We start from the raw sequence: 57,671 nt of genomic DNA on the forward strand, positions 1-57,671 counted from the left end.
CAATTTCGATCACTGATGCAGAATGATGCAGTCCATCTGAAAATAATTCAGCAATGTTTGGAGTTCTTCCCACTTTTGCATAATTAAATTTCAAATCAAAACTTGAACTTGGATGATATTCCAATCCTGCATTGAATGAGAAATTTTCATAATTCAACTGAGGACGTGTCAAAATTCTGTTCTGATCGGTTTTCACATAAAACTGCGGATAAGAATCTGCATATCGGCTTTCCCAATCGCTCTTGTCATACCATTTCGTTACGTCATAACGGGTAAAATCATACCTTGCTCCAGCTTCTATATTGAAGTCATGCGAAATTTTATATTTAAAAATCGAATAAATTCCGGCAGCATATTTATCATAATTCGGGATCAAACGTCTCGCTTTAGTTGCCGGATCTGAATAATTGTTCTGAAAACTTGCATCAATTCCTGTTTCCAGAGAAAACTTTCCTCTTTCCAGCAAATCATTAAGATTAAACTGATGTGTCATTAATTCCAGATCGAGAGAAGGCGTATCTTTCAATTCACCTCTTCTGATGTCATATTCCTGTCTGTGATTAAACTGATAACTGTATGTTGCGGAGACTTTCCCTATATTTTCAAATCTTTTGAAGGCAGAAACTTTGGCAATATGATGCTCAATTACCTGTCTCGGATTATCAATGTCATAACTGAAATTTCCTGTATAAACTGGAATATTCGAAGTTATTGCATTATAAAAATCTTCATTATTTCCAACATGAGAACCTCTGTAAATTCCGATATTTTGATTGGTCAAATAATAGTCAAATGAAATTCCTTTTTCATAAGAATTATTCTGAATGGTAAAATTAAATGAAGAAAAATCCATCCCTGTATTCATCAAATTATAATCGGGAGCATGCTGATCTCCTAATTTTTTGATGCTTCCTCCTGTTTTTACAGCCCAGCCATTTTTCCAGACTTTAGCAATATCCGCATCTATTCCAAGACCTTTTCCGTTGGAAATCCCTGAAAGATTTACAGAACCTTTTATGGTATCTTTTTTAGGGAAAATCTCAGGCTCCATCACGACTACTCCACCGATTGCATCACTTCCGTATTTCAACGCAGAAGCCCCTTTGATTACATCGATATGTTGAAAATTATTGATATCAACATTCGGTGCATGCTCCACTCCCCATTCCTGTTCGGCAAGTTTTACTCCATTATTTAAAATAGCGATGCGGCTTCCGTAAAGACCGTGAATAATAGGTTTTGAAATATTATTTCCTGTCTTTAGCGCAGAAACTCCTGAAATCTTAGTCAATAAATTCCCCAAATTATCGGTAGAATTTCTATCAATTTCAGATTTGTCAAGCGTTTTAACAACCAGAGAACCATTGCTTTTGTGGCTTCCATGAATCGTTACCGTTTCGATATCCTGAAAATGATGCTCAAGAGTAATCGTTAAATGCGTATCCTGTGTAACTCCTACATTTTCAGTATAATCATTACAATCAGGATGTTTAGCAATGAGTATATATTTTCCCGCAGGAATTTTGTCAAAAGAAAACTTACCTTTTTTGTCTGTTTTTGTAGTGAAGTCACCAATTTTCACAACTGCATTTTCCAGCATTGTTCTGTCATGAAAATCCTGTACAGTTCCTTCTACAGTGTAAGTCTGTTGTGCGTTTGTAAATGCAAATCCAGAAAGGATCAGCATTAAGCTATATATCAATTTCATTGTTAAATAGATTGATTGCGTACTTTTTTATATAGTACATTTTTTCGAAAAAAGTTTGTTGATTGGATTTTTGGAAATGTAATTATTCAATTGATGTTAGTCAATTATTAATCAATACATTAATCTTAATATTTTTAATAATTAATTATCCTTAATGGTTCAAATTTGCATTAAGAAATATCTAAATTTTAAAAATTTAAGTAAAAAAAATCCGAAAAAAATCTATGAATTATGAAATTGTGGGCGGTCCCCGAAGCTGAAAAGTGAATTTTGTCTGTGACCAGATTTTTTCCTGAACAGTGATAATCTGTTTTACTTCATGAGTATAACTTTCAAAAGAAAAACTGAATTCTTCAGGAACTAAAGTATGTCCTGTAGCCAAGAAATGACAAGCCAAACAGTCGCCGGCTTTTTCTTTTGCTACATTTTTTGTAATGGTATTTTCTGATTTTTTAAAGCTGAAATTTTGAAAAACATCTTCAGAACTGTGATTGTGAAAATTTTGAGAAAACATCGCAAGAAAATATATCCCAAACAATAATTTGGAAATAAAATTCTTCAGATTTCTGCTTTCTTTAAAAATCATTCGTCAAAATTATGAAAATAAATTAAAAATTTACATTAAAGTTTTATTAAAATACTTTGAGTAATATGTAGAAGCAATTAATATTTTGTTACAATGCTTGTTTTAGATGCTTCGAGAACCTCAACATGACATCGCGAATACTAACTGTTTATTAACAGCAAATTTGTAGCGTTGTCATGCTGAGGCTCTCGAAGCATTATTTTAAATTAACCCAGTTGAGAACCCAAATGTTCCCATTCCTGTAAAGCCAGTTCCAACTCTTCTTTAGTTTTATTATACTTTTCTAAAGTTTCTTCAGAAGGGTTTTCTTTTGTGAAAGAAGCTTCCATCTCTTCAACTTTAGTTTCAAGTTCGGAAATTTTTTCTTCTACTTTTTTCAGTTTATTTTGAATATTTTTATGCTCTTTACTTACAATTGTTGTTTGATTCGCAACAGGTTTTTCTTCAACTTTCTTTACCTCAACTTTTGGATCCTCACTGTGAAGTTTTGCCTTTTCGGCAGAAATTTCTCTGATGCTTTCTTTCTGCCTGAATTCAAGATATTCATTAATATCTCCTAAGAATTCTTTCATTTTACCATCACGGAATTCATAAATCTTATCACAAAGCCCTTGCAAAAATTCTCTGTCGTGAGAAATTACAATTAAAGTACCTTCAAATTTCTGTAAAGCAAGCTTGATAATCTCTTTAGACTGAATATCCAAGTGATTGGTAGGCTCATCCATAATCAAAGTATTGAATGGACGTAAAAGCAATTTACAAAGCGCCAAACGGTTTCTTTCACCTCCGGAAAGTACCTTTGTTTTTTTATTTACAGCCTCACCCTGGAAAAGGAAAGATCCTAATAAATCTCTTACTCTCGGTCTGGTTTCTTCAGTTGCAGAATCTTCTGCTTCTTCCTGAACGGTTTTATTAGGCGTTAAAACTTCTTCCTGATTTTGAGCGAAATATCCAATGTTTACATTATGTCCAAGATTCCATGAACCTGAATAATCCTGAATATCTCCAGCCAAAATTTTAGCCAAAGTCGTTTTTCCCTGTCCGTTTTGACCAAGAAGCGCAATTCTGTCTCCTCTCTGAACGATGAAATCTACATCATCAAAAATTTGTTTTTCACCGTAAGATTTACCCAGATTTTCAGCTTCGAAAATTACTTTCCCCGGAACCTGTGACTGTACGAAACGGATATTGAATTTTGAAACGTCTTCATTATCAACTTCGATACGTTCAATTTTATCTAATTTCTTAATAAGTGACTGCGCAAAAGATGCTTTCGTAGCACTTGCACGGAACTTATTAATGTTATCTTCCATTTGCTTGATCTCCGCATCCTGATTCTTTTTAGCCTGAATCAGTTTTTCACGACGATCTTCACGCATCACCAAATATTTGGAATAATTGGCTTTATAATCATCCACTTTTCTGTTGTTCACATCAAAAGTTCTGTTACAAACCGCCGTCATAAACTGCTTATCGTGACTTACTAAAACAATTCCTCCGGGATAATCTTTCAAAAAGTTTTCAAGCCAAATAATGGATTCCATATCAAGGTGATTGGTAGGCTCATCGAGAAGCATCAAATCGTTCTTCTGAAGAAGCAATTTTGCCAACTCGATTCTCATTCTCCAACCTCCGGAAAATTCGTCGGTAATTTTTTGAAAATCATCCGCTTTAAAACCAAGACCAAACAATACTTTTTCGATATCACCTTCCAAGTTGTAAGCATCATGATGCATCAAAAGGTCATTCAGATCGGTCATTCTGTTGATCAGATCTGTGTAAGAATCACTTTCGTAATCGGTTCTTACTGTCATTTGATGATTCACTTCCTCCAATTCTTCTTTCCATGCATTGATCTGTTCAAAAGCCTGCATTGTTTCGTTCCAAACGGTTCTTCCTTTCACAAAATCAAGATCCTGCTTCAAAAAACCAATAGTAATATTTCCTTCAGGAACCACATTTCCTTCGTAGAAAGTGATCTCTCCGGAAAGCATTTTCAATAAAGTGGATTTCCCCGCTCCATTTTTACCAACCAAACCAATTTTATCATCCTTTTTTATCGTAAAATTTACGTTTTGAAACAAATAGTTTCCCGAATGATGTAATCCTAAACCTTGAACCGAAAGCATGTGTTAAATGAATTAAAAGTGAATAATGAATTTTCGCGTGCAAAAATACGCAAAATAAAGGAATTTAATGTTAAGAAAAAGAGCCACTTAAAAAAGTGACTCAAATAGGGAAAAACTTATATGTGCTTTCATTTGATAATGGTTCAAAATTCGGAAAAATATAATTGAAAAACTACAGTATAAATTACCAAAAATGTTATTCCGTATTTTTACCTAACTGAAAATCAATTATTAAAAATAAAAAAGAGCTGTCTAACCAGGACAGCTCTACACCTAAATTTAAAACTGAAAAAGTACTAACATTTATTATAAAAATTCTCTTTAATTAATATTGTACGGTTCCAATTGTCGTTATTCGGAATATTTGTTCCGTATGCGTAATCCACGATAGAATCTTCTATGTGATGTATTTCTGATTGTAATTTGGATTGATTTTTACTGAACTGATCATCAGAATTGCTCGGTACGTTCAATCCATTGTTAATAAACTCCGTATTTACTCCAAACTTTGAATTTTGAAGTAAAGCCGGATGATATAACCCAAAATTTGCTGAAATGTGAGTATAATCTACCAGTTTTTCGTAATTATATCTTGGTTTTAACCCTGATGAAAGATCTTTAATATAATTTTCCAGCGCATTCGACAGTTCAACTAAATAGGAATGTTTTTGTGCGTTAATTTCAAAGTTAGATTCATCAAAATTTGTATTAAAAATCGTCTCATCTGTATTTGTTTCTATCAACATTAATTTTCCATAAACTTTTGACAATTCATTATAAACTAAATCTCTCGCAATATAAGCCTGTGAAAAAATTTCACCCTGGTCCAGTTTATAATTCTGTAAAAGATTATCCCAAATTTTATTTCCTTCTGCATCAAGTGCTGTTCCTTTAATATTTTCTACATAATAATACAGTTCACTGTTTCTCATAAAATTCGGAGATATGTAAACCGACTGAGAGCCTTCCAAATATCCTCCACCAACATCAGCATGAGCTCCGGGAACGAAAATTTCTTTCCACACCGAGTTGTCTGTTTCGTATTTTGAGTCTTCTTTTTCTTTTGATTCTTCAAAAAAACCTGTTAACGGAAAAAAATATCTGCATTCATTCACTGCACAAATATGTAAAGCTCTTTCTGTTTCGGGGAAAACTGTTACATTATAATTATTGAAAGCTGCAGATTCCACGGTATCAAAAACTCCGAGAAATTTTACTTTAATATGATTTCTCGAAAATTGTGAATCCGGTTTTAATAATTCATAGCAAAAATTTCTCGCCAACATAGAGCCACGACTGAATCCATAGACATAAAAATGATATTCTCGGGATTCATCGAGCATTTTATTTTTAGCAAAAGAAAAAGCCTTTTCTAATTTATCATCAGAAGAGTATCCTTGATATCCTGCAGGATTCTGACAGGTTGCCATTGCAAAGTCGCTGTCTTCAGATCCTGTAACGGTTCCGATTCCTTCTATATAATTTTTTTCATCACCATTAAAAAGGTTAAACAATTTATAGATATTGGTAATATTTCCGTAATAGCTTTCGTTATTTTTCGGCGGTTTTTCGGGGGAAGTTGCGTTCTGCCCGTTGTTTCCGGTTCCGTCGAAGAAAATTCCGACAGAGATGATATTGTTTTTCATTACACTTTGTGGTTTTATCTTGATCTTCATTATTAATAATGAAGTACTTGTTTTATGAACTCCTCAAAGTAACGATGAAAAAAAACGGGATTATAGAGTAGAAAGTACCAAATAAAAAATTCCGTATTTCTACGGAATCAAATTCTTTCTAAAGGATAAATATTGTTGATAATTGCATAAATTACAATCCCAACTGTGTTTTTGGCGCCAATTTTTTCGACAATTCTCTGTCTGTGGCTTTCGACAGTTCTTGGACTGATGAATAATTTTTCTGCAATTTCATTGTTGGTGCATTCCTGACAGATCAATTTCACCACGTCTTTCTCACGATCGGAAAGTTCATCGTCCATTTCAAAAAGTGTTCTTTTTTTAGTAGGACTGTTCATGTAGGAAAAAATCATCTGATGATCTTCTGGCGTAAAGAAAATTCCATTTTTATAAACCATTGTAATTGCTTCTATAAAAGCATTCCTGTTGGAATTTTTAGGCAAAAAAGCGGAAACTCCCAACTTTACCATATAACCTAAAATAGTAGTTTTATAATGTGAAGAAAGGATGATAATTTTAAGATCGGGATATTTTTCTTTTAAGATTTCAACTAATTCAAAACCGTTCATAGGCTGCATTTGCACATCTACTAAAGCGATATCGGGAAATTCTTCTGCAGAAATATTTTCTAATGTTTCTAAAAAATCGGGTCCTGTGCTCGACGTAGAAACTACCGAAATATTTTGCTCGGAGGACAATAACATTTTTACTCCTTCAAGGATCAGCTGTTCGTCATCAATTAATGCTATTTTGATTTGAGAATTCATTGTTGTATGGAATTTTAATAATTAAACGGCTGCCTTCATTCAAAACATTTTTCCATTTGTGCGCCGCATTCATAGATTTTATTCTGGATTCGATATTTTTGATACCCATCCCCTTTTTCACTTCATCATATTCAAAACTTTGTCCGTTGTCTGAAATGACAACCGCAAGGTTTGTATTGTTATCTTTAATATAAATCCAGACTCTTGATGCTTCCGAATGTTTGAGAACATTGGTCGTAAATTCCTGAATAATTCTGTATAATTGAACTTCTATGAAGATTTCTTTTTTCTGAAATTTCGGGCTTACATTCATAGAAATATTGATTCTTCCCGATAAATTGGCGATCAGTTCCTCGATATATAAAACCAAACCTACAGATTCAAGATTCACAGGATATAATGAATGCGAGATACTTCTTGCAGAATCTATCAGAGAAGACATTTGTGTGGTAATGTTTTTCTTTATAAGCTCATCTCCTTTTGTATCCATATTATTTAACCATAATGAAAGAATATTCAGACGATTTCCAATATCATCGTGAATCATTACTGCAATTCTTTTCCTTTCTGATTCCTGAGCTTTGATATTTTCTAAGACCAACTTTTTCTGATGCTGAACTTCCGCTTCATGCTGTGCGTTTTTTTCTTTAATTATTCTTTGAATAAAACTTCTGTACGCCAACAAAACGAAAGACATGATGATCACCAAAACAGCAATCAACGCAATAAAAAAGGTGATATTTAAAGTTATTTCTTTAATTTTAAAAAGGTATAAATGATTGATATATATAGAAAACTACACAGAATATTATTAATACTCCAGATCATTCCGGCTTCTTCCCTCCCGAAATCCGCAAGCTGCCGAAGAAGAAAAAATAAAAATACCGACAATCCGTAATACAGAAAAATAAGACTGTCTACTGCCATAAACCGATCATCAATTTTTGTATTCTTAATTTCCATAAGCAACGCATAACCCGCAAAACAGATAACGACAATATTTGAAATAACTTTCTTTATTTCATTACCTATAATCCCTGTATCCAGCAAAAAGAAACCAGCTAATATTACTACGGGAATATACCAATACCAGCGTAAAGCTAATTTTCTGATAAATAAAATCCCTAATATCAGAAAATCTCCGGAAACATAATAAGGAAACAAAAAGTTTAGATCTTTTGCATTAAAAAGATTAATGGAAATCCTTCCTGTAGCTTCTATCAAAAAAAGAAAAATGATATAATATACATACCATTTTTCTGTATTTCTAAAAACTTTGTACTTTAAGATTCCTATCAAAGTACAAATAACAAGTAAACTGTTATTAAGATAAAGTATTACCTGGTAAATATCCACAATATATTTTAGTTAAAAATTACATAAACTGACAAATCGGCGGACAAGCCTGTGACCAGTCGTATGTATTCGAGATTTTTTCTATACTTCCCGTATTTTCAAGATCTGTATAAAAAGATATGAAAATAAGAGTAGGTAAAACTCTCTGATATACATCGGAAAACTTCAATCCAAATGAACATACCATACTAGTAAGTCCTGGTTTTGGAGGATTAAGGTTTTCAGCCGGCACATAAAATTTCTTAAAAATTCTACTTCCTTGAAACTCCGAACACTCTCTGTAGAACCATGTCATTCCTTCATTTCTCCAAGATTCAATTGCTTCTACAGCTTTATCCTGTTCCATCATCGGCTTGCTAGAAACCGGCCAATACATGTCGGAACTGTCATCAATCGTTCTCAGCTCTCTGGAAAGAATGGCATTTTTCACAAGAGTGTATTGTTCTGTCTCCACTAAATTAAGATCCCCTTCCAACTCATTTAAAAAACTGTAAGGATAATCCTCAACAATTATTTTCTGACCATTTGGATCCAACGGACAAAGAACCGCAACAAGCTGATCATTATAAACTCCTATTTCCGTACAAAATTCACTGTTTTTATTAGCATTTTTCATCCAGTCGATTTGCTCGGAATCAAAATTAAAAACATAGTTTGTAGGAATAAGATTTTTAATTGCGTTATAGTTTCCACAACAATCGATCCATTCTGCAATTGCCGCATCACACTGTTCCCTGTTAAATGTATTCATATTTTCACGGTATTTTTAGTGGGATAAAATTATATAAACTATATTACGTGTGCAAGTATCTCACGCATAATTGAAAATTAGTTAATAATTTCTTACTGTAATGTGATAACAGCTTTGCTGCCTTTCTTTGATATAGTATATCTTTCCCGTTTCGTAATAATATTTTAAGACTTTTTCCAACGCTGCTTCCATTTTAGGATTATACTTTAAAACATCATTAAAACGAACATACGAAATATCGAAGGAATTGCCATAATTATGTGAGCTTATGCCTAAAGCCGCATTGGAATTAACTTTTCTTAATCTGCATTGATCTTCCAAAGTTCTTGTAATCGAAGAAACTGTAAAAGTATGTCCTTTTGTTTCTTTACTAAAACGTGTGCCGATTTTTTCCAGCATCAGTTTTCCTTTAGAAACCATCCATGCACGACTGTAATCAAGCTTCTGAACACGATATCCTTTCCCTGATTTTTTTATCTTATGAAATTTTCCGTTGTTGATATAATTCAAAACTGTTTTTGAATCTTTCAAAAGCTTTACTCCAAAACTTTTTGAAGCATCCAAATGAGGTTTATAAATAAAAGTCGGTTCTACTTTTAAAACCTCTGTAAGATCATAACATGGTAATGTTTTTTTAGCCGCTTGCGAATAATAAGAACCATGAACAAGCGATGCAAAAATCACACACAAAAACTTTTTCATTAAAGATGTTTTAAATTATTAATCTAAAAATAATGAATTATTCCATGCAATTCAATTGCCATATTTCTCAGATCCCACAACTTCCTAGAAAAAAGCATAATTACGATTATTAAATTCATAATTTACATCAACATAAATTCGGAATATATTTTAAAATTAACTTTTTAATTTAAGATTTAAATTCTAAATTTGAAATACATTTTAAGATAAACAATATGATAAAAAAACTTTTTGCTGAATTCTTCGGCACATTTTGGCTTGTTTTCGGAGGTTGCGGAAGTGCAATCTTCGCCTCACAAATCGCTCCGGCTTCTAATGGACAATTAGGGATTCTATTGATAGGCGTCGCTTTAGCTTTCGGGCTTACAGTCCTTACAATGGCTTATGCAGTAGGTCATATTTCTGGTGGACACTTCAATCCTGCTGTTTCTTTCGGATTATTGGCTGGAGGAAGATTTCCTGCGAAAGATCTTTTACCTTACGTTGCTGCTCAATGTTTAGGCGCTATCGGAGCTGCAGGAGCTTTATTTGTAATTCTAAGCGGTTCGGGAACACCAGATTTTTCAGGACCGGGAGCTTTTGCCACCAATTTTTATGGTGAAGCCGTCTACTTTGGAAAAAGCTATTCTATGGGCGCTGCATTTTTAACTGAATTTTTATTAACAGCATTTTTCCTGATCATCATTATGGGAGCAACTGATAAATTTGCTGACGGAAAATTCGCAGGAATCGCAATCGGATTAGGATTAACGTTAATTCATTTGATCTCAATTCCTATTACAAACACATCTGTGAATCCTGCAAGATCGCTTTCTCAGGCAGTATTTGTAGGAGGCAATGCAATGTCTCAGCTTTGGCTGTTTTGGGTTGCTCCAATTTTAGGAGCTGTAGCAGGAGGATTAATTTATAAATTTCTGTTGCAAAGAAATGGCATGGAACCATTAGGTAACTAAAAAATAAAAAATCCTGTCAAATTCGGCAGGATTTTTTTATTTCAACTTTTTAATATCAAATGGATTTTTGAAGATCAATTCTTCATGCTTTCCTTTGATTTCCAATTTTCGATATAATAAATTGAGAGCCATTTTTCGGATGAAAAGATCTTTATCATTCAGTTTCCAGTAAGAATCTTCATGAACTTTTCTCGGCTTTCGTATCAAATAAAACTCGGTTTCCCAAGAATCCACATTGTGATAAAATTCAATAATTCCGCAATGTTCAGGAATTAAATTATGATCTACCATTCCCATCGGCAACAAAAAACTAAAAGCATTACAAATATAATCTCCACAGGAAATTTTATCGTGTTTTAAAAACTTTTCGCCGGTATTTGAGTTAGTATAAGATTTTTTAAAGTCATTTTTAAAATCACTTTTCGAAAGCTTGATTTCAATTTCATGACTGAACCCTTCCGAATCCACAATTAAAATATCTGCTTCCCAATCTGCCTGAAAATGATTGGTCAACACAATTTCTTTCTCAAAATCACATTGAGAATGGATGAATGCATGAACTAATTCTTCAATTTTGAACTTCATAAAACTTTGAATTTTACTATTTAAACAAAATTATGAAACCAAAAGACTACAGCCACGAATATCCGAGTGATCAATTCTACCTAAAACCTGAAATTTATCTCCAACAATTTTCCCTAAATCCTGAGTGGCAATAAACGAACACGAATGAACATTTGCCAAATCAATAATATTTATCGCTCCTGTTCTTCCCTCTTTTTCGTAATTAAAAGGATCTTCTGCATTTCTAACCATGATTCTCATCCAATTCGGACATTGATATTCGTTTTTTCCTAAAGAATAAGCCTGCGAAAGTAGTTCCGTCATTGAATATTCAGAATAAATTTTATCAGTTTTAAAACCTTCCTGTAAAATTTTCAATAGTTCATCTTTCGTCATTTCCTCTTTTCTGCCTTTCATTCCGCCGGTTTCAATCACTATCAAATTTTCTAAAAGATGTAGAGATTCTTCACTTCGTTCAGAATGACAGTAGTCGATAAAGTCTAGCAATGCAAAAGAAACTCCAAAAAGAATAACTTTTTTATCTTTTAACTGACTCAATAATTCAAACAAATCGGAGTGATTGTAAAGAAAATATCCATTTTCAGGCTTGGCAGATTTTTTCATTAAATAATCCACCATATATATTAAAGAAGAATTTTGTTTTTCGAGATAACTTGGTAATAATCCTAAAAAGATAAAATCTTCAGGTTTTCCGATAAACTGTTCAAAACTCTTATAAATACTTTTTTCATAAATATTTTCATCCGCAATAAAATGCTTAGACAAATTCATCTGAGTCGTTCCAGAACTTTGAAAAAACAGATCAGCTGTCGCATTTTTATCGAGAATCTGATGATTCTTAAACATCTCAATTGGCAGAAAAGGAATTTTTGTCAGACTATCAATCTCATCAGGATTAATGTTCAAATAATCCACGAAACGTCTGTATATTTCAACATTTTCATATTGATAACGAAAAGTTTCCAATGCTGCAGTCAAAAAATCCTGATCTGTCTGTATATTGAATATATTTTCCACTTCTAAATATTTTAAAATCTTATCATCTCATTTTAAAACAGTTAATAAAACAAGAATCGTTTTTAATGTTTTTTTAATATAAAAATTAAAATTTGGTCAGGTTATTGCAATGAAATAAGCGGAATATGGATTAAAAACAAGAATGAATTTCGGTTCACTCTGGAGATTACCTCTTTTATGAGGTAATTTTTTTTGTGCTTTCTCCAAATGTTTTTAATTCAAAATCATGTTCGAAAACGCCGTATGTAAAATACGAAATCCAGTCTCCTAAATTGATATATTCTGCCTTTCCTTCCAAATTCAAAACCATTGGAAGATGACGATGTCCGTAAATGAAATAATCGATCTTCTGGGTTTTCAGTTTTTCTTTGGAATAAATAATCAGAAATTCTTTGTCTTCTCCTAAAAATTCTTTGTCTTCATCTCCGGAAATCATTTTATTTTTCTGAGACATATACAATGCAATTTTCATCGCAATATCGGGATGCAGCCATTTGAAAAACCATTGTGCAACAGGATTTGTAAAGACTTTTTTCATTCTTTTATATCCTTTATCTCCCGGTCCCAAACCATCTCCGTGAGCTAATAAAAATTGTTTTCCGCCCATTTCGAAATACTGTTTTTTGTAAAAAACCGTACATCCGATTTCTTCTTCCAGATAATCCTTCATCCAAAGATCATGGTTTCCGACAAAAAAATAAATGTGAATTCCGCGGTCTTTCAATTCTGCAATTTTTCCTAAAACACGAACATATCCTTTCGGAATTACATGTTTCCATTCATGCCAAAAATCAAATAAATCACCCATTAAAAACAAAACCTGAGCATCATGCTTGATCTCATCCATCCATCGGATAAACCGCTCTTCGCGCACCTTACTTTCTTTCGGATTAGGCGCACCAAAATGCTGATCTGAAGCAAAATACACTTTTTTTCCAGGTTCTAAATTGATGGTTGTTTTAATCACCGTTCTGAGTTTTTATTGAATAAATTATTGATTATCTTCTGCAAACCACTCGCCGTAAGAGTTTTCGGTTTCGTGAAGTTTAAGATATGCCAAAGAAATTCCTTCCGGAAGTTTTGATTTCACTTTTGCCGCAATTGCGTACAACATATTTTCACATGTCGGCTGGAAAGTACAGTAAATCACTTTATGTCCTTGATTTTCCAGGCTTTCTCCCAGTTCTTTATGAGGGGAAAGTCCGTTGATCAACACGGCGTGATCCCAAACATCTACAATTTCCGATTTTACGATACTTTTGATATCTCCAAAATCCACAACCATCCCATTTTTAGGATTTTCCAAATCATTTACAGGCTTCCCTTTCACCGTTACAAACAGCTTATAGGAATGTCCATGCATATTTTTACATTTTCCATCGTAGTTATACAGCACGTGCGCTGTTTCGAATGTAAAAATCTTTGTAATACGTATCATGGTGCAAAGATAAGGAATTTGGTTTGAGTTTTGGTTTTGTCATACGAAGGTCAAAATTAAATAAATTGAGCTCATTCATTTAATAGATAATATGTTTAAAAACTTAATTTATCCAGCCAATCATCTTCCAGCCTTTTAATCTTCTGTGTTTTTATATCAATTAAAACCCAAAGTGTATCTGAATTACAACAAGTTTATCATTACAGTAAAACTCAACTTTTCTGGGCTGTTTAATTCCTTCAGGAGCTTTAGGATATGTTTTTATGGTAATCGTTTCGCCTAAATATACCTGCTTTTTATACTGAATATGATGATCGAGAAGCATCCAGATATCTTCGGGAAAAGGCGTTTTGTCTTTAACAAAATCCCAATGTTCTCCGGCAATTTCTTCCATCCATTTTACATACTGAACATTATTCACATGATTATTTTGATCAATATGATCCTCCGTTACCAGTATTTGTTTTTGATAAATTAAACTCATTATTTTTTACGGCTTCATTAATACTCAAATATATGAACTTTAAATTTTTTAATTCCAAGCTAAAAACCTCCTCAAAACAGAGAAGGTTCTAAACAATTAAATTTATTTAAAATGGAACTTTTTAATGAAATTGAGCCGTTTCTGTTGAATCTTTCATTGCAACAGTTGCTGAAGAACCGCCTGTCACAATATTCTGAACCTCATCAAAATATCCTGTTCCCACAAAAGACTGATGTTTTACTGCTCTAAAACCTTTTTGTTGCAAAGCAAATTCCCGTTCCTGTAATTCGGAATAACCTGCCATTCCTTTTTCTTTGTAAGCTAAAGCGAGTTCAAACATTGCCGTATTCAATGCATGAAAACCAGCCAAAGTAATAAACTGAAATTTATACCCCATTTTCGCCAGTTCTTCCCTGAAATTCAACATTTCTTCTACACTTAATCTCGCTGCCCAGTTGAAAGACGGTGAACAATTGTAAGCCAACATTTTATCCGGAAATTTTGCATGAATTCCTTCCGCAAATTTTCTTGCCTGTTCCAAATCCGGATTTGAAGTTTCCATCCAAATTAAATCTGCGTAAGGTGAGTAAGATAATCCTCTGTCAATTCCCTGTTCTACTCCATTTTTCACGACATAAAAACCTTCGGAGGTTCTTTCGCCTGTTATAAATTTTTTATCTCGGTCGTCAATATCTGAAGTTAATAAATCCGCTGCATCGGCATCAGTTCGTGCAATAATCAAACTTGGAACACCCAAAACATCTGCCGCTAAACGAGCTGAAATTAATTTATTAATTGCTTCCTGAGTCGGAACCAAAACTTTACCGCCTAAATGACCACATTTTTTGGCAGAAGACAACTGATCTTCAAAATGTACTGCGGCAGCTCCAGCTTCAATCATTTGTTTCATTAATTCATAGGCATTCAGGTTTCCTCCGAAACCAGCTTCTGCATCGGCAATGATTGGAACTAAATATTCTTTTTCTCCACCTCCATTTACAGATTGTATTTGATCTGCTCTCAGCAAAGCATTATTTATTTTTTTCACCACAAAAGGGACAGAATTCGCAGGATACAACGATTGATCGGGATACATTTCACCAGACAAATTCGCATCTGCCGCAACTTGCCACCCTGAAAGATAAATAGCTTCTAATCCTGCATCAACTTCCTGTACCGCCTGATTTCCGGTCAGAGCACCTAATCCGGCAACAAAATCCTGAGAATTTAATTTATGCCAGAATTTCTTTGACATTTCTGTCGCAATCGTGTAATCTAATTTATAAGAACCGCGAAGTTTCAATACATCTTCCGCTGTGTAAGGTCTTTTTATTCCATTCCAACGTGGATTTTCCAGCCAGTCTTTTTCTATTTCCTGAATTTGATTTTGTTTTGTTTTCATAATGATATTTTTAGGGTTTAGGATTAGGTTATTGATTGATAGTTTTTTAGTAAAAAAGTCTCAAACATAAAAACTCGCTCACGCTCCAACTCAAATAAAAGGATATGCTTTTAAGGTTAAGAATTCTTCGAAGTTTTCACAGAAAATCAGTTCGTTGAAAAGTTCTTTCGCAAGATTGAATTTTCCTTTTCTGAAACGTTCTTCACCAACGTATTTTTCGATACGTTCCAGCTCTTCAAACTCCCACTGAAGAATCATTTCTCTTGTCAATGTTCGGTCATCACTCAAAACGGCTTCATTTTTCAGCCATTGCCAAATTTGGGTTCTTGAAATTTCTGCGGTTGCCGCATCTTCCATTAAATTATAAATAGCAGCTGCGCCAATTCCCATCAACCATGATTCGATGTAAAGAATTCCGACATTGATGTTTTTCCGTACTCCTTTTTCTGTAATTTCTCCTTTCGGAATTTCCAATAAATCATTTTCTGTAATTTGATAGTCAAACTTTTTATCGAATTGATTTTGTGAAGGCATAAGTTGATCGAAAATATCTTTTGCCACCGAAACCAACGCAGGATGAGCCACCCAAGTTCCGTCGTGCCCGTTTTTCACTTCACGTTCTTTATCATTTCTTACTTTTCCAAAAGCCAGACTGTTTGCTTCATAATCATTTTTAATCGGAATCTGTGCCGCCATTCCGCCAATTGCGTGAACGTTTCTTTTATGACAAACTTCAATCACTCTTTTGGAATAAGCACTCATAAAAGGTGAAGTCATCGTCACTTGATCACGATCTGGAACAATAAATTCTGGAAGATTTCTAAATTTTTTAATGAAAGAAAAAATGTAATCCCAACGTCCGCAATTCAAACCGGAACTATGTTCTTTTAATTCGAATAAAATTTCATCGATTTGAAAAGAAGCTGTAATTGTTTCAATTAAAACTGTTGCTTTAATCGTTCCTTGCGGAATTTCAAGATAGTTTTGAGCAAAAACAAAAACTTCATTCCACCAACGTGCTTCTTTGTAATGTTCTAATTTGGGGAGATAAAAATAGGTTGCACTTCTGTTTTCTATCAATTGTTTTATATTTCTAAAAAAATAAATTCCAAAATCGATTAATGAAGCCGATGCTTGTTCATCATTAATTTCAATATGTTTTTCATTCAAATGTAAACCTCTTGGACGAACCAATAAAACAGCCGTTTTTTCATTCAGCTGATATGATTTTCCCTGCTCATTGGTAAAATCGATTTGTCGGTTGATCGCATCAGAAAGATTAATTTGACCTTCCATGCAGTTTTTCCAAGTTGGCGAATTGCTGTCTTCAAAATCTGCCATAAAAGTCGAAGCACCGGAATTCAGAGCATTAATAATCATTTTTCGGTCAACAGGTCCTGTAATTTCCACTCTCCTATCCAATAAATCTTCGGGAAGTGGAAAACAAACCCAATTTCCATTTCTGATTTCTTCCGTTTCAGCTAAAAATTTGGGAAGATTTCCTTTATCAAATTCCCGCTGTGTATTTTTTATTTCCTCTAAAAGATCAATTCTTTTTTGATTAAAATTCTGATGAAGCTCAACCAAAAAATCGATTAAATCATTGGTGAAAATTTCTTCGAATTGATATTGAGCCTTGATTTTCAATTGAGTTTTGGTTTCCATATCATTTTGATTTTGTAATTCAACATTACAAACCTAAATAAAAATTTTCACATACAGCGAACGTTCGCTAAATTTATTTTAAAAATTATTATGCGAAAAATCGCTTCTAAATATTATATTTGAAGTATGAATTCGGATAGTGACTTTATTAAAACGGTTTTCGGGCTGAAACTGAAACAGCAAAGACAAAAAAAAAACTGGTCTTTACAGGATCTTGCTGTGAAGACAGGTTTGTCAAAATCTTATCTTAATGAAATCGAGAATGGCAAAAAATATCCGAAACATGATAAAATCATCCAACTTTCAGAAGCGCTGAGCTGTACTTTTGATGATTTGGTCTCTACAAAGCTGGATAAAAGTTTAGCACCTTTTAATGAAATTTTACAGTCGGATTTTTTTAAAGAAATTCCTTTGGAACTTTTCGGAATCAATAAAAATAATTTGATAAGTATCATCAGTGATGCGCCGAAAAAAGTAACTGCCTTCATTAATGCGTTGATTGAAATTTCACAGAATTATAATCTGGGAAAAGAGCGCTTTTATTTTGCCGTTTTACGTTCGTTTCAGGAATTGTATGATAATTATTTTCCTGAAATTGAGGAAAAAGTTTTGCAGTTTGCACAGGATAATCACTTGGAAATAAGTAAAGATTTAAAGGCTGAGCTTTTAGAAAATATTTTAACCGATAAATTTAATTACACAATTCAATCAGAAGATTTTGAACAATATGGAACGTTAGATAATCTTCGTTCGTTATTTATTCCTGAGAAAAAACTACTGCTTTTAAATACAAAATTAGAACAAGATCAAAAGACTTTCATTTTCGCTAAAGAAATAGGATTTAATGTTCTGGAATTAAAAAATCGTCCAAATACATATTCCTGGCTGGATTTTGGAAGTTTTGAAGAAATTTTAAATAATTTTTATGCTTCCTATTTTGCCGGAGCTTTATTAATTTCAAAAGAAAAAACAATTGAAAAAATTTCGGAATTTTTCTTACAAAACGATTGGAAACCAACTGGTTTTGAAAATTTAATTGAAAGTTTTACCAATTCTCCTGAAACATTTTATTATCGAATGACCAATGTTCTTTCTTCTGAATTGGGAATCAAAGATTTGTTTTATTTATGTTTGGTGAAAAAGAAAAATTCAGGTAAAATACAGATTTTAAAGGAATTACATCTCAATCATCAACAAGCTCCACACGCGAATGCAACGAACGAACATTACTGCAGAAGATGGATTGCTGTAAAGAATTTGCATCATTTAAAAGAAAATGAAACATTGACTGATGCACAAATTTCGCATTATAAAGATCAGGGAATAAGCTATTTGGTGATTTCAACCTCGCAGAAAAATCCATTTTCTGATGGAAGCAACAGAAGTTATTGTTTAGGAATTTTATTGAATTCACAGACGATCAAAAAAATCAATTTCATTAAATCTCCGACTTTAAAAACCATTAATGTTGGAGTAACCTGCGAATCGTGCAGTATTGCGGATTGTGAAGTAAGACAATCGCCGCCAATTCGTCTGGAAAAAGAATATTTTAATTTAAGCATGAAAAATTCGATTGAAAAGATTAGAAAAAATATTTTGTAATCTTTCATTTTTCAGGCAAATTTTATATTTTAGTTTTCTAGTACACACAAATGATTTTAGATTTATTTTTTCCGAATCGTTGCCTTGACTGCAACAGAATTATTGATGGCAACTTATTGGTCTGCAGCCTTTGTTTTGAACAAATTCACTTTACGCATTACAATTATTTTGAGGATAATTTCATCAAGGAGAAATGTAAACTATTGTTTCCCATTGAGAATACTTATGCTTTGATGCAATTTTCACAGGAGAATTTGAGCCGAAAAATCATTCATGAACTGAAATATAAAAGCCGGGAAAAAGTTGGGAAAACTCTTGCAGACTGGACAACAGAAAGGCTAGATTTTAAAAATGAAAAACCAGATCTATTAGTTTCTGTTCCCTTGCATCCAAAGAAATTAAAGGAAAGAGGTTACAACCAATTGCATTTGTTTACAGAAAATTTGTCTGAATTTTACAACATTCCTTTTGACCACGAATTGATTAAAAGGAATCATTATTCAAAAGCTCAGGCTTTGAAAGATAAAGAACATCGTCTTGAAACTGAAAATACGTTCTCGATCACGAAAAGCATTTCAGGAAAGCATATTTTGCTGATTGATGATGTTTTTACGACAGGAAATACGCTCGCTTCAATTGCGTGGAAAATTTTGAAATCCAAAGATAATAAAGTGAGTGTTTTGGTAATGGCAATCGATGTTTAGAATGATTGGTTGAAATGCAAAACTTCAGCATTTTTTTCCTTCTTTCAGCAATCAATTCTTTTTCTTAATTTTCCGTCAAACTAATAATATATGCCGAATCTTATTTTATTACATGGAGCTTTAGGTCACAGTGATATTTTTGAATCTTTTAAAGAAGAACTTTCAAAATATTTTACAATTTACACTCCTCTGTTTTCAGGACACGGAACCATTGAAATTCCTGAAAATGGAATCACCATTGAAAAATATACACAAGAATTAGAAGAATTTATTGAAAAAGAAAATTTAAATGATGTTTATATTTTTGGTCACAGCATGGGAGGTTATGTTGCCCTTTATTATGCTTTGAAAAATCCGACAAGTGTAAATTCTATTATGACTTTGGGAACAAAATTCGACTGGACAGAAGAACAGGCTTTGAAAGAAAGCAAAATGCTGAATCCCGACATTATTGCTGAAAAAGTTCCGAAATATGCTGAGTTATTAGAAAATCAACATGGAGCAAAATGGAAACAATTGTTACCTGCGATTGCCGAAATGATGATTTCTTTGGGTAAAAATCCACCGTTAAAAGATAATTTATCGACCATCAATATTCCCGTTCAAATTATGGTTGGTGATAAAGACAATATGGTGACTCTTGAGGAAAGTATTGAAGTCTACAGAAGTCTTCCAAATGCAAAATTGGCTGTACTTCCTGATACAAAACATCCGATGGATAAAGTACGACCTGATTTATTACTGAATTTGATGAGAGATTTTTGGAATTTATCTTAATTATTTTTATAAAATAAACCTATGAAAATAACCAATATACTTTCCTTTCTTTTAATTCTATGTGGGATTTTTATCAATTGTCAAATTTCGCTGAATGTAAAGGAAGTTGATTATGATAAATTTGAATTTTACGTTCCACAACATCGAACTGTTGCTGATCAGGAGATTAAGAACAAAGGTCATATTCTCGAAATTACTTTGTCCAACAATTCAGATAAAGAAATTACACTACCGCTTGATACTCTAAGTTATGCAATTCCTTATACTGATAAGATCGATCAATATTACAATAAACCCGAAAATATAATTTCTAATCCGGACGTTTTCAATGCTTTAGGCATTCATCCTATTATTTATCAAAATAATCAATTTAAAGAACAGGAATTGGCCGATTATCCCTTCTACGAGGAAGAGCAATGGGTTGAAAAAGCAAAGATTGAAGAAATAAGACTGGAAAAGATAAATAATTGGAAAAAATCAAGAAAAATTGAAAATCAGTTATTTGCAAATTATAATTGGTATATACTTAACAATATGATTACCATTCAACCTCATCAGGAAATTAAATATAAAATACATTTTAATCCTTTTAGCAAAATGCTTCATTCATTAGGTTATCAAGAATTTTATTATAGATTAAAACCAAAGGCTACCTATGAGGTAACCTTTAAAATTATTTTAAATAAAAATCTCTATCAATTTCTGACCGAAGAAGATAAAAGGAAATACCCCAATTTATTTACTGGCGTAATATCTTCTAAGACAATGACTTTTCAATAATAAAAAAATATTAATTTATCTCTGAAGTTTCTCTCCGTAGCTTAAGTCTCCCGCATCTCCCAATCCTGGTGTAATGTAACCTTTTGATGTTAAATTCTCATCAATTGCTCCCACCCAGATTTTCGCATTTGGATAAGCTTTCTCGATCGTTTCAACACCTTGTTTTGATGCAATTGCAGCTACAATGTGAAGTTGGCTTGGTGTTCCGTTGGTTAATAAATCTTTAATCGCTTCAATTAAAGATGCTCCGGTTGCCAACATCGGATCTCCAACAATCAATGGTCGTCCTTCAATATTCGGACAAGTTAAATAATCCTGTTTGATGGAAAAATAGTCATTTGCGTCGTGTTTTCTGTAAGCTGCTACGAAACCACAATCTGCTTTGTCAAAATAATTTAAAATACCTTCAAACAAAGGAACTCCGGCTCTCAAAATTGTTGTAATAACAGGCTGAACTGCAATCTCTTTTACCTTAATCGTATCTAAAGGCGTCTGAATTTTAACTTCTTTCTGCTCTAGACCTTTGCTGATTTCGAATGCGGCGATTTCCCCGATTCTTTCCATATTTCTACGAAATCTCATTCGATCATGCTGAATATCAACGTTTCTCAATTCGTTGATCCAAGTATTAACTAAAGAAAATTGTTCTGATAATACGACTGTATTCATTATTGTGAAAGCTTTTATCTAAATTATAAAATTTAATTAAGAATAAAAACCCTTTTAGAAAAATCTAAAAGGGCTTGTTATTTATTTTTGTCTGAAATATATTTCGATAGGAACTCCGGTAAATCCGAATTCTTTTCTCAATTGGTTTTCAGTAAATCTCTTGTAAGGTTCTTTTACGTATTGCGGTAAGTTACAGAAGAATACAAACTGCGGTGACGGCGTTGGAAGCTGCACGCAATATTTGATCTTTATAAATTTACCTTTATTTGCAGGAGGCGGCGTTCTTTCGAAAATCGGAAGCATAATTTCATTCAGCTTCGAAGTTTTGATCTTCTTTTTTCGATCTTCATACACTTCCATTGCTATTTCCACTGTTTTCAAGATTCTCTGCTTCGTTAAAGCAGAAACAAATAAAATCGGAATATCGCTGAACTGACCGATTTTATCTCTGATCGCTTTTTCGAAATCTCTAATCGTGTTTGTGTGCTTGTTTTCAACAAGATCCCATTTATTAACAACAATTACGATACCTTTTCTATTTTTCTGAGCCAACCCAAAGATATTCATATCCTGAGATTCCCATCCTAAAGTAGCATCTACCATGATGATCACAACATCAGAATATTCGATAGAACGAATCGATCTCATTACGGAATAGAATTCCAAATCTTCATTTACTTTAGATTTTCTTCTCATTCCTGCAGTATCTACCAATACAAACTCGTGTCCGAATTTATTGTAAAGCGTCTGAATACTGTCTCTTGTTGTTCCCGCAACATCAGTTACGATATTTCTTTCCGTATCAAGCAAAGCATTCGTCATGGTAGATTTACCTACATTTGGACGTCCTGCAATGGTGATTTTGGGCAATCCTTCGAAAGGATCTTTATAATCTGTAGTCGGGAAATCTTTAACAATATCATCTAAAATCTCACCTGTTCCGGAACCTGTCGCAGAAGAAATAGTATAATATTTTTCGATTCCTAACTGATAAAATTCTGTTGCATCAATTTCTTCTTTTGAAGAATCTACTTTATTAATAACAATATAAGTCGGTTTATTTGATCTTCTCAACATCTCATGAATTTCATAATCTGTATCGGTAAGACCTTCTTCCACATTCAGCATAAAAATGATTGATGTAGCTTCGTCAATTGCCAATTCAACCTGCTTAGAAATTTCTCCCTGAAAAACATCATCATTATTCACATCGTAACCACCTGTATCAATTACTGTAAAATCTACACCATTCCAGTCAGATTTTCCGTAATGACGGTCTCTGGTAACACCTGCAGTAGAGTCTACAATAGCCTCTCTTCTTTCCAATAAACGATTAAATAACGTGGATTTTCCTACGTTGGGGCGCCCAACGATTGCGACAATATTTGACATAAAAATGTTTAATAAATAATTATTAATGGGTTTCTCCAACTTTTGGAGCCCAATTTTTTGCAAAGATAAGGTTTTATTATTGACAAATAAAAATCCACTCTTTTGAAAAATATTTTTTTATAAAAAATTAATACTTTGTATATCAATACAATTAAGCATTTCCAAAAGATTTTTTTCATTTTTTCTGCAAATTTATTTTTTTTAATAAATAAAATTTTCTAGATTTGCATCACCAAAAAATAGACCTATAGTGTAACGGTAACACTCCGGTTTTTGGTACCGTCATTCGGGGTTCGAATCCCTGTGGGTCTACATTATTTAATCGTTAATTATTTGATTTATAAATAATTAACGATTTTTTTATTAAAAACTTCCCCGCATTTTCCCCACAATTTTATTTGATATTAGATGAAAATTCATCTTTTTAACTAAATACTCATAAAGTTACTTTAGCTAAATCAAAATAAAATTTAGTCCTACCCCGCACTTCATTGTATATATTCATTAACGATATTTTCTTTGCAGAATTAATACTAATTGTTCTGAAAGAATTTTGAATACCCTAATTCTTTCTACACAAATGTAGAAAACCTTCTACGCAAATTCTTTTTTTAATCTGTTTTCTCACAATATTTTTGTCTCCTGTAATATTAAAAAATATATTTATGAAAAAACTAAATTTTCTTGCATTCGTCATAGGAATGCTTGCCTTAGAGTATGGAAAAAAAAGAGTAGGATGCACGACTAAAGGTCAGATTGATTATACGTATATCTTTGAAAAAAATCAAGAAATTTTGAAAAATGCAGTGATTATACTTTTGTTATTATTGTATGATGAATTGATAGAGTAGTTAAAAATCATTAATCAAAAATAATTTTAAAGATGAAACGCAAACTTAAGTAATGTAATAAGTTAGAAGTAATCTCACAAGGAAATGCAAAGTATATATATATTACAAGTGGGCTCGCTAAATTTTTGAAAAGATTCTGTTGAAGATAAATATTCTTCTATTATACAAAATTATGAAGAATATGTTATGATGACTTGTCAATTGTTAAAGCTCAACGCACAACAACGTCCGCTTGGCACTTAGTGGATTGGTGTTTGAAAATCACATGGCGACACACTATTTTACAGATTTAGGACTTTTTTAGAGAATCGTTATATTCTAGTTGCGAATTATGCACAATATAGAAAAATAAATTAAAAAATCCGCCTCGTTATCAAGGCGGATTGAAATATTAAAACCATTTAAGTTATTTAAAAACCTATTTTTGAGACTTGGATCTTAATCTAGGATTAATCCAAGAGCAATTTCTTAAAATAATACTGATAGGAACACGTATACTCTCACAACCTGTCGAGATGGTTTGGGTTGCGTAGTATGTTGCACCGTCAGTCAATACTGTTGTAGATGGCAACGCAATGGTTGTAGTCATATCTGCATACCATTTTATATTACTACCCGTGATGATTATATTTGCTAAAGTAGAATAATTGGTGGCACAGATATTTTGATTAGCAGCAGCAATTGGTATAGCAACTGGCGTTACAGTAATATTCTGCGTGTACGTAGACACATTGCCCGCTCCGTCTGTTGCCGTCCAAGTCCTTACCAGGGTGACTGGCGTTGCAGATGGCGTGTAGGCTGCAGGAGATTGTGAATAAGTAACTGTCGCAGTACCGCTACAATTATCAGTAGCTGTCAAAACTACTGGTACAGGAATATTATCACAAGTTACGGTGACATCTGCAGGCAGGATTGGTGCCGTATAGTCATAAGATATCTGTGATACATAAAAATCTGTATCGCCATTATATCTTGTAGTGGATGCCAAAACAAAACTATTGATAGGATTAGGAACATCTACGTTTACACCTGCTGTACGCATTCCATTAATATTACCAATTGAATAAGCAGCAGTTACACCTGTAATGGTAGGAGTTGTGCTCGGACTTGCATTAACCGTCGTATTTGGACCGGCAGATTTTAACGAAGTAATAGTGATCGGCTGTAAAGCACCATTATTATAAGCTCTTGCCTCAAATTTAGCTACCCCGTCAATATCATACAGAGAAAACTTCAGATTAAATACAGACTGGTCAAAATTAAATGTATAGCTTCTGATAGGATCAAACAAATTTTTGATTAACAAAAGTTTGGTATTACCATAAGCAGCAGGACCATTTGCGTCTGCCGTTGAAGGATATCCCGCAGCTGTAGCTCCCTGAATTGTTCCGGAACCTGCAGACTGACTGATTTTCACCCTTTCATTAACCAAAGCACCCGTTTCAATATTTTGATAAATCTGAGGTAAATTTGCTGTTGCAGTACTCACATTTCGGAAATCTATCTTCACATTTTTTGTTGTTGTACCAAGAGGCGAAACAAAAACCGGTGGTGTTGTATCCTGTTGAACTACATTAAAAGCAGCAGATTCTACACTTACACAAGAACCCGAAGAAGTAATTACCGTATAAGCACCTGTAGCTGTAGCGGTATAATTCTGATTGGTTTCTCCTGTTAGGATTGTACCATCCTTATACCACTGGTAAGCTGCTGCCGGTGTAGAAGTTAATATTACGCTTCCACCACCCGGGCAAATCGTAGATTCTCCCAATGTTGCGATAGAAGGTTTAGGCATTACCGTAATTGCCAGCGTACTTGCAGAACTCGTTCCGCATGATGTGGTTGCTGTAACACTTAAAGTTCCTGAAGGCGTTCCTTCCAGAAAATTAATGGTAATAGAATTAGTACCCTGTCCCGCTGTAAAACCAGCCCCAGATACAAAGTTTTCACTATATGACCATGTATAAGATGTTGCACCCGAAACTACAGGCACCGAATATACATATGATGCAGGAGGTAAAACACAACTGGATCCTGATATTGGACCTAAAGTTCCCGATCCTGCCGGAGCAGCATTGATCACAACATTAGCTGATGCATTGGAGACACAAGTCCCTAAAGTAACTGTAAATGTATGATTACCCATTGCAAGATTACTAAAAGTCGCCGTAGTACCTGTTCCGGTGATCGTTGCCCCACCATTAGTATCTGTAACCGTCCAGGTTCCCGAAGAAGGAAGCCCACTTAGTGCTACACTTCCGGTAGGAACAGCACATGTAGGCTGAGTTGTTGTATCAACAATCGGTGCGGTTGGTTTAACAGGTACAAGCGCCACATCGTCTACCGCAAAATCACCTCCCCAAGCTCCTAGTCCTAAATTTACCAAAGCAAGATCGACCGAAGTTTGAGTAGCAGTAAAATTAAGTACTATCTGTTTCCAAGCTGCCGGAGGATTTGCATTTGCAATTGGCGCAGATGGTGTACTGAACAATACAGCGCCTGTTGTAGGGTGCAAAACCTGTAGACTAATGTCTGGTCTTGTACTGGCATTGATATCTGCACTACGTACCCAAACTGAATAGTTATAAGCAACCCCTACTGTTAATCCCGTAATTCTTTTCTGATAAAATAATCTTGATTGTCCCGTAGAATTAACTGCCATCATTCGTCCACTTCCTGTGGTATGATCTGTAAATCCTGTGGTATAGATCACGCCATTACCATCAGTGATATCGCCTCCAATTAAATTGGTGTTTGTGATCAAACCATAATATCCGTATCCCATTGCAACAGCACCACTACCATTAAGTGTAGATGAGCCATTGTGTAGGCTGCTCGAAATTGTAGGAGATGCAAAATTGGCTGTCGTCCCAAAATTTTCTGTAAAGCCGGTTACACAATCTGTAGGCATTGCCGTGGCAACATCATTTACATTAGAATAAACCAAATGTGTTATTCCATTAGCTGTAACATTTACAGTAGCAGTTTTTGCAGCAATATCTGTAGTTGTCGTAGGATCAGTGAAAATACTTTGCAGTCTCCAACCTGTAGGCTCTGTATTTTCTGTTATCGTATAAGTTCCCGGTGATAATGACAATAAAACCGAATTGTCATTATGTGTACCTGTTGCTCTTATTCTTTCATCATCGATCCAGTTACCCGCTGCGGTTCTGCTGATGATACGGTTTGGTCTTACAGAGGTATTACCATTTTGTATATTAGTAATCCCGACACTGCTCCAAAAATGACTTCCCGGACCTCCGGTTAGGTTGTAACCATACATTCCGCCATCTTCAGTAGTCCAAGTAGGAGAAGAGGGTGTTCCACCCATTCTTTTGAAACCCGCCATTACTGTTCCGTCTTCGTTGATTGCCATGTCATCTGTATTGGAAGGAGTTCCAAGACTAATTGATGATGCTGCAGTTACATCACGGTAAAACATAGTAGATCCTGCAGTGGTACTATTACCTGTAACATAATACAGATTATTTGTTTTCGGAACAGCATCTACACGGTGAGAAGGAGTATTTGCAATTACCGTCCACACAGCAGGTAAAGTAGCTGTTGTACGTTGATAAATATTTCGTCCCTGCACGGAAGCATACTGTCTTCCTCCTGAACCTAATGGCAACCAGTTATCTGACACATCATATACGATACCTGATGGTAAATCACCAGTAATATCTGTGGTTGTACCATCTGCAGCAATAGAATATACACGCCCTGCGCCACTTGCAGCATTTGATGAATAAATTGCCGTACTTCCGTTTCCTCCATCAATTGCTCTTGGCGATCCTGCAGGAGTATTAATAGCAACCCAAGTTGCACTGTTTACATCTCTGTAATAAATTTTAAAATTATTAAAAGTAGCGTCACTTATCGGACGAGCCAATGCCCAAAGACGACCACTTTGTGAAGCTCCTAAATCTTCACTGCTTAAAAAATCTGTCTGATCATTTAACGTATAATTTTGACTCATCAAACCTCCTGCTACATTAAAAGTAAAATTAGGACTTGATTCTTCGTTTGTTGCCTGGTGATGCAAATAAACATAACCACAAGTTGGATTTGAAACTGTAACCGCTGCTGTTGAATTTGCAGTATTATAACAGTTAGCCACAGAATCAAAATAGAATGCATAATACGTTCCCACTCCTGCTGCTGCAGCTTGAGCCGGAGTTAAAACAGCTGTAGAACGATTGGCAGTTGTATACCATACTAAACTTGAAACTCCCGGTGGTGTCGCTGAAGTTGCCGTTGCTAAATTAACTGTTGATGATCCGCAAGGTATTGAAAGGCTCGAAGTTACAGGAACCTGTGCCGTTCCTGCGGTACAGGTAAATACTATTGATGTCGGACAAGCAGGATTAGGAGTAGAGGTAGTAGTTCCCGTTTCTGTGTATGGATAAGTACCACTGAAATTATAAATCCTATTGGTAGCATTTCCGCTATTATTATCCATAATGTTGTTTGTGAATGTTGCACCTGAAGATTCTACAGTAGCCACACCCGCAGGAGCTCCTACATTGGACTTAAATTTGTTATTACTGACATTTAGTGTTCCATTTTGAAAATAAATTGCACCGCCGCTGTAAGCTGTAAGCGCATGAAGATCGTAAAAGCTTGAGTTACTAACTGAACTATTCGTAACATTTTTTATATCTAGAGCACCACCCATAGAATTGCCATTATAAGTATTCCTCGCATCGGTGCTACAGAAAGCGCTATTATTTACAGACAGTGAGGAAATACCATAAACTTCGATAGCTGAGTGACCGTAACCTGAGGTTCCTAATTGTGTAAAAGTTGATCCATTTACTGTCACATTTCCTAAACCTGTACTTTTTACATATATAGGCGCTGCCATAAGTTTGAAAAGTGAATTTGTTACCGTAAGATTTGGTGTGTTAGTACTTCGATCTCCCATTCGTACCGCAAGAGTAGAACTAGAACTATCACTACTGCTTATAGTCATATCTGTAAGCCTGAGATTACCTCTAGTATTAAAATCAAATAGAAATGGTGAGTTAGCTTGTATAACTAATCCTTTAAATTCATTTGTGTTATTAGTAGTTGCAAAAAAAGGAGAGATTAAGCTGGAATCAGTTGTAAAACTTGTAAGATTGACCAAGGGAGCATAATCATTTGCAGCATTAAAAGTGGCATCAGATGGATTTGAAGGGTAGCCTCCCTGTACCAAAAGATCTCCGGTCGAGACAATATCTATCGAACTATACATTGTTGGGTAGTTTCCTGCACCCATATAGATGATTGTAGCGTCTGTATTTTGCATCGCCCGAGCTAATGTCGCATATGCATTTGTCCAGGACGTACCTGATAATCCGTTGTTTCCACCGGCTTTCACATAATAAGTAACAGCAGATGCCGAGGTGCTTAACAGTAAAAAAAACATTGTCATAAAAAAGAATGACAGTGATTTAGCTTTTAAGAATATTTGTAATTGTATTTTCATAATCTATAATTTGTCCCATACACGATTATTTTGGCAATAGAAATATCACCTGAAGATTTTCGTGAGTCCGGAATGTTTTAAGTTTAATTTGAAATATTTTGTGAAAGAAATTCTTAGAGTATTGAAATCAAGAAATTCACAATTTGTATACTTCAAACTTTATTTGATCTTGAACACAATATTCATAAAGGTTTTTTCTGTAACCACCGCTGAAGGTAAAACCTGATATGTCAAAATCCCTGTATCACTCAGAGTAATGGTATTCGGATCAAAAACCGTATTATCAAAATAGATTACAAAATACTCTAAAGCAGAAGCACCAAGAACCGGTAACGTCGTTGAGGTTGCACTTTTCAGTGAAGAACGTGTTGCTACTGTACCACTATCAGTCAAGCCGTATTCATTGCTGTACGCCGAATACAAATTGATGGTGAAAGTTCCACCACTGAAAGATGCATAAGAAGGAAGATTGGCATTTACCGTCGGCAAAACCATTGACGGCGCGTAGAAATAGTTGATCCCTGAAGCACCACCTCCACTGCTGACAGACTGCCAAAGTGCACCATCAAAATAGTAATATCCAACTGCCGTAATTTTTACTCTCTGGCTAAGTACATCACCACCCGAAACATCGGTAATGTAAACTAAGGCTCCTTTTTGATCGGTACCGTAGAGTGCATTTCCTTTGCTGGTTAGTTCTGCACGAGTAAGACGAGGTGCTTGTAAACCCGTGATGTCTGTAGGTAGGGAAATTCCACCACTATCTACCTTCCCTCTTATATCCATTGAGGATTTTGGTGATTCCGTGTTAATGCCAACTTGTGCTTTAAATACCGAAAAAGCCAGTAAAATAACCGCGGTAGTCAATAATTTTTTTGTCATTTTGTTATATTTTATTTTTAATTTTAATCTTAATCTGGAATTAGAGTGTATTAAACACCATAAATCTTTTTCCATTTTGCAATTGTATTTCTACTGATTTTATACTGATCGCTTAGTTCCATATTGGTCAAGCTGTTTTGTTTTTGATAATTCAGAAAAATCTTTATAGTCATTTCATCATAAGATTTGAGTTTCTGATTGTCAATAAAACCGTTATTTCCAAATAGTTCTCTCTCTACCTCAAATACATCATTTGCCATTTCGATATTTTTTATCTTCTTAAGTAAAGAATCAGAAACTGTATCCTCTTTTTTCTTATATTTTATGAGATCCAAATATATTTTGGTATAATTAGGCTTCATTTTATTCTGGTTTAATATTTTGTTTTCGCACCCATTTGTAAATTGTTGTTTTCGGTATATTATATTCATTAATAATTTCGCTTAATGTTTTTTGATTGGTGTTTACCAATTCTATAATATATTCTTTGATCTCTTTTGTATAAACATTTTTTCTGAACTGTATGTCATCATTATTTTTAAGACTTTTATTATTTTTGGTCTGAGTAATACTTGCAAAAAGCATAAGATGGGTAACGTAAGGTCTGAAAAAGTCATATTCAGCAAGCTTACTCCATTTCAGCAGAAGATCGGAGTCTAAACTTTTTTGTTCAAACATTCTGAAAACTTCACTTTCATCTAACTTAAAAAAATTACAAATTCTTGGTATAGTAATTTCTCTCTCTTCGGTTATTTCCTTAATAATATTTCCGATATGGATGTCTTTAACATTAATCTTCATTGTTAATTTGAACTGGTGAAAACTATTTTTTAATTTGAGGGCCTCCTAATTTTATTTGTAGAAGGCCACTTAAAAGCATATGTAATTTTGTGTTCTTTTTCTGTTAATGACCAAAACCAATCTATACAAATTATTGGTAGAGTCTAACAGTAATTATTTGACAAATTAACGTTGTTCTTTTGTCAATTATATTAGACTACACCTCCGAAATTACGAATTTTAGATATCTAAATAAATTCTTAAGTTGCTATATATTAGTTGTTTAAATTAAAATGTGACTTGATTTTAATTATAATGAGTATCATCGTATTCAAGTATGAATTTAATCCTCTTTTTCTATTTTCAAATCATAAATAAGCCTTTTTTTAAACTTAATTATGAATAAGGTCGGATTAAGAATTGTTAAATAGTTTTATAATTGCATTGTAATTTTTTTAGAAATAAATCAGAAATAATGACCGAGTCTTACTAAAAATTGTAGTAAAAAAATGATTTTTTTTAATTAAAGTTTAAACTAAACTATGAAAAAACATTGCGGTAGAATCTTCAATTTTTTTTCATTTTAAGATCATAAAAAAGATATATTTGTAAAAGAATATGTAAACTACCCTGAAAATGTATCCATTTAAAGATAGAGTTTTTGCTTTAAAAAACTTTAAATTTAAATATGAAAAAGAGTCAGTATTCAGAGAGTCAGGTTTTTGGAATTTTGAAAGAACAAGAACTTGGAAAGAGTGTGATAGAAATATGCCGTACTCATGGTATTACACAAGGCACTTTTTATCGTTGGAAGAGTAAATATTCGGGAATGGAAAGTTCGGATATTCAAAAAATGCGGGATCTGGAATCCGAAAATTCTAAACTTAAGAAACTTTATGCCGAAAGATGTTTAGAGATTGAAGCTTTAAAAGATGTTCTGTCAAAAAAGAGGTAAAGCCTTCTGGACAGCGTGAAATTGTCAACTTTATTCGTGAGAAATATAATTTAAGTGAAAGGAAAAGTTGTTTAACAATTGGCATCAGCAGGCGTAGCTATCGGTATAAAAGCATAAAAAATGACGATGAATTAATTGAGGCTTTAACAAGACTTTCGCAAGAGCATCCAGGTTATGGTTTTTGGAAGCTATACCATAAACTTAGGAATTTGGGATATATTTGGAATCATAAACGGGTTTATAGGGTTTATGTAGCCTTAAAAATGAGCATTCGCAGAAGGGTAAGAAAAAGACTTCCTACCAGGGTCAAAGAAAATGTCAGTATTCCACTGAAGCCTGATCAATGTTGGAGTATGGATTTTATGAGCGACAGTTTATATGATGGGAGAAGATTCAGAATATTAAATATTGCTGATGATTATAACCGGGAATTACTGTCTATGGAAATTGATACAAGTATCTGTTCTGCAAGAGTAGTGAGAGTTTTAGATCAGTTAAAACAACAAGGGCGTAAGCCTAAACGCATAAGAGTTGACAATGGCCCTGAGTTTATATCTAAAAATCTTCAGCTATGGGCTCAGGAAAATAAAATAGAGATCCATTATATACAACCTGGAAAACATACACAAAACAGCCTTATTGAAAGCCTGAATAAAAGCTGTAGAAATGAGCTTCTTAATATGTATGTCTTTAAAAATCTACAAGATGCCGAAGAAAAAGCAAATCAGTGGTGGATAGAATATAATTATGACAGACCGCACGAAGCATTAGGGAATATAAGCCCTAAAAAATATAAACAAAAAATGAAAGAATCTATCATTTAGAATGGTCACAAAATTGGTAGCTTACAATATAGCTATTTTGTAAACATTTTCAAACAACAAACCGGAATTACACCGTCGAAGTTTATTGATTATCTAAAGAAAGAAGAGTCAAAAAAAAATTAATTTTAAAAATATAAAATTTGAAAATAAAATTCTACTTTTTATTACTTGTAGCATTTTTTTTAAAAACGAATGCACAGCTGTACACTCCCGATACCATTGATAGTCTAATAACTAAAGCTTCTAAATTAACTGATAAAAATAAATCTATATTTATCATTTCAGAAATTTATAATCAATCTGATAAAATCAATTATGGTAAAGGCAAAATGAGATCTTTGTTTTATCTGATCTCAGATTATAATTACATGGGAAATGAAAAAAAAGCATTAGAACTTTCTAACAAACTTCTCGAAGTAGCACAAAAAGAAAAAAACCACTTGTATGAAGTTAGAGCACTAATCAAATTAGCAAATATTTATGCTCACTCTAATTTTTATAACAAAACAGAAGAAACTCTTGAGAAGGCATTATCTGCAAGTAAAAACCTTGAGGGTGATGATTATTATGTGGCAGTTGGCAATATTTATAGATGTAAATCAATATTTGAAGAGCTCAAAAATAATCTGCCACAGCAATTGATTTATGATAAAATAGCTTTACAGTACTGTTTAAAAATTAATAGTGAAAAAATAAAACAAAATGAGCTTGTTACTCAATATACTAATCTTGCATCCTCTTATTCAGACATCGAAAAAAGTGATTCTGCAATATACTATTCTAGGCAAGCTTTTATTATTTCTAAGAAAATTCACACTCCGGTCACAGAAGCAAATGCCTTATTTGGAATGGCACGAACCTATTATTCAGCCGACAAAAAAGATAGCGCCATCTATTATTATAAAAAAGTTTTACCTCTTCTGATCAAACTAAAAAATCCAACTAAATTGTTGATTCTTTACGAAAATATGTCGTTTATGTATGAAGAATTGGGTGATACCAAAAATTTTATGATTTACAACACTAAGGCATTAGAACAATTTAATAGTAATCAAGTAAATAAAAAAATTTTAATAGATAGTGTTTCAAACCAAATTTTATTGGATAAACAAAAAGAGCAGGATACTAAAGTTTACATTATTATTTCAGGTTTTGCAATTCTCATTATAATCATCATATTTTTCACAATAAAACTTCTCATCCGTTACAAAAAAATAAAAGAACTCAAAACAATCACAGAAATCGGATTGATTGAAAAATACGAAAAGCAGCTTCAGGAAAAATTAGAAATCAGAAATAGTGAAAAAGAAATAACTACAGTTTCTAATATTTCCGACGAGAAAGAAAACGAACTCATCAAGAAACTTAATAATTTTGAAAAAAGAGAGCAATATTTGTCTCAAGAAACCAGTTTAAGTTCTATTGCATCAGCCTTCAATACAAATGTCAATTACCTTTCAAAGATTATTAAAAAAAATAAAGACAACAACTTCAATGGCTACATTAATGAATTAAGGATTAATTACATTACACAAAAGCTCAAAACCAATCCGGAATATCTTACTTATAAAATCGCATATCTCGCCGAGGAATGCGGTTTCAGTTCATACGGTTATTTCGTTAATATCTTCAAGCAGCAAACCGGGATAACGCCCTCAAAATTTATTGATTACTTGAAAAAAAACAATAATAAAAATATGTAATTAGAGTATCTCATATAGGATATAGACTAATTTTTATGGTTAGAGCAGCAAAATTGTAATAGCCACTACTTGATCTAATTGTTTTGTGAGACTTTATTGTACAAAATATGGTTCAATTACAAATGTCGATACACCACCATTATTTTCATTATCATCTGAAATAAATATTTGACTAAAGAGTGTATAAATTTTGTCTCAAAAATAGTTTCAAGTTCAAACTGTCAGATCAAGTAGTGGCTATTACAATTAAACCGAATATACTTCATAATTTTATTTCCACTACCCTTTTCTGTATCAACTATGATTTCTTCAAAACCCAATTTCTTATATAAATGATAAGCAGCCAATTTATTAGCTGTTACTTCCAACAAAATTTCAATATCCTTAAATCTACTTTCAGCTTCGTTAATAACTGACTAAACCAATCCAAATCCAATATTCTTTCTCTGATAATTTTCCTTAACATACATTTGATAGATACTGCCCCATTGTAGCTTCTTATTTCACAAAAACACAAATTCCAATTAATTTAGTAGCATCGAAAACTCCAATTACAAATCTTTCCAACACTGGATTTTCAATCGTGTTTTCTAATCTAAATTTTTCAATTTTTAAAGATTCTTCGTAATCTGCTCCGAAAGACGGTGGAAATCTTTTCAAACTTTCTAAACGAATCATTCTATAGGCCTTGCTTTCGTGCGGTAAAAGCTCGCGATATTCAACTTTCACGGTGAGTTTTTTTTCAACTTAATCTAATATTTTCAAATGGATATGCGTAATGATATATTTCATTTTTTTGAGATTTGTAAAGATATTATAAAAATAAATTAGCTTACTTTCATAACTATTTTGAAAAACATTTTTTTTCATCTCATCAATAGATATAGTTTGTGAATTAATATTTGAAATCACTATCGATAATTTTTTTTAAATTCAGTATTATCCTTTATTATTTCTGAAAAATTAGGTACTGCAATAATCTTTTTCGAAATGATATTTTCAGTAAAAATAATTTCTGTTGAAAAATCAATCATTACTTAGTTTTTATATTCAAGTGAACATCATAATAAAAGTTAAAATCATGCTATAAAAGGCTCTATTCAATATAATACTAACAATTAAAATCAATTTCTTTTAAGATACTGTCCTATATTGCAATTTCAATTTTGGTATTCAAAAAAAAATCAGACAGACGTCATACTATTGATTTAGTTATCCATTTTTACTCATTATATTTACGCTAATTAGTACCAGCAAAAAATAAAAATAGAAAATCGCTTGTTTTCAATAAATTATGTGTACATTTGTAAAATAATCAGGCTCCTGCCGACGCTTATTCTGAAATTTTTGAACTTACAATTCCCTATCAGTCTTCGCTTTTACAGCCGCTAATTTTGTCATCAATTTAACAGGTGCAGTACCATTTCATCTTGAATATTTCAAGATTCTAAAAAATACCAACATCATTTCTTGTTTACAAATCGATTTATTACAGTTTTGACGTAATTATCAATCCCGTAATGGCAATAGCCAAAATAATTTATCAGTAAATACAACAATTTTATAATACAATACAATGCAACAAGGAACAGTAAAATTCTTTAACGAAACTAAAGGATTTGGTTTTATTACACCTTCGAATGGAGGTCCAGATGTCTTCGTACATACTTCAGGTTTAGTTAATGATATTCGTGAAAACGATGTCGTAACATTTGACGTACAAAACGGAGCAAAAGGCGTTAACGCAGTTAACGTAAAAATAGCTTAAATTAAAAACTGTTTTGATTTAATCATCACCACAGTTATGGCAACAGCCAAAAATTTATCAGTAAATACAACAATTTTATAATACAATACAATGCAACAAGGAACAGTAAAATTCTTTAACAATGCCAAAGGATTTGGTTTTATTACACCTTCAAATGGAGGTCCAGATGTTTTCGTACATACTTCGGGTTTAGTTAATGATATTCGTGAAAATGATGTCGTAACATATGACGTACAAAACGGTAACAAGGGCATCAACGCAGTTAACGTTAAAATAGCTTAAATTAAGAAGAAAGCTTATAATAGCTTTTTTCTCAATATAATAATTAGCAGAGAACTATAAACGTTCTCTGCTATTTTTTTACAATAAGGGAAAGCAATTTTATATTAAAATTTATATACTAAAGCATTGATATTCATACTGGCCCCAACTGAAGCAAATAATACGATATCATTCTCACAAATATCATGATCCTGAAGTTCGTTATTTAAAATCATTGAGAGTAAAGTTGGTATTGTTGCAACACTGCTATTCCCTAGTTTATTAATGGTCATAGGCATAATATCTTTAGGTATCGATGTATCGTATAATTTGTAAAAACGCTTTACAATTTCTTCATCCATTTTCTCATTAGCCTGGTGAATAATAATTTTGCTCAATTCGTTTATCTTATATCCGCTTTCGTCAAGACATTTTTTCATAGCTTCAGGTACATGCAAAAGAGCAAATTCATATATTTTTATTGGTATCAATTAAGTGAACAAGAAGAAAAACTATTAAAAAATAAGAATGAGATAAACAAAGTATATGATGTACTTTATGAATATTTATTGGATATCAGAAAGCAAATGCTTAATATACAAGACCCTGAAATTATAGAACAACTTAAGACAGAAACAAAAGGATCTTTTAATTTTTCAACTTTCTCTTGTAAATCTTTAACTTCAGCACGAATTTGTAAATACGATTCCTTGGAATGTTTATAGGAAAATTCTGCCATTTCAATAGATTGTTTATGATTTTCTCTATTTTCAATTAATAGAGTTTTAAACTGACTTACTACATTTGAAATCATCCACTTAAATCCAAAAATAACACAAATTGATAAAATAACATAAAAAGATATGTTTGGCAAGTTTTGTGAAAAATACTCAATTAATGCATCCATATTAGTATAAATTAAATTAATAAATTTTTTAATAAATAAAATTGTTTTATCGTTTTTTGAGATTATTATCTATAAACCTGGAAGATCGATAATAATAACAAACTTAAGTATATTAATCAAACTAGATTAGACGAAAAATAAACTAATTTCTAAATAATCCTATAATAAAGTTACGAGTAAATAAAAATTATATTAATTTGGAATAAGAAATTTACTTATGATTTTTGAATTTACTGCAAATCCAGGTTTTGATTTTATAACCATGTTCGGAAAACAAATCAACGCACCTGTAAAAGATAATTTTCTGGAAATTCCTAAAGAAATGGGCAAAGGCTATGTGCGGAAAATTGGCTTTGGAGATAATTTTAAATTAACTATCCATCGGTACACTCTAAATGACGATTTGATTATAAAACGGAATCCTGCGGAAAAGGCCAATAATGTACGCACTTTATTTTTTTACAACAGCAAAGAGGAACGTGAACTGCATTATAACGATGAGGAAAATATACCTTTTGCTCAAAAAAATGATGCCTTTATTTTATTGTCAACAAATGACATTAAATCCGAAATTCGTTTTCCTGCGGGCAGTAACATCCATTATATGGTGGTGGGAATAACTAATAGCAGATTAAAAAGCATTTTATCAATTGATAAACCCAATAATACGTTAGCAACAATTTCCGGAGAAAATGACTCTTTTCTTTTTTTTGAAAATTTTGATTCTGAAATGCAAATCATTCTCAAAAATATTGTGAATGTGGATTTAAACAATTCTTTAAACAATTTCTATATCCAAATCAAAGTATTGGAACTAATGTATTTGCTGTTCACAAAATTATCTTTGCGGGAAAATACTACTTATAAAAACATTAAAAGCAATGATGCTACAAGGCTTTTGCTTATCCGCAACGAAATTTTGGCTGATTTGAGCTCTCCACCTGTTCTCCAAGAATTGGCAAAAATTGCAATAATGAGCGAAACCAAACTGAAGCAACTCTTTAAGCAAACATTCGGAGATACCATTTACAACTTTTACCAAAAAGCCAGAATGGAGGAAGCAGCTTTTCTATTAAGGCAAGCGAAGCATTCTGTTTCTGAGGTAGGCTATGAATTGGGATTCTCAAACCTCAGTCACTTCAGCAGATTGTTTGAGAAACAATACGGACTTACTCCGAAAAAATACTCTTCTGTCTTATAATTTAATTGTAAAGAAATTTCTGTCGTATCGGACTATTTTTGAGTCTTTTCAGGCTATTTTATCATAACTGAAGCTTGTAAATTTGTGGTTATAAATAATATCATACAATGAAAAAGCTACTTACACCTTTTGAGAAAGGTACACTGAAATTTAAAAATCATCTGGTAATGGCACCGATGACCCGCAGCAGAGCGATTAACAATCTTCCAAACGAACTGATGGCGACTTACTACGCACAACGTTCGGGTGCCGGTTTGATTATTACTGAAGGTACATCTCCAAGCCCGGAAGGATTGGGATATCCGAGAATTCCGGGTATATACTCTGACGCCCAGATTCAGGGTTGGAAAAAAGTGACAGATGCAGTGCATCATAATCAGTCGAAAATTTTCTTACAACTTATGCATACAGGACGTATCGCTCATATCGCTAATTTGCCGGATGGATTACAGCCTGTTAGTCCTTCAGGTATAAAAGCAGCAGGAGAAATTTATACTGATTCACTTGGTATGCAGGAGCATTCTGTTCCGCAGGAACTCTCTCTAGAAGGGATCAATAAAATAATTAATGATTTTGTAACTGCTTCCAAAAATGCTGTCAGTGCTGGTTTTGATGGTATCGAGCTTCATGGTGCCAACGGATATCTATTGGAACAATTTTTAAATCCAAACGTAAACATAAGAGAAGATCAATACGGAGGAAATTATATCAACAGAAGTCGCCTGACCATTGAGATTGCAAGAGCAGTGGCAGAAGCTATAGGAAAAGATAAAGTGGGAATTCGCTTTTCGCCTTTTTCTCAATTGAGTGACCAGAAACCGTATGACGAAGCAGAAGTTCACAACACATATGCACATTTAAGCATCGAACTGAATAAAATAGGAATTGCTTACATCCATTTGTTATCCAGTCCGGATATAACTGAAAAAACATACCAGACAATTCGTGATGCTTTTAGCAATATACTTATATTTTCCAGCGGATTGACACCCGAAACTGCAGAAAAAAGATTGCAGGATAGTACTGCGGATCTGGTTGCTTTTGGGCGAAGCTTCCTCTCCAACCCGGATTTTGTAAAACGGATTGAAAACAACAGGAGCTTAAACGATGTTGATTACAATACATTGTACACGCCGGGAGAAACAGGTTACACTGATTATCCAGCAGACAGTTATATAAACTAAAACAGTTAGGATAAATTTTAAATAATTTAAAGATGAAAGCAATTCAATATAAAGATTATGGAAGTTCTGATGTCATCGAAGTTGTAGAAATTGATATACCAACTATCCGAAATGATAATGATGTTTTAATCAAGATAAAGGCAATTGGTGTCAATCCAGTCGATGTGAAAATACGGACGGGTTTAATGAAAAATATCCGACCAGTAACAATGCCATTTATTCCTGGCGGTGAAGCTTCGGGAATCATTTCAGAGATAGGTGCAAACGTTTCAAAATATAAAGTCGGCGATGAAGTGATTGCGCTTACCAAAACAAACGGTTACGCAGAATACATTACTCTAAGTGAAGATTCACTGGTGCTGAAACCCAACACGCTAACCTTTCAAGAAGCTGCATCAATTGGAGTGAATATCGGCACCGCACAATCTGTTCTATTTACAAAAGGTAAACTCCAGAAAGGCGATAAAATATTGATTCAAGGCGCTGCGGGAGCAGTTGGCGGAACGATGGTTCAGATGGCAAAGGAAGCAGGTGCTTTTGTTTATGCCACTGCATCTGGCACAGGCCTAGAATTGGCAAAAAGTCTTGGTGCAGACGAAGTTTTCGACTACAAATTACAAGATATTGGCGATATTCTTAAAAATATTGATTTGGTTGTCGACACTGCTGGTGGCGAAAGTCAGTCGAACCTTTTTAAAGTTTTAAAACAAAACGGAAAATTATTAAGTATTGTAACTCCTCCATCAAAGGAGCTTGCAGAAAAGTTTAAAGTTGAAGCTCACTTTGTTGCTTCTGATATTTCTCCTCAAACTATACAAAATGGTATTGATTTAATTAGAAAGGGTAAACTAAAACCAATTGTTTCTAAAACATTTGTTTTAGAAGAGGCTGCCAAAGCACAGGACTTTTTAATGGGGGGTGGAGTGAACGGAAAAATTGTTTTGATGGTAAACTAATTGTTTGAATTAAAAAAAATTTTATGCATTTAGCGCATTGAGCTAGATGTGAGTAAAGAAGAAATAAGGCAAAGACTTTCCTTAGTTGACGCCTTATTTCTTTTTAACGAGTTGATATTTAAAATCTTATGGTTTTTAAAAATTACAATACCCTTCTTGTATATTTACGACGTTACATGATTAATACAAGCAAGTTCCGGAGTTCTACGACTTCATCTAAAAAAAGAAACGTTATAAATTTACAAAATGACAGATTTCACAATAAGCGGACAAAGTCATATCATTGATGATGTCATTGAGCATTTAAAAAATGGTTCTTTCGGTTTTGTCACCCCCCAAAGCTGGAACTACGAAATAGGAGATCAAAATAAAATCATTACACTAAAAAATGGTGCTGAAGTAAAACCCGATGATCTTTTTTGGTTTAAGTATTTGATAAAGGATTAAATTTTATATTTTTATAAAAAAATTATGGAAGAAATTTACTTATCCAAAATCAGAGAATTAAAAGCAGCGATGTATCCCGAAAACAGATATCTGCAAAATAAAGTTTGTGTACATCTTGCAGGTCTGTCTAAAAACAAAAATAAGCAGGTAGCCGAAACTGCAAAAGAATTACTTTCACAAGCAGAATTATTGGAAGAACCTTATAGTTTTGAGAAACAATTGGTAAGACCCCAAAATATTTCAAAATTATTCGATTTATATGATGAAACAATTCTATTGATTGAAAGTAATTTTGGATAAAAATCAAAATAATTTTATGAAGAGTAAGATTTATTAATCATTTAAGCTCGGTTTTGGCTATATTCTTTCAGCGTTAGTTTTTACGCAAATGTTTCGAATTATGTGTCAAATTGTCATTAAATCATTCCACTTCAGATCCCCAAAGCTGACATAAAACTCTATTAATTGATTGGATTAAAATTTGCTTTTATATCTTTATGTGTGGGACACTCCATCGATAGGCTTAATAACTTCAGTGTTATAACTAGGCTAATGCCCTTTAAAAGGCTAAGCATCGACCCTTTCGTCATTTCCAGGTCAACCTAGATGTCCAAGAACCTCTCATAGGTGTTGGTCTAATCGAACACACCAGAGAAATGTCAAAAAAACATAGAAAAGCTCAAAAAGCACAGAGCTTATTCTCTACAATTGTAGAAAGTTGTATAAGGCTTGCAGTCTTAATTAAGTTGGTCTTGGAAATCCTTAATTAACAGAAGGGGGCGAGTGTCGCCTCTTTTTTATTTCAATATTTGCTATTCTACCACTATAAATCTTTATTATTATTTTCCATTTAGATAATAGTTTTATATTAGTAAAGAATCTAAAATACAGTTTTTTATTTTTTAATTGCCATTTTTTTTATTTCTTCATCCGTATGATTATCAAGTATTTTAGCATACCTATAAAATGTTGCTCTTGTCAAGCCTAGTGGTTCATAAATTTCTTTAGGAGCTAAAGTCGGATTCTTATATATAGACCTCATAACTAATAATTTAGAAATTGTTTCTTTGGCATATCCCTTTGGTCTCCCTCCCAATCTACCTCTTGATCTCGCAGCTTGTAAACCTGCATTGGTTCTTTCCCTTATTAATTCCCTCTCATATTCAGATAAGGAAGCCATTAAATTTAAGAAAAGTCGCCCATTAATAGTTGAAGTATCTACACCATCTACAAGACCTTTTATTATAATACCTTTGTCACTTAAACTTAACACAAGATCAATAATATTTTTTAAGCTTCTCCCCAACCGGTCCAATCTCCAAACATATAATTCATCACCTTCTCGAAACTGCTCGATCATCTTATCAAGCTCTGGTCGATTTTTTGTTGTACCGGAAATTTTCTCCTGGTAAATTTTCTCACATCCAGCTTTTTCTAAAGCTTCAATTTGTAAATCCAAATTTTGGTCTTTGGTTGAAACTCGGGCATATCCTATTTTCATATTTTGTTACATTAAACTCATACTCTATAAATTTATGAAACTTTGTTTAATGATATGAGATTTTGAGAAAAGAAAAAGAAAAAAGAAAGTAATCGGTCTTAATCAATTATAAAATCTCATAATACTGCCTTTAAAAACTACTATAGCTATACTTTCAGATTCAAAAAAAAATTTCAATGATATTCTAGTAGACTTTAAAAAATAAAAAATATCTAAATAATTCCACGTGAAAGAGTAACGTGGAATTATTAGTTTTACTGAATATTCCCTAAATCAATTAAATCTTTATCTCCCGATCTTCCTGGTCTGTAATAGGCTGTACCTTTTAACTCCGCCGGAATTTTATACACTAAATTGGTTGTTTTTGTTGTTAAAGGATTTATCTGGTCAAGCATCAATCCCCATCCTTCCAACATAACTGTTTCAGATTTATCGAACGTGTAATCTTTACCGTTGTAGTTTATCAAAATTTCCCCGTCCATAAGCATTCTGCTTTCATTGCTGTTATTTTTGAAAGAGGTATTGATGATAAGATATCGTGTTCCTGCTTCTGGTTTTAAATCTGCTAATTCATTTCCTGTATTTACGCTGTTTTCAACACTAACTTTATTCACCGTAACATCAAAATAATCCGTAGCGAGAGTTTCTCCAACTTTTCTGTAATTTGCTTCAGCTTCTGTACTTACTGTAGCTGCAGAAGTTCCTGCCTTGGAGCTTCCTGTTTTTTCTTTTTTGTCGTCCATACTGCCCATTGCAATAATTAAGAAAAATGTAATTGATCCTAATGAGACAAGATGTTTAATGTTTTTTTTCATTTGTTAAAATTTTAAATTATATGTTATTGATTGTTTAAAAAGAAGCAGAGGCATAATACTGCCAATGATATAAAATACAAGATCAAGAGCATCAAAAGTACCCTGAATAAAGCCTGCAAATTGCCCTAATTCTGAACAGACAGCAATTAATGGAATAATACCTATCCAGAACAGATTTGTCATTGAAATGAAACCTTTCCAGATTCCGAGCATCAGGCAAACATAAGAGAATACCCATAAACTATCGGGGAATGAAAATAAAAGCCAATCCGGAAGTTTGGAAGAGATCGTAATTGTAAAGTTTCTGATATCAGTTTCAACCCAATTTAATCCAAGAAAGTTACTCCAAGAAAAAACTTTGAGGCTTGATGATCTGAACAGGATGTAAATCAGAGTTCCCAGACACAGACTTAAAAAACTACAGGTAAAAAATTTATTAAACTTCATCAGATTACGAAATAAGAATTATTTGTTCTGATGTCCTTACGGATTTCCGTAGAATGGAATAAAAGATAAAATAATTTAGTTGTTTCATACAGATTTGAATTTTGAAATGAGAAAGGGTGTGAATTAACTTACATCCTTTGCTCAGGTCACTGGTATAACCCACTAAAGAAATGAAGCAAAACACACCCCATGCAGGGCGTCTCTTACATTTCATTTTTCTTTAGTTAAAATATTACCAGTATTTGAGCAAAGAAAACGAATTGCAAAACGCAATATCTATATGTTATTTACAACCTTATTTTGATCTTATAATTTTTTGATTTTTGTTGATTACACAAATGTATAAAATATCTTACAATTCCTGAATAGATTTAATTGAGTCCTCTGTGTTTGATTCTGTTTGACTTTTAATGTACCTATCGTGCAATATTAATACTTGAGCATTTGAAAATTGTTTTCCTGTTGCTGTTTTAAATCCATTCTCATTAAGTCTGTCTGCAATCTTTTGAAAGCTCATCCCATTTTCCCGGAGAGGAATAATAAGAGCCGTTGCCATTTTGTTGTTGGGATTATCTTTAGCTTTCCTAATTAAAGCTTCTGTACCTAATTTTCTTGCTTCATTGTTGAGGTTAGAAGGGTTTCCCAACGTAACTCCTTTAGATCGTAGCTCTGCTAAAGCTGCCTTAGTTCTTTGGGAAGTACGTTCTCGCTCGTCTTGTGCCAGAACTGCCATAATTCCGATGGTTACATCTGTAGCTTCCGGCATATCACAGCAAACAAACCTCACTTTACTATCTTTTAATAAATAGATAAACCCAACATTTCTGCTGAGTCTATCTAATTTTCCGATAAGTAATATTGCATTTTCCCTCTTGCAATGTTCTAAAGCTTTTAAAAGTTCTGGACGGTCATCTTTCTTACCGGATTCAACCTCTTCATATTCTTTAATGAGAATATCGTCTTCTTTAAGAAAGTTTTTAATCATCGCTTTTTGAGCCAACTGACCAAGACCCGAATTGTTTTGATGTTTTGTACTTACCCTGATATATCCTATGTATTTACTCATATTTTTATTTTGCAAAGTTCCTTAAACGGTCGTTTAAGAAGTTTAGCGTCTAAAGCCCGGAACTTATTTTCTTAATTTTTATTGTTAATGATTGACATAAGCTCCTCATTTGTCAGATGATCTAAATTCATGATATTTTTATTTGTAGTATAATTATTTTGTCCGTAACCTCTATGCCTACCTTTTGTTTTAAGATAGAAAATAGTTGCGGTAGTATTATATTCACCTATCTGCTGAAATAAAGATGTTTCTGCGAAATCCAGAGAGATCTCTTTAATTTCTTCATACGCCTCTCTAAACTGTAAGTCTGATTTTAGCCAATTGTAAAAAGTTTGTCGATTTACATTAGCCATTTTACAGGCAGAACTCACTACAGCCAAAGATTTTTCCAATGCTTTTAAAAGTATTTTCTTTTTAAACTTCGTAGAAAGTCTATTCTGTTTAATCATTTCTCCCTTTTTATATGTCTAATTTTGTCTAAACTAAGTAGCTAAAATTTTAAAAATCAAAAACTTATTAACTTAATTAAATTTCATGACGATTGATTAAATCAGTATTTATATCAAGAATATCAAAGGGATGTGTGTGATATTTGTAATTTTCCCAATAAAAACACCGGAAAATCATCCCTCCGAACTCTTCTAATTCCCCGAAAAACCGAATATGCCTCACTATAGAGAGAAATTTTTCATCATTACCAAAATCTTTTCTCAGAGTATAATGATGCGGATTTTCCGGTAAAGTTTTAGCAAAAATGAATTTTGCCTGCTCTAAAGTCTCACCTATATACTCATCTGTCAAATTATCGTGTCCGGCTTCTTTGTATGGATCGTACTTCCAGAGTCTTCGCTGTAAGTCCATATTAACCGGCTTAGGATATTCTACAACACTAATATTATTTTCTTGTAAAAAACCAGCGAATATGTGTCTGTAATCAAATTCATTCTCGTTTCCATAGCCCAATAAAACAATTTTAGATTTGTTATGCTTTAGTTTTAACTCTTCTAACTGCTCCAGTATTCTAGTTATCCCTTTTTTCTCTAATATCTGCCTGTACAAAAGATAACAGGAAAGATAATCATTAGCCTGTTTATGGTATCTCATACGGTAGGTACTAAAACCTCTCAGAGGCTCTACCTCCTCTTTGTGCTTAATATCCCCAAGAACTTTCCCCGAAACACTTACCAAAACAAAATCCTGATTCCTTAATTCTTCTATTTTGTCAAAACTTGCAGTATAAACCTGTAAATCAATTTCTTTCATACTTAAATTTACGAAAATTCCCTCTAAAAACAAAACATAAAACACTGATTAAATGTTAGTTATTTGTTTTTTTCAATTTTAAAAACTTATTTCTGAACTAAAACTGATCTGCTTACCTTTTCCTGTCTCTTTCTTTCTTTCTTTCTTTCTTTCTTTCTTTCTTTCTTTCTTTCTTTCTTTCCCTTTCTTTCATTTGTCCCACATTTCCAACTAATAGAATTGATAGAAATTAAGGGACATTCATTAAGGAAGTAAATTTTTCAGCGAAAGCATTCGTAATTTCATTAAAGATTGAAAAATCTCCTATTGTTTGTAATTCATCTTTAAATCGTTGCTGTTCTTTTCTGACGGCTGCTCTACTGACATAATCTAATCTATCGGCTTGATAGGCAGAACTTAAAATTGCGTAAATTTTATGTATTTCCTCCTTTGATAATTTTTCATGATTTACAACAGGTATTTTAACAACGGCATCCCACTCTTTCATTAACATTTTATAAATTTGATTGATGTTTTCAATTTTACATAAATCTTCTGCTGTTTTAATTCCATTAGGAAAGTGCTTCTTCCTAAACATCATTTCGATTCTTAAATGGTTACCTTCTAAGATATTATGTCGTGTTTCAATTTTTTCTACATGTGCCTTATCATAAAATTTTAACTCATAGTCACAATGATAAAACTTTACACCAGTTAGCTTAGTTCTTCTAAACTCTTGCTTACCAGAAGATTTTTTATGAGATTGCAATTTCAACAAAACTTTTTCAGTTTTCATATAAGTTTGAACAGTTAGCCCAAACTCAAAACTTTTTACTATCAATTCTGCCTTAGTACAATTAATTTTATTACATATCTCTAAAATGGTTTGCTTAAATTCTAAATAATTCAAATCAAAAGCATTATGCCCATAAATTATTTGTGAGACAGAATTTGAAATACCCAACCCTATTTCTGTTAATCTAAATCTCATTTTTTTATAATAAGTTTCGTAATATACTCTTCCGTCCATCTTATTATAATCTAACTTAAGATTACCAATAGTAATACTTTCATCATTTCCAAAATGAGAAATGTTAATCGGAATAAAAAAATTAATCTTATCAAACATTTTTCCAAACGTTTCAATGATTAATCTTCTCTCCAATTAGCTTTTTTCAGTGCGGCTTTTACATCTGCCAAATTGTACAGTACACGTCCTGCTACTGTGATTTCAGGAATAATGCCTCTTTCTACATTCTTTCGAAGCGTAGGAAGAGATATTTTAAGCATTTTAGCTATCTCATTACGGGTTAAGTAGGTGTTCTGTTCATAAATACCTAGGTCTTTCTTAAACTCGGATAATAAGATATTGACACCGTTTAGAATTTCGATTTTTAAATCTTCAGGAGTCGTGTTGTGTAATTGTGTAATATTGTTCGTTCCCATTACTTTAATTCTTTAATGGGACAAAGATTGATAATAGTTTGTACGGTGAAAATTCTACTTTGTACGGTAGGGGAAGTTCGAGTTAAACAATGATAAGATTAATAAAATTTCTTTACTTCTATTTCATGCTTCTCTCCAGATGATAATTTAAATTTACTATGATATTTAATACCTAACTTAAATTCTTTATTGAGAAATTTTACAAAGTCGGACAATAAAATATTAGGTACTAATAGTTTTTTATTTAGATCAGTACAATTTTTATCGATGGTATAAATAGCATTAGCTCTTGCTTGGAACCCTCTATCTCTTGGATTTTCATCTTTATCAAAAGAATTTAAAGCTACTAATATATTCCTAAAACTCGAAAAACTTTCTCCATTTCTAAATATCTCCGGGTAAGGGTTATCAATAATAGAATTTGTATTTGATTTGTGAAAAATCTTACTGATCCAATCTTTTAATAATAAACGACATTGATAAAGACCTTCCAAGACTTTCCATTCAATAAGAACTTGTACGTCTTCTATATCTGGAATAGATAATCTTTCATCTATTTCCTCACGAACTTCGGACATCATAAAATCTATAAAAGTTTCTGTATCTGTACCTTCTTTATAATCAAAATAAAATTTGGATGGTAAAACCTCTGTAATTCCGCCGAAGGATAAATTTACTTCCTTATAAGATTTCTTTAAATAATCCATCAAATCATCCTTATTAATAGCATTTTCTGAGTAATTTTCTATCTCATCGTTTAAAATTTCTAATTCGAGAGCTATTGTAAAATCAATCTCTTTTTTGTAATCATTAAAAATTTGAAATTTAGACTCTTCTGCCATAGTGATAATAGTATCTCCCATAATAGTTGTAGTCTCAATTTTATACAATTTTAACATTATTTAACAATTCTTAATTTCACTTCCTCAAAATTATTTTCCTCCGCTTGCTTTTTCCAAAAATTTTTCATTTGCTCGGCATGCTCTTTAGGGGTAGTCTGAATATAACCCATAAATTCTTTTTCAGATTGATGTCCAGTAATCGCCATAATGGTGTGAGTCGGAAGTTTTCCAAAATGATTTGTAGCAAAGCTTCTACGACAAATATGTGAACTGATTAATTCATATTTTGGAAACTCACCCTCTTCTTTTCTCTTAGTTTCTGGATTAATCCTTGATCCGTTTACTAAATATGTTAATCCTACTTCTTCTCCAACTTCTTTCACATATTTATTAAATTTTTGATCCGATAAAGATGTTGGGAAATTACCATCCCACTTTTTAAGAATTTCAATAACATGGTCATGAAGAGGAATCGCAACATCCATTCCAGTTTTACTTGTTGTGATCTCTATATAACCATCTTTTATATCGGAAGCTTTAATATTTTTAAAATCCCTAATCCTCTGACCTGTCCAAAGTCCAATAATAAGCAAATCTCTTACTCGACTTAATCTTTCATTATTAGAAAAATCATGCTTAAAGATTTTATTTATCTCGTGCTCAGTCAAATAAATTGCTTTAGTTTTACTGCTAGTTCTGAAAAATTCTTGATGATTTATTTCTTCATGAACCGGTAGTCCTTCCAACATTGCTTGTCTTGCAATTGCTTTTACATTTTTTATGTAATTTCCTACAGTCTTTAAATCTAATTTTTGTTCTTTACTTAGAAAGTCCATAAATTCTCTATGAAAGCTGAGATTAAGATCTTTGTATTTTAGCTTTATATTTTTGTATTTTTCAAACGCTAAAATTTCAGTAAGAGTTGCCTTATAAGCTTTAATTGTTTCTACCGAAACTGGCTTATTAGTTTTCTTACGGATTCTGGTAGGAGCTTTTTCTATAAATTGTTCAATATAGGGAACAAAAAATATTCTATTATCAGCTCCATCATTTAAAGGTCTATTAAAGCATTTAATAAGATTATTTTCCAACCAGGTCTTGTCAATTATATCTCCATCAATCTGGGAATGATTAAAATTTTCAATAATAAAATCTCTCAGTTTTTTGAGACTGTTATTTAGTTTTTCATACCGCATATTGTTTGAGTTTTCTAAATCGCTGGTAATTGGGTTTTGTTCTACAATATTTTTCATTGATTGTCTAGCATTACTCCAATGCTTAGGATCAATATGAAAACCTGTAGGAGCAACCAAATCTATTTGCCTTCCAGCTCTAAACCTGATATATAAACTTGCTGGATTTTTTGTGCTTTTAAGTAAGTATCGAATTGAAGCCAAATGAATAATTTTTTTTATATTTTAAAGATACAAAAAATTCCCCACATTTTCCCCACAATAGCTTAATTATTCTTAATCTTTCTTAATCTTATTTTGTTAAATTAAAAATAAATACCTGTAAATGAAAAAGATACAATTAATTAGGAGATCATAAAATTAAAGGGTTATACGCCCTGTGGGTCTACCATTTTAAAATTAACCACTTGAAAAATCAAGTGGTTTTTATTTTTATAGTCACAAGCTTATTTCAATGGTTATTGTAATATTGTATCAATTTATTTTGAACAGAATCCGATATTTTCATCCCAAAGGAAAAGAGTTGAAAAACTATGAAAAAGAGACTTCAAAAGCCAAACTTAAAATTCGGAAAAGTAACAAATAAATAAAAAGAGGCAAAATACTCTCAAAATGGGATTTAATTAAAAATAATACCATTGCTCTTAATGATAACATAAAAAAGCCTCGAAGTATCTAAAATACCCAAGGCTTTTATTATGAAATATATTAAAAAAAATTGAAGAGAATTATAATTTACTTAGTTTCCTAATTCTAATTGATTTTTCACAAGACTATAATAATCTGCTTTTCTGCTAACAAGATCCTGATGATCTCCTTTTTCTACAACTTCTCCATTTTTCAAGACGATAATTTGATCTGCATTTTTTACTGTACTTAGCCGATGCGCTACAATGATCACAGTTTTGCCTTTAAAAAACTCCTGAAGATTATCGTGAATTATTTTTTCATTTTCCGCATCCAGTGCTGAAGTCGCTTCGTCAAATAAAATAAAATGAGGATTTTTATATACTGATCTTGCAATAAGAATTCTTTGTTTTTGTCCTCCTGAAATTCCGTTTCCAGCAGCTCCGATTTTCGTATTATACCCTAATGGAAGATTGTCGATGAATGATGAAATATTAGCTACTTTCACCGCATTTTCCATCTTTTTACTGTTGATTTCTACATCGCTTGTTGCGATATTTCTTTCTATAGTATCGGAGAAAATAAAACCGTCCTGCATTACAACACCATAATTTTCCCGAATGCTTTTAGGAGATAAATCCAAAATATTGTCATCATTATAATGAATTGAACCTTTAGTAGGGTCATAAAATCTAAGCAACATTTTCATCAAGGTTGTTTTACCGCTTCCGCTTGCTCCTACTATGGCCGTTACCTTACCTTCCGGGATAAACAGGTTTAAATCTTTTAAAACAAAAGGAGATTTTGGACCTTCATATTGAAATGAAACATTGTTTAAAGTAATTCCTCTTTCATCATTATCTTGATCAAATGCACGTCTAAGAGCAAGAGTTTTTAATCCTTCTTTTTCTTCTTCTTCATGATTCTGAACTTCATTTAATCTGGAAAGACTCAATTTGGCATCTTGCAAGGATCTAAAGAACGAAATCATTTGATTTACAGGAGAATTTAGCTGTCCAATTATATAAGAAATTGCTAATAATTCACCAATTGTCATATTTCCTTTTACCACTTGCAAGGCTGCAAAGAAAGTAACTAAAATATTTTTTAACTGATTAAGGAATTCAAATCCTGAAAACTGATACTGGTCAACCCTTAAAATACGAAGTGTCGTTTTGAAAAGTTTGTTTTGGATACCTTCCCATTCTTGTCTTTTATAGTCTTCAAATTGATTTAATTTCATTTCAGAAACACCATTCAGAAGCTCGTAAACACTTTCCTGACTTTGTCCTTTTTCTCTGAAACGGTAATAGTCCAGAATTTCTCTTTTCTTTAGCCAATATTGGGCCCAAAGTAATGATAAAGCTGTTAATGATGAATAAATCAACACAATCGAAACATTATAATACCAAAGTACTCCAAAAAAGACTAAGAAAGTAATCATTGAAAAGAATGTCATTAAACTTTGTGAAGTTAAAAATTCTTCAATCCTTTCATTATCCTGAATTCTTTGAGTAAAATCTCCTGTCATTTTGGTATCAAAAAATCCCATTGGCAAGAGTAATATTTTCTTTAAAAAATCTGAAATAATGGAAATACTTATCCTCGTTCCGATATAAAGCATTAGCCAATTTCTAAGAATTTCAATTGTGATACTTCCTAAATATAAAACAACCTGAGAAATAAGAATAATGGTAATAAGATCAATATCCTTTGTATTTACACCTTTATCAATTAAACTTTGTGTAAGAAACGGGAAGACCAGACTCAACCCGCTTCCTAACAAAAGCATTGAGGATAATAGAATAAATTTCTTTTTATGTTCTTTGAAATATTTTAAAGCAAATGAAAGATTTACTTTATCTTCTTCAGGGAAAGTCTGTTGATAAAAACTGTTGGTAGGACTTACAAAAAGAGCTACACCATTTTCACCATCCGATAGCCAGCTTTTAAGAAAATCTTTTTCGCTCATCCAGATAATTCCATGACTTGGATCGGCAAGTTTGTATCTCTTTTTTCCTGTAATTAAACTTTTCTTTACATCAAGCAATACTACAAAATGGTTTTTGTTCCAGTGAAGAATACAAGGTAGGCTACCATTTTCATCCAGTGTTTTTAAGGTTAATTTTGCCGGATAGGTTTCAAATCCAATATCTTGACACAATTCACTAATACTTAGTAAGCTTACACCTTCTCTCGATAAATTGGCGTTTTGTTTCAAAAAATGTAACGGAATCTGCTTACCAAAGTAAGAAGCCACCATTGCGATACAAGCAGGACCGCAGTCCATCTGGTCGTGTTGAGGGATAAATTTTAGCTTCATGATACTAGATATTTTCTTTTGCCGATTTTCATTTTGTAATACTTTTCTACAATGCCATAAATGATTAATTCATGCATTCTGTGTCTCGATCTTATCAGTCTGTTGATATGCATGTGGATAAAACTGCTTACCAACCTTTCTTTTTGTATGATCCTCAAGTCTCCTATTTCTTTACAGTTTTCTGCAATTGAAGTAATAAATTCTCTGAAAATCGAATCCTGATTTTCTGTTTCTACAATCTCAGCAATGATGTTCAGATTGTTTCTGTATTTCGTGTCGAGTTGTTTTTTCAGATTACTATCTACGTTGAATTCTTTTTGGAATTCTGTATAAAGTTTATTGATGACTTCATATCTTTTATCTAAATCAAGATCAAAAACATTGAAATAAGTGTCGATACTTTTAATAGCATATAACCACAAATCATCATTGTTTGGAATATTTTTCAAAAGATTGACCGCTAATAAACTGTCGTAATAGAAAATATGCTCTGCCACATTAATGAATTTACCTTCATATCTTTCGTATTCCCTGTCATAGGTTCCCATTTCTACTTTATTAATAATGCCTTCGTTGATATATTTATCCAAATAATCATTGAAAGTGGTCATAATTTTGGCTGTATTCGTTAAATTATTATCATTAATTTCCAGTCTTAATCTGATGTGGTTATCTGGATCATTATATCTAATGTAAAACCATTTTTTAATTAAATCTTCTTCACTCAGATGAGGTAAGAGATTTGGAAAAATGTCCTGTAAGATTTTATCTGAAAACTTAGTTCCACAATAGATTTTGTAATACAACCACTTATTTCCTGGGATAAATTTGTTATCAGAAATATTTACATTAAAAATATGTTCGTCGAGCTTCGTTTTTAATGCTTTATAATTTTTATTAATTAATGGAATCACAATCTCGTTGCTAAACTCATCAGTTTCCAGATTATAAAGACATTCCGTTAAGGTTACCATTTCTTTCAATCTTAATTCATCTACAAGGAACGAAAGAAGGTTTTCATTGTCAGAATCGATTAATAATTTGTTGTCTCCCTGAGAAACAAAGAAATATCTGCCGATTTTTTTGTCTGAAAGGTGTTGTTTTAAAGTTTTAATACTTTCAACATTATTTCCAATTTTAATTCCCTGAATATCATTTTGATACAATCTCCATAAAGCCGGAGTAAAAATAATATCATTTCCAAAAGTGATACGCGGAATAAAATCATACACCAGATAATTTGTTTCCCCGATATTCAAAACCAAAGCGGCTGAAACATCCTGATTCTGTAAATCGCACAGGAACTGATAAACTGGAAGCGAATTATAATCAAAATTATGAGCAGTAGAATGGAAAATTTTAACCTCTTTATTTAATTCTTTATGAAATAAAACTATTCTGCTATCAATCATTTTAAGGTAAAGATCAGTAAGACTTATTGTGTTCTCTGATGAAGAAGCTTTAGTAAGATAAGATAATTGATTCCCCCTTTTTACTTGTCTCAAAAGGATATTCCCGACTCTGTTGTCCGGCAAGTGAAGCAATTCTACGTAAATAAAGTGGTCGTCATTTTGCTCTTCTTTAATGATTTTATTCATCGGAACTAAAATTTCTTCATCTTCATTGGAAAACCTCGCTACAAGATTAATTCCGCTTGTGCCGCCTACAGAAGTTACCGCAATTTTATCCGAAACTTTTTCTACCATTACAGATAAGGATCTTGCCATGCTTACTTCTTCAGAACCTTGGAGACTATTGAGATCATGTTTGCTTAAATCAATTACAGAATCTCCGTTGATATTGGCTTTATTGATAATCCTTCTCCAAAATTCATGAATCTTTTTGTTGTATTTTATGGTAAAAGAATCATTGTTTGTATTGGGCCAGCTTAACGTATCCAGCAAAGAAGAAAAATCGTTTTCACTGTTTTGTTCCTGAATATATCCAATTCCACTTTCATTGTCTAAAACCTCAACTAATGGAACCAAACTTTCTTCATATCTTGAATAAAAAACTTTCTTGAAGTTCTCTAAATTTTCGTTTACAATATCACTTTCTTTATCATAAAAACAAGATAATGTATTGATTGCTTTTTTAATTTTAGAAAAATCTTCTTTGGAAACGGGCGAAAAATCAAGGTTTCTTTTTAATGAAGAATTAATTAAATGCTTTCTGTCATATAAAATTGAAAACTGATTGGCCAATGAAAATATCTCATCATAATATTCCTGAGCCTGTCCAACACCGGAATTTAGCAGTTCCAGATAGTTTTCCATTTGGATTAGATTTTCTAAATATCCATCCAGATCTTCATGAATATTTTGCTTTGAATTTAAATAATCAATGATTTGACGTAAAGGTGAATATTCATTTAAGCAAATATCAAAATCACTTTTAAAAAACTGAGCATCAATAAGTCCGAAAATATAGAATCTTGCATCTTCATCGGAAACTCCTTCCACATTTTCTGTTACCAAAGCAATGAGTTCTTCAAAAGAAAATGATTGGTTTGCCATTGTATCAACCAGGAAATCCAGAAGTTCATCTTTTTCTAATGAGCTTAATGTATAGATTCTTTTTTCGTTCCGTATAGCGGTCTCGATGTATCGGTAATAATCTCCCAATTTGTAAATTGAGTCATTAAGCGCATATTCATGAACTTCCGGAAAGTCTCTGTTGATAAGTGCAATAACCTGAAAAAGGAAAGATAAATCTAATGTCGTGTACCGACTTATCGATGTCATACTTCCGGCTTCAATATTTTTATTTTCAGCATTTAATTCAAAAGTTGAATGCGATGCAAATGTTCCGAACGGAGTAGATCTTGTGGTAATTCTGATATAATATTTCAAAATAGAATTATTGATCTTGTTTCTCTTCACTGCTGATAAAGTAGGATCGTCCTGGCATAATCTTGACCATTCATTATACAATTCGTAAGAAGCTAAAAAAATGGATTCTCTGAAGATTTTATCATTCCACAATCCCAAGACGAAATCATCAAGATCTGTCGTATTTTTCGGTATATCCTTATATCGTTTGAATGAGTACAGAGCGTTCCTCATAAAACCAATATTTATATTATCTAGCTGCGTTTTCATGTTGAAGAGATTGTAGGTTATAATAGTTGCTTATTGTTTCAGCATTTGCTATTTTCTTGTCACTGTCTGCTTCTGTATCGTATAGAATAAATTCGTCTACAGAAAGTTTTTCATCTAATGTTTCGATCAGTTCAAAAAGTTTTTCGAAATTGAGATCAAGAATTTTAAATGATTCAGATTCCTGCTCTGCATCGGTTTTTATTTCGTTTGTTTCTGCAAGATTTATGGCTAATGCAAGGGAAAACTTAGGTACAAATCCGTTTTTCTTATAAAATGAATCTTTGTATCTGTCGATTCCCTCTTTTTTATCATCAAGATTATCAAGGAATTTTCCCTGATTGTGAAATGATGAAACACAATAATTTGAGTGTAGTTCTGTGGCGTCGTCCACATTGTTTAATGAAGAAGAAAGATACCAAAGATCTGGAATTAGTCCGCCATACGGAGGAATCAGGATGCCTTCTTTTTCGTTTTTTTCAGCTTCTGAATATAATAACTGATGGATTTCGTAAGCGTTTTCTTTAAAAACATTTCCAATTCCTTTCTCTAGCATATCTGGATTGAGAAGGTTTTTGGTGTTTTCGCTTTCCGGAACTCCTTTGGACAAACCAAGATCGATTCTTCCGCTGAATATATTATTGATTAATTTATAATTGGTAACAACAGCGTAAGGAGAATAACTCGGAACCGAAGTTCCTGCCGATCCTACTCTTATTCTTTCTGTCATTCCTGCGATCATGGCGATCACTATGTCCGGGTTTGAGAATGCAAGATTCTTGATGTGAGCGTAATGATGCTCTGCCAGCCAAAATCTGCTGTATCCCAGTCTTTCTGCATGAAGGGCATAATCAATTACATCATTAAGAGCTGTGATTGAATCTTTGCCGCTTCTGTATCCTAGTTCCAGTAATCCTATGCTTTTTGTTTTCATTACAGTAAAAATTTAAGGTATTTAGTTTTATCGATATTATCATTTAGAGTGATTAATGCTCCTATTTTTCCAAATATTAATGAGCTGTCCTGCTTGCTGAATGGCTGATCCAGTTCGTTTTCCAAAATTTCCTGAGATCTTTTCAGCCAAAAATCTTTGGATTCTTTGTATTCTGGCTGACTGTCTCTTTGGTTTACTTCGTGGTAAAGCTGTACAAGTCCGGAAGTTCCGTGGCAATAATGGATAAGTTCTATTCCTGTATTGGCCATTACTTTTCTTTTTGTAGTTTCCATTCCAAGTTCGTGAGCCATTTTGGTGTATTTTTCGTTTTCTAAAATTTCTCCGGCTTTGTAAAGAAGGTAAGAGAAAGAAAGATCACTGTTGCACCAGCAAAGTCTGTTGTTGTGGAAAGGTTTAAGGAGGTCTGGAGTTCCTTTATAGTTGTATGGTTTATATATTTTGGCGTTTTCTATTTCGTGAATATCAAAATTAGAGATAATGAAATTCATACAAGAGTCAATAATATATTTAGCTTTTTCTGTAATTACAGGAAGTGATAAAAGATTATTAACAATAGAGAGATAGCCGTAATTGAATCCTAAGTTGATACCATCTGCAAAGCTGTCATTAAGCTTATTTTCAAATGGAATGGGTTTGGAAATGCATTCATCATAAAGAATATCTACAATTCCGTTGCTGTATTTTTCATTTTTAATGGTGTTGAAATAATAAAGATTTCCAATTGGTCCATCAAAAAATGTATAGTTGTCTTCTTTCAGCATTT

Annotated in this window: 53 protein-coding genes, 1 tRNA gene and 1 pseudogene (2 of these 55 cut by a window edge); 16 read left to right on the forward strand and 39 right to left on the reverse strand. The window is 32.6% G+C overall.

What is annotated here, in order from left to right:
• The 9 genes from ABD940_RS04645 to ABD940_RS04685 form a co-directional block, all read right to left on the reverse strand.
• Positions 1-1,708 carry the 5' portion of a TonB-dependent receptor gene (locus ABD940_RS04645; RefSeq protein WP_345200616.1) on the reverse strand. The gene continues 677 nt to the left of window position 1, outside the view, so the window shows 1,708 of its 2,385 coding nt (coding positions 1-1,708); the start codon lies at positions 1,706-1,708; the stop codon falls past the left edge of the window.
• A gap of 229 nt (positions 1,709-1,937) precedes the next feature.
• Positions 1,938-2,294: a hypothetical protein gene (locus tag ABD940_RS04650; protein ID WP_345200617.1), complete on the reverse strand. Its 357-nt coding sequence runs from the start codon at positions 2,292-2,294 to the stop codon at positions 1,938-1,940.
• Between the two features lie 206 nt (positions 2,295-2,500).
• Complete coding sequence (locus ABD940_RS04655) at positions 2,501-4,423, reverse strand: ABC-F family ATP-binding cassette domain-containing protein (protein ID WP_345200619.1); 1,923 nt, start codon at positions 4,421-4,423, stop codon at positions 2,501-2,503.
• Positions 4,424-4,719: 296 nt separating this feature from the next.
• Positions 4,720-6,069: a T6SS phospholipase effector Tle1-like catalytic domain-containing protein gene (locus ABD940_RS04660; protein ID WP_345200620.1), complete on the reverse strand. Its 1,350-nt coding sequence runs from the start codon at positions 6,067-6,069 to the stop codon at positions 4,720-4,722.
• Positions 6,070-6,206: 137 nt separating this feature from the next.
• Positions 6,207-6,884 (reverse strand): response regulator transcription factor, encoded by a 678-nt coding sequence (locus ABD940_RS04665; protein WP_345200622.1) that lies wholly within the window; start codon positions 6,882-6,884, stop codon positions 6,207-6,209.
• Positions 6,853-7,581, reverse strand: a complete 729-nt coding sequence (locus ABD940_RS04670) for a sensor histidine kinase (protein ID WP_345200623.1) — start codon at positions 7,579-7,581, stop codon at positions 6,853-6,855. Before ABD940_RS04670 ends, ABD940_RS04665 begins: the two co-directional genes overlap by 32 nt.
• A 50-nt stretch (positions 7,582-7,631) precedes the next feature.
• On the reverse strand, positions 7,632-8,240 hold the full coding sequence (locus tag ABD940_RS04675) for a hypothetical protein (protein WP_345200625.1): 609 nt from the start codon (positions 8,238-8,240) through the stop codon (positions 7,632-7,634).
• A 19-nt stretch (positions 8,241-8,259) separates the two neighbouring features.
• On the reverse strand, positions 8,260-8,991 hold the full coding sequence (locus ABD940_RS04680; protein WP_345200626.1) for a hypothetical protein: 732 nt from the start codon (positions 8,989-8,991) through the stop codon (positions 8,260-8,262).
• An 81-nt stretch (positions 8,992-9,072) separates the two neighbouring features.
• Entirely contained in the window at positions 9,073-9,693 is a 621-nt protein-coding gene (locus ABD940_RS04685; protein WP_345200628.1) for a DUF5715 family protein, read from the reverse strand.
• A 218-nt stretch (positions 9,694-9,911) separates the two neighbouring features.
• Here ABD940_RS04685 and aqpZ point away from each other — a divergent pair, with 218 nt between their 5' ends.
• On the forward strand, positions 9,912-10,646 hold the full coding sequence (gene aqpZ / locus ABD940_RS04690; RefSeq protein ID WP_345200718.1) for an aquaporin Z: 735 nt from the start codon (positions 9,912-9,914) through the stop codon (positions 10,644-10,646).
• 36 nt (positions 10,647-10,682) lie between these two features.
• On the opposite strand, the gene ABD940_RS04695 is transcribed toward aqpZ, so the two are convergent.
• The 7 genes from ABD940_RS04695 to aceB all read right to left on the reverse strand — a co-directional run bounded on the left by ABD940_RS04695 (position 10,683) and on the right by aceB (position 17,237).
• A complete protein-coding gene (locus ABD940_RS04695) occupies positions 10,683-11,231 on the reverse strand; it encodes a hypothetical protein (protein ID WP_345200629.1) in 549 nt (182 codons plus the stop codon).
• A gap of 30 nt (positions 11,232-11,261) precedes the next feature.
• The gene (locus tag ABD940_RS04700; protein ID WP_345200631.1) at positions 11,262-12,248 is read right to left on the reverse strand and encodes a LuxE/PaaK family acyltransferase; all 987 of its coding nucleotides are present in this window, start codon (positions 12,246-12,248) and stop codon (positions 11,262-11,264) included.
• Between the two features lie 175 nt (positions 12,249-12,423).
• On the reverse strand, positions 12,424-13,215 hold the full coding sequence (locus ABD940_RS04705; RefSeq protein WP_345200633.1) for a UDP-2,3-diacylglucosamine diphosphatase: 792 nt from the start codon (positions 13,213-13,215) through the stop codon (positions 12,424-12,426).
• A gap of 24 nt (positions 13,216-13,239) precedes the next feature.
• Positions 13,240-13,686, reverse strand: a complete 447-nt coding sequence (locus ABD940_RS04710) for a 6-pyruvoyl trahydropterin synthase family protein (protein ID WP_345200634.1) — start codon at positions 13,684-13,686, stop codon at positions 13,240-13,242.
• Between the two features lie 160 nt (positions 13,687-13,846).
• On the reverse strand, positions 13,847-14,170 hold the full coding sequence (locus ABD940_RS04715; RefSeq protein ID WP_345200636.1) for an acyl-CoA thioesterase: 324 nt from the start codon (positions 14,168-14,170) through the stop codon (positions 13,847-13,849).
• A 121-nt stretch (positions 14,171-14,291) separates the two neighbouring features.
• Positions 14,292-15,572, reverse strand: a complete 1,281-nt coding sequence (gene aceA, locus ABD940_RS04720; RefSeq protein ID WP_425550351.1) for an isocitrate lyase — start codon at positions 15,570-15,572, stop codon at positions 14,292-14,294.
• Positions 15,573-15,662: 90 nt separating this feature from the next.
• The gene (gene aceB, locus ABD940_RS04725; RefSeq protein WP_345200637.1) at positions 15,663-17,237 is read right to left on the reverse strand and encodes a malate synthase A; all 1,575 of its coding nucleotides are present in this window, start codon (positions 17,235-17,237) and stop codon (positions 15,663-15,665) included.
• Between the two features lie 126 nt (positions 17,238-17,363).
• Here aceB and ABD940_RS04730 point away from each other — a divergent pair, with 126 nt between their 5' ends.
• From ABD940_RS04730 to ABD940_RS04745, 4 genes are all read left to right on the forward strand, one after another.
• The gene (locus tag ABD940_RS04730) at positions 17,364-18,839 is read left to right on the forward strand and encodes a helix-turn-helix domain-containing protein (protein ID WP_345200638.1); all 1,476 of its coding nucleotides are present in this window, start codon (positions 17,364-17,366) and stop codon (positions 18,837-18,839) included.
• Between the two features lie 50 nt (positions 18,840-18,889).
• Positions 18,890-19,543: a ComF family protein gene (locus ABD940_RS04735; protein WP_345200640.1), complete on the forward strand. Its 654-nt coding sequence runs from the start codon at positions 18,890-18,892 to the stop codon at positions 19,541-19,543.
• Positions 19,544-19,633: 90 nt separating this feature from the next.
• Positions 19,634-20,320: an alpha/beta fold hydrolase gene (locus tag ABD940_RS04740; RefSeq protein ID WP_345200642.1), complete on the forward strand. Its 687-nt coding sequence runs from the start codon at positions 19,634-19,636 to the stop codon at positions 20,318-20,320.
• 21 nt (positions 20,321-20,341) lie between these two features.
• Positions 20,342-21,100, forward strand: a complete 759-nt coding sequence (locus ABD940_RS04745; protein WP_345200643.1) for a hypothetical protein — start codon at positions 20,342-20,344, stop codon at positions 21,098-21,100.
• Between the two features lie 15 nt (positions 21,101-21,115).
• Here the strand turns inward: ABD940_RS04745 and upp are convergent, their stop codons facing one another.
• Positions 21,116-21,769 (reverse strand): uracil phosphoribosyltransferase, encoded by a 654-nt coding sequence (gene upp / locus ABD940_RS04750; RefSeq protein WP_345200644.1) that lies wholly within the window; start codon positions 21,767-21,769, stop codon positions 21,116-21,118.
• Between the two features lie 81 nt (positions 21,770-21,850).
• Positions 21,851-23,161, reverse strand: coding sequence for a ribosome biogenesis GTPase Der (der, locus tag ABD940_RS04755; RefSeq protein WP_345200645.1), 1,311 nt, complete (start codon positions 23,159-23,161; stop codon positions 21,851-21,853).
• A 241-nt stretch (positions 23,162-23,402) separates the two neighbouring features.
• Here der and ABD940_RS04760 point away from each other — a divergent pair.
• Together ABD940_RS04760 and ABD940_RS04765 are read left to right on the forward strand one after the other, a co-directional pair.
• A tRNA-Gln gene (locus tag ABD940_RS04760) sits at positions 23,403-23,473 on the forward strand.
• Between the two features lie 353 nt (positions 23,474-23,826).
• Complete coding sequence (locus ABD940_RS04765; protein WP_345200646.1) at positions 23,827-24,012, forward strand: hypothetical protein; 186 nt, start codon at positions 23,827-23,829, stop codon at positions 24,010-24,012.
• 418 nt (positions 24,013-24,430) lie between these two features.
• Here the strand turns inward: ABD940_RS04765 and ABD940_RS04770 are convergent, their stop codons facing one another.
• From ABD940_RS04770 to ABD940_RS04785, 4 genes are all read right to left on the reverse strand, one after another.
• Positions 24,431-29,485: a hypothetical protein gene (locus tag ABD940_RS04770; RefSeq protein WP_345200647.1), complete on the reverse strand. Its 5,055-nt coding sequence runs from the start codon at positions 29,483-29,485 to the stop codon at positions 24,431-24,433.
• Between the two features lie 159 nt (positions 29,486-29,644).
• On the reverse strand, positions 29,645-30,367 hold the full coding sequence (locus ABD940_RS04775) for a hypothetical protein (RefSeq protein WP_345200648.1): 723 nt from the start codon (positions 30,365-30,367) through the stop codon (positions 29,645-29,647).
• Between the two features lie 50 nt (positions 30,368-30,417).
• Positions 30,418-30,729, reverse strand: a complete 312-nt coding sequence (locus tag ABD940_RS04780) for a helix-turn-helix domain-containing protein (RefSeq protein WP_345200649.1) — start codon at positions 30,727-30,729, stop codon at positions 30,418-30,420.
• A 1-nt stretch (position 30,730) separates the two neighbouring features.
• Positions 30,731-31,168 (reverse strand): transposase, encoded by a 438-nt coding sequence (locus ABD940_RS04785; RefSeq protein ID WP_345200650.1) that lies wholly within the window; start codon positions 31,166-31,168, stop codon positions 30,731-30,733.
• Between the two features lie 667 nt (positions 31,169-31,835).
• Between ABD940_RS04785 and ABD940_RS04790 the strand changes: the two genes are divergently transcribed.
• Positions 31,836-32,926, forward strand: a protein-coding gene (locus tag ABD940_RS04790) for an IS3 family transposase (protein ID WP_345200651.1) whose coding sequence is annotated in 2 segments (ribosomal slippage) — positions 31,836-32,097 and positions 32,097-32,926 — 1,092 coding nt in all. Because the reading frame shifts where the segments join, the coding sequence is not laid out codon by codon here.
• Between the two features lie 140 nt (positions 32,927-33,066).
• On the forward strand, positions 33,067-34,629 hold the full coding sequence (locus tag ABD940_RS04795; RefSeq protein ID WP_345200652.1) for a helix-turn-helix domain-containing protein: 1,563 nt from the start codon (positions 33,067-33,069) through the stop codon (positions 34,627-34,629).
• Positions 34,630-35,127: 498 nt separating this feature from the next.
• Here the strand turns inward: ABD940_RS04795 and ABD940_RS04800 are convergent, their stop codons facing one another.
• Positions 35,128-35,358 carry a hypothetical protein gene (locus tag ABD940_RS04800; RefSeq protein WP_345200653.1) on the reverse strand — a complete coding sequence of 77 codons (231 nt, stop codon included), beginning with the start codon at positions 35,356-35,358 and terminating at the stop codon, positions 35,128-35,130.
• Between the two features lie 847 nt (positions 35,359-36,205).
• Here ABD940_RS04800 and ABD940_RS04805 point away from each other — a divergent pair.
• Positions 36,206-36,397, forward strand: a complete 192-nt coding sequence (locus tag ABD940_RS04805; RefSeq protein WP_066757643.1) for a cold-shock protein — start codon at positions 36,206-36,208, stop codon at positions 36,395-36,397.
• A gap of 90 nt (positions 36,398-36,487) precedes the next feature.
• Complete coding sequence (locus ABD940_RS04810; protein WP_345200654.1) at positions 36,488-36,679, forward strand: cold-shock protein; 192 nt, start codon at positions 36,488-36,490, stop codon at positions 36,677-36,679.
• Between the two features lie 104 nt (positions 36,680-36,783).
• On the opposite strand, the pseudogene ABD940_RS04815 reads toward ABD940_RS04810, so the two are convergent.
• Together ABD940_RS04815 and ABD940_RS04820 are read right to left on the reverse strand one after the other, a co-directional pair.
• Positions 36,784-37,137, reverse strand: a pseudogene (locus ABD940_RS04815) (3-oxoacyl-[acyl-carrier-protein] synthase III C-terminal domain-containing protein); the annotation flags it as partial.
• Positions 37,138-37,214: 77 nt separating this feature from the next.
• Positions 37,215-37,565, reverse strand: a complete 351-nt coding sequence (locus ABD940_RS04820; protein ID WP_345200656.1) for a hypothetical protein — start codon at positions 37,563-37,565, stop codon at positions 37,215-37,217.
• Positions 37,566-37,782: 217 nt separating this feature from the next.
• Here ABD940_RS04820 and ABD940_RS04825 point away from each other — a divergent pair, with 217 nt between their 5' ends.
• The 5 genes from ABD940_RS04825 (at position 37,783) to ABD940_RS04845 (ending at position 41,653) form a co-directional block, all read left to right on the forward strand.
• Positions 37,783-38,766, forward strand: coding sequence for a helix-turn-helix domain-containing protein (locus ABD940_RS04825; RefSeq protein ID WP_345200657.1), 984 nt, complete (start codon positions 37,783-37,785; stop codon positions 38,764-38,766).
• A 107-nt stretch (positions 38,767-38,873) separates the two neighbouring features.
• Positions 38,874-39,950, forward strand: coding sequence for an alkene reductase (locus tag ABD940_RS04830; RefSeq protein ID WP_345200658.1), 1,077 nt, complete (start codon positions 38,874-38,876; stop codon positions 39,948-39,950).
• 32 nt (positions 39,951-39,982) lie between these two features.
• Positions 39,983-40,906 (forward strand): NADP-dependent oxidoreductase, encoded by a 924-nt coding sequence (locus tag ABD940_RS04835; protein ID WP_345200659.1) that lies wholly within the window; start codon positions 39,983-39,985, stop codon positions 40,904-40,906.
• A 246-nt stretch (positions 40,907-41,152) separates the two neighbouring features.
• A complete protein-coding gene (locus ABD940_RS04840) occupies positions 41,153-41,353 on the forward strand; it encodes a hypothetical protein (RefSeq protein WP_345200660.1) in 201 nt (66 codons plus the stop codon).
• A gap of 24 nt (positions 41,354-41,377) precedes the next feature.
• Positions 41,378-41,653, forward strand: coding sequence for a hypothetical protein (locus ABD940_RS04845; RefSeq protein WP_345200662.1), 276 nt, complete (start codon positions 41,378-41,380; stop codon positions 41,651-41,653).
• A gap of 595 nt (positions 41,654-42,248) precedes the next feature.
• Here ABD940_RS04845 and ABD940_RS04850 read toward each other — a convergent pair.
• From ABD940_RS04850 to ABD940_RS04915, 14 genes are all read right to left on the reverse strand, one after another.
• A complete protein-coding gene (locus tag ABD940_RS04850; RefSeq protein ID WP_345200663.1) occupies positions 42,249-42,854 on the reverse strand; it encodes a recombinase family protein in 606 nt (201 codons plus the stop codon).
• 254 nt (positions 42,855-43,108) lie between these two features.
• Positions 43,109-43,669 (reverse strand): DUF4352 domain-containing protein, encoded by a 561-nt coding sequence (locus tag ABD940_RS04855; protein WP_345200664.1) that lies wholly within the window; start codon positions 43,667-43,669, stop codon positions 43,109-43,111.
• Positions 43,670-43,672: 3 nt separating this feature from the next.
• Positions 43,673-44,116 carry a hypothetical protein gene (locus tag ABD940_RS04860; RefSeq protein ID WP_345200665.1) on the reverse strand — a complete coding sequence of 148 codons (444 nt, stop codon included), beginning with the start codon at positions 44,114-44,116 and terminating at the stop codon, positions 43,673-43,675.
• Positions 44,117-44,468: 352 nt separating this feature from the next.
• Positions 44,469-45,182 carry a recombinase family protein gene (locus tag ABD940_RS04865; RefSeq protein WP_345200667.1) on the reverse strand — a complete coding sequence of 238 codons (714 nt, stop codon included), beginning with the start codon at positions 45,180-45,182 and terminating at the stop codon, positions 44,469-44,471.
• Between the two features lie 71 nt (positions 45,183-45,253).
• Positions 45,254-45,631 carry a helix-turn-helix domain-containing protein gene (locus tag ABD940_RS04870; RefSeq protein WP_345200668.1) on the reverse strand — a complete coding sequence of 126 codons (378 nt, stop codon included), beginning with the start codon at positions 45,629-45,631 and terminating at the stop codon, positions 45,254-45,256.
• Between the two features lie 76 nt (positions 45,632-45,707).
• Positions 45,708-46,445: a hypothetical protein gene (locus ABD940_RS04875; RefSeq protein ID WP_345200670.1), complete on the reverse strand. Its 738-nt coding sequence runs from the start codon at positions 46,443-46,445 to the stop codon at positions 45,708-45,710.
• A 229-nt stretch (positions 46,446-46,674) separates the two neighbouring features.
• Positions 46,675-47,589: a hypothetical protein gene (locus tag ABD940_RS04880; RefSeq protein ID WP_345200671.1), complete on the reverse strand. Its 915-nt coding sequence runs from the start codon at positions 47,587-47,589 to the stop codon at positions 46,675-46,677.
• Positions 47,574-47,870 (reverse strand): helix-turn-helix domain-containing protein, encoded by a 297-nt coding sequence (locus ABD940_RS04885; protein ID WP_345200672.1) that lies wholly within the window; start codon positions 47,868-47,870, stop codon positions 47,574-47,576. Before ABD940_RS04885 ends, ABD940_RS04880 begins: the two co-directional genes overlap by 16 nt.
• Before the next feature lie 98 nt (positions 47,871-47,968).
• Positions 47,969-48,733, reverse strand: coding sequence for a hypothetical protein (locus ABD940_RS04890; RefSeq protein WP_345200673.1), 765 nt, complete (start codon positions 48,731-48,733; stop codon positions 47,969-47,971).
• 35 nt (positions 48,734-48,768) lie between these two features.
• Positions 48,769-50,109 (reverse strand): tyrosine-type recombinase/integrase, encoded by a 1,341-nt coding sequence (locus ABD940_RS04895; RefSeq protein WP_345200674.1) that lies wholly within the window; start codon positions 50,107-50,109, stop codon positions 48,769-48,771.
• A gap of 535 nt (positions 50,110-50,644) precedes the next feature.
• Positions 50,645-52,855 carry a peptidase domain-containing ABC transporter gene (locus ABD940_RS04900; protein ID WP_345200675.1) on the reverse strand — a complete coding sequence of 737 codons (2,211 nt, stop codon included), beginning with the start codon at positions 52,853-52,855 and terminating at the stop codon, positions 50,645-50,647.
• Positions 52,852-55,956, reverse strand: coding sequence for a lantibiotic dehydratase (locus tag ABD940_RS04905; protein ID WP_345200677.1), 3,105 nt, complete (start codon positions 55,954-55,956; stop codon positions 52,852-52,854). The genes ABD940_RS04900 and ABD940_RS04905 overlap by 4 nt, the downstream gene beginning before the upstream one ends.
• Positions 55,937-56,887 (reverse strand): LLM class flavin-dependent oxidoreductase, encoded by a 951-nt coding sequence (locus ABD940_RS04910; protein ID WP_345200678.1) that lies wholly within the window; start codon positions 56,885-56,887, stop codon positions 55,937-55,939. Before ABD940_RS04910 ends, ABD940_RS04905 begins: the two co-directional genes overlap by 20 nt.
• Positions 56,887-57,671 carry the 3' portion of a lanthionine synthetase LanC family protein gene (locus ABD940_RS04915; RefSeq protein WP_345200679.1) on the reverse strand. Its footprint extends 373 nt past the window's final position, so only the last 785 of its 1,158 coding nucleotides appear in the window; the start codon falls outside the window, past its right edge; it ends in the stop codon at positions 56,887-56,889. The genes ABD940_RS04910 and ABD940_RS04915 overlap by 1 nt, the downstream gene beginning before the upstream one ends.

The sequence above is a fragment of the Chryseobacterium ginsengisoli genome, assembly GCF_039542325.1.
In the GTDB taxonomy this organism is placed as follows: domain Bacteria; phylum Bacteroidota; class Bacteroidia; order Flavobacteriales; family Weeksellaceae; genus Chryseobacterium; species Chryseobacterium ginsengisoli.

Excerpts from the sequence above, each read along its gene's own strand:
- ABD940_RS04735 (WP_345200640.1), top strand. The coding sequence starts at position 18,890 with ATGATTTTAGATTTATTTTTTCCGAATCGTTGCCTTGACTGCAACAGA.
- ABD940_RS04910 (WP_345200678.1), bottom strand. The coding sequence starts at position 56,887 with ATGAAAACAAAAAGCATAGGATTACTGGAACTAGGATACAGAAGCGGC.
- ABD940_RS04870 (WP_345200668.1), bottom strand. The coding sequence starts at position 45,631 with ATGATTAAACAGAATAGACTTTCTACGAAGTTTAAAAAGAAAATACTT.
- ABD940_RS04775 (WP_345200648.1), bottom strand. The coding sequence starts at position 30,367 with ATGACAAAAAAATTATTGACTACCGCGGTTATTTTACTGGCTTTTTCG.
- ABD940_RS04835 (WP_345200659.1), top strand. The coding sequence starts at position 39,983 with ATGAAAGCAATTCAATATAAAGATTATGGAAGTTCTGATGTCATCGAA.
- aceB (WP_345200637.1), bottom strand. The coding sequence starts at position 17,237 with ATGGAAACCAAAACTCAATTGAAAATCAAGGCTCAATATCAATTCGAA.
- ABD940_RS04680 (WP_345200626.1), bottom strand. The coding sequence starts at position 8,991 with ATGAATACATTTAACAGGGAACAGTGTGATGCGGCAATTGCAGAATGG.
- ABD940_RS04670 (WP_345200623.1), bottom strand. The coding sequence starts at position 7,581 with ATGTCTTTCGTTTTGTTGGCGTACAGAAGTTTTATTCAAAGAATAATT.
- ABD940_RS04770 (WP_345200647.1), bottom strand. The coding sequence starts at position 29,485 with ATGAAAATACAATTACAAATATTCTTAAAAGCTAAATCACTGTCATTC.
- aceA (WP_425550351.1), bottom strand. The coding sequence starts at position 15,572 with ATGAAAACAAAACAAAATCAAATTCAGGAAATAGAAAAAGACTGGCTG.
- ABD940_RS04855 (WP_345200664.1), bottom strand. The coding sequence starts at position 43,669 with ATGAAAAAAAACATTAAACATCTTGTCTCATTAGGATCAATTACATTT.
- ABD940_RS04865 (WP_345200667.1), bottom strand. The coding sequence starts at position 45,182 with ATGAGTAAATACATAGGATATATCAGGGTAAGTACAAAACATCAAAAC.
- ABD940_RS04845 (WP_345200662.1), top strand. The coding sequence starts at position 41,378 with ATGGAAGAAATTTACTTATCCAAAATCAGAGAATTAAAAGCAGCGATG.
- ABD940_RS04805 (WP_066757643.1), top strand. The coding sequence starts at position 36,206 with ATGCAACAAGGAACAGTAAAATTCTTTAACGAAACTAAAGGATTTGGT.
- ABD940_RS04695 (WP_345200629.1), bottom strand. The coding sequence starts at position 11,231 with ATGAAGTTCAAAATTGAAGAATTAGTTCATGCATTCATCCATTCTCAA.
- ABD940_RS04825 (WP_345200657.1), top strand. The coding sequence starts at position 37,783 with ATGATTTTTGAATTTACTGCAAATCCAGGTTTTGATTTTATAACCATG.
- ABD940_RS04660 (WP_345200620.1), bottom strand. The coding sequence starts at position 6,069 with ATGAAAAACAATATCATCTCTGTCGGAATTTTCTTCGACGGAACCGGA.
- ABD940_RS04820 (WP_345200656.1), bottom strand. The coding sequence starts at position 37,565 with ATGGATGCATTAATTGAGTATTTTTCACAAAACTTGCCAAACATATCT.
- ABD940_RS04810 (WP_345200654.1), top strand. The coding sequence starts at position 36,488 with ATGCAACAAGGAACAGTAAAATTCTTTAACAATGCCAAAGGATTTGGT.
- ABD940_RS04665 (WP_345200622.1), bottom strand. The coding sequence starts at position 6,884 with ATGAATTCTCAAATCAAAATAGCATTAATTGATGACGAACAGCTGATC.
- ABD940_RS04730 (WP_345200638.1), top strand. The coding sequence starts at position 17,364 with ATGAATTCGGATAGTGACTTTATTAAAACGGTTTTCGGGCTGAAACTG.
- ABD940_RS04765 (WP_345200646.1), top strand. The coding sequence starts at position 23,827 with ATGAAAAAACTAAATTTTCTTGCATTCGTCATAGGAATGCTTGCCTTA.
- ABD940_RS04780 (WP_345200649.1), bottom strand. The coding sequence starts at position 30,729 with ATGAAGCCTAATTATACCAAAATATATTTGGATCTCATAAAATATAAG.
- ABD940_RS04650 (WP_345200617.1), bottom strand. The coding sequence starts at position 2,294 with ATGATTTTTAAAGAAAGCAGAAATCTGAAGAATTTTATTTCCAAATTA.
- upp (WP_345200644.1), bottom strand. The coding sequence starts at position 21,769 with ATGAATACAGTCGTATTATCAGAACAATTTTCTTTAGTTAATACTTGG.
- ABD940_RS04840 (WP_345200660.1), top strand. The coding sequence starts at position 41,153 with ATGACAGATTTCACAATAAGCGGACAAAGTCATATCATTGATGATGTC.
- ABD940_RS04710 (WP_345200634.1), bottom strand. The coding sequence starts at position 13,686 with ATGATACGTATTACAAAGATTTTTACATTCGAAACAGCGCACGTGCTG.
- ABD940_RS04850 (WP_345200663.1), bottom strand. The coding sequence starts at position 42,854 with ATGAAAATAGGATATGCCCGAGTTTCAACCAAAGACCAAAATTTGGAT.
- ABD940_RS04785 (WP_345200650.1), bottom strand. The coding sequence starts at position 31,168 with ATGAAGATTAATGTTAAAGACATCCATATCGGAAATATTATTAAGGAA.
- ABD940_RS04685 (WP_345200628.1), bottom strand. The coding sequence starts at position 9,693 with ATGAAAAAGTTTTTGTGTGTGATTTTTGCATCGCTTGTTCATGGTTCT.
- ABD940_RS04890 (WP_345200673.1), bottom strand. The coding sequence starts at position 48,733 with ATGGGAGATACTATTATCACTATGGCAGAAGAGTCTAAATTTCAAATT.
- ABD940_RS04740 (WP_345200642.1), top strand. The coding sequence starts at position 19,634 with ATGCCGAATCTTATTTTATTACATGGAGCTTTAGGTCACAGTGATATT.
- ABD940_RS04860 (WP_345200665.1), bottom strand. The coding sequence starts at position 44,116 with ATGAAGTTTAATAAATTTTTTACCTGTAGTTTTTTAAGTCTGTGTCTG.
- ABD940_RS04745 (WP_345200643.1), top strand. The coding sequence starts at position 20,342 with ATGAAAATAACCAATATACTTTCCTTTCTTTTAATTCTATGTGGGATT.
- der (WP_345200645.1), bottom strand. The coding sequence starts at position 23,161 with ATGTCAAATATTGTCGCAATCGTTGGGCGCCCCAACGTAGGAAAATCC.
- ABD940_RS04715 (WP_345200636.1), bottom strand. The coding sequence starts at position 14,170 with ATGAGTTTAATTTATCAAAAACAAATACTGGTAACGGAGGATCATATT.
- ABD940_RS04900 (WP_345200675.1), bottom strand. The coding sequence starts at position 52,855 with ATGAAGCTAAAATTTATCCCTCAACACGACCAGATGGACTGCGGTCCT.
- ABD940_RS04875 (WP_345200670.1), bottom strand. The coding sequence starts at position 46,445 with ATGAAAGAAATTGATTTACAGGTTTATACTGCAAGTTTTGACAAAATA.
- ABD940_RS04830 (WP_345200658.1), top strand. The coding sequence starts at position 38,874 with ATGAAAAAGCTACTTACACCTTTTGAGAAAGGTACACTGAAATTTAAA.
- ABD940_RS04655 (WP_345200619.1), bottom strand. The coding sequence starts at position 4,423 with ATGCTTTCGGTTCAAGGTTTAGGATTACATCATTCGGGAAACTATTTG.
- ABD940_RS04905 (WP_345200677.1), bottom strand. The coding sequence starts at position 55,956 with ATGAAAACGCAGCTAGATAATATAAATATTGGTTTTATGAGGAACGCT.
- ABD940_RS04885 (WP_345200672.1), bottom strand. The coding sequence starts at position 47,870 with ATGGGAACGAACAATATTACACAATTACACAACACGACTCCTGAAGAT.